This window comes from Limnohabitans sp. 2KL-1, from assembly GCF_003063435.1.
In the GTDB taxonomy this organism is placed as follows: Bacteria; Pseudomonadota; Gammaproteobacteria; order Burkholderiales; family Burkholderiaceae_C; genus Limnohabitans_A.
This window is the reverse complement of the sequence record NZ_NESL01000001.1, coordinates 1-56324: the sequence shown is the minus strand read 5'-3', so window position 1 is coordinate 56324 and position 56324 is coordinate 1. Positions and strand designations below refer to the sequence as shown.

55 protein-coding genes and 1 pseudogene (1 of these 56 running past the window's edge) are annotated in these 56324 nt (G+C 58.0%); 37 read left to right on the top strand and 19 right to left on the bottom strand.

The features are described 5' to 3' along the window. The 3 genes from B9Z47_RS00270 to B9Z47_RS00260 form a co-directional block, all read left to right on the top strand. Positions 1 to 127, top strand: partial view of a YkgJ family cysteine cluster protein gene (locus B9Z47_RS00270; protein ID WP_108329279.1) — the final stretch only. 173 nt of this gene lie to the left of the window's left edge; 127 of the gene's 300 nt are visible here — the last part of the coding sequence; the start codon falls outside the window, past its left edge; it ends in the stop codon at positions 125 to 127. An 89-nt stretch (positions 128 to 216) separates the two neighbouring features. Further along, complete coding sequence (locus B9Z47_RS00265) at positions 217 to 1002, top strand: class II aldolase/adducin family protein (protein ID WP_108329278.1); 786 nt, start codon at positions 217 to 219, stop codon at positions 1000 to 1002. Positions 1003 to 1020: 18 nt separating this feature from the next. Beyond that, positions 1021 to 1674, top strand: a complete 654-nt coding sequence (locus B9Z47_RS00260) for a hypothetical protein (RefSeq protein ID WP_108329277.1) — start codon at positions 1021 to 1023, stop codon at positions 1672 to 1674. A gap of 303 nt (positions 1675 to 1977) precedes the next feature. On the opposite strand, the gene B9Z47_RS00255 is transcribed toward B9Z47_RS00260, so the two are convergent. Next, positions 1978 to 2559: a hemerythrin domain-containing protein gene (locus B9Z47_RS00255; RefSeq protein ID WP_108329276.1), complete on the bottom strand. Its 582-nt coding sequence runs from the start codon at positions 2557 to 2559 to the stop codon at positions 1978 to 1980. Between the two features lie 75 nt (positions 2560 to 2634). After that, on the bottom strand, positions 2635 to 4851 hold the full coding sequence (locus tag B9Z47_RS00250; protein WP_108329275.1) for a cation-translocating P-type ATPase: 2217 nt from the start codon (positions 4849 to 4851) through the stop codon (positions 2635 to 2637). A gap of 62 nt (positions 4852 to 4913) precedes the next feature. Between B9Z47_RS00250 and B9Z47_RS00245 the strand changes: the two genes are divergently transcribed. From B9Z47_RS00245 to minE, 8 genes are all read left to right on the top strand, one after another. Next, the gene (locus B9Z47_RS00245) at positions 4914 to 5111 is read left to right on the top strand and encodes a heavy-metal-associated domain-containing protein (protein WP_108329274.1); all 198 of its coding nucleotides are present in this window, start codon (positions 4914 to 4916) and stop codon (positions 5109 to 5111) included. A gap of 28 nt (positions 5112 to 5139) precedes the next feature. Further along, positions 5140 to 5334 carry a DUF2892 domain-containing protein gene (locus tag B9Z47_RS00240; protein WP_108329273.1) on the top strand — a complete coding sequence of 65 codons (195 nt, stop codon included), beginning with the start codon at positions 5140 to 5142 and terminating at the stop codon, positions 5332 to 5334. A gap of 172 nt (positions 5335 to 5506) precedes the next feature. Continuing rightward, positions 5507 to 5998, top strand: coding sequence for a Spy/CpxP family protein refolding chaperone (locus B9Z47_RS00235; RefSeq protein ID WP_233253593.1), 492 nt, complete (start codon positions 5507 to 5509; stop codon positions 5996 to 5998). 130 nt (positions 5999 to 6128) lie between these two features. After that, positions 6129 to 6983 (top strand): DUF2189 domain-containing protein, encoded by an 855-nt coding sequence (locus B9Z47_RS00230; RefSeq protein ID WP_108329271.1) that lies wholly within the window; start codon positions 6129 to 6131, stop codon positions 6981 to 6983. Next, positions 6983 to 7192: a DUF2788 domain-containing protein gene (locus B9Z47_RS00225; protein WP_199226230.1), complete on the top strand. Its 210-nt coding sequence runs from the start codon at positions 6983 to 6985 to the stop codon at positions 7190 to 7192. The genes B9Z47_RS00230 and B9Z47_RS00225 overlap by 1 nt, the downstream gene beginning before the upstream one ends. Before the next feature lie 273 nt (positions 7193 to 7465). Further along, positions 7466 to 8230: a septum site-determining protein MinC gene (gene minC / locus B9Z47_RS00220; protein WP_108329269.1), complete on the top strand. Its 765-nt coding sequence runs from the start codon at positions 7466 to 7468 to the stop codon at positions 8228 to 8230. 38 nt (positions 8231 to 8268) lie between these two features. After that, entirely contained in the window at positions 8269 to 9084 is an 816-nt protein-coding gene (gene minD / locus B9Z47_RS00215) for a septum site-determining protein MinD (protein ID WP_108329268.1), read from the top strand. A gap of 3 nt (positions 9085 to 9087) precedes the next feature. Then, on the top strand, positions 9088 to 9348 hold the full coding sequence (gene minE / locus B9Z47_RS00210) for a cell division topological specificity factor MinE (protein ID WP_108329267.1): 261 nt from the start codon (positions 9088 to 9090) through the stop codon (positions 9346 to 9348). A gap of 83 nt (positions 9349 to 9431) precedes the next feature. On the opposite strand, the gene B9Z47_RS00205 is transcribed toward minE, so the two are convergent. Next, positions 9432 to 12974 (bottom strand): indolepyruvate ferredoxin oxidoreductase family protein, encoded by a 3543-nt coding sequence (locus B9Z47_RS00205; protein ID WP_108329266.1) that lies wholly within the window; start codon positions 12972 to 12974, stop codon positions 9432 to 9434. A 121-nt stretch (positions 12975 to 13095) separates the two neighbouring features. Here B9Z47_RS00205 and B9Z47_RS00200 point away from each other — a divergent pair, with 121 nt between their 5' ends. The 13 genes from B9Z47_RS00200 to B9Z47_RS00145 all read left to right on the top strand — a co-directional run bounded on the left by B9Z47_RS00200 (position 13096) and on the right by B9Z47_RS00145 (position 28178). Next, entirely contained in the window at positions 13096 to 13563 is a 468-nt protein-coding gene (locus tag B9Z47_RS00200; RefSeq protein ID WP_108329265.1) for an Lrp/AsnC family transcriptional regulator, read from the top strand. Positions 13564 to 13723: 160 nt separating this feature from the next. After that, positions 13724 to 14182 carry a hypothetical protein gene (locus B9Z47_RS18325; protein ID WP_146185735.1) on the top strand — a complete coding sequence of 153 codons (459 nt, stop codon included), beginning with the start codon at positions 13724 to 13726 and terminating at the stop codon, positions 14180 to 14182. 171 nt (positions 14183 to 14353) lie between these two features. Beyond that, complete coding sequence (gene mnmG / locus B9Z47_RS00195) at positions 14354 to 16324, top strand: tRNA uridine-5-carboxymethylaminomethyl(34) synthesis enzyme MnmG (RefSeq protein ID WP_108329264.1); 1971 nt, start codon at positions 14354 to 14356, stop codon at positions 16322 to 16324. After that, positions 16321 to 16977, top strand: coding sequence for a 16S rRNA (guanine(527)-N(7))-methyltransferase RsmG (gene rsmG / locus B9Z47_RS00190; RefSeq protein ID WP_108329263.1), 657 nt, complete (start codon positions 16321 to 16323; stop codon positions 16975 to 16977). The genes mnmG and rsmG overlap by 4 nt, the downstream gene beginning before the upstream one ends. 210 nt (positions 16978 to 17187) lie before the next feature. Then, a complete protein-coding gene (locus tag B9Z47_RS00185; RefSeq protein WP_108329262.1) occupies positions 17188 to 17802 on the top strand; it encodes a LysE family translocator in 615 nt (204 codons plus the stop codon). 15 nt (positions 17803 to 17817) lie between these two features. Next, positions 17818 to 18588: a ParA family protein gene (locus B9Z47_RS00180; protein ID WP_108329261.1), complete on the top strand. Its 771-nt coding sequence runs from the start codon at positions 17818 to 17820 to the stop codon at positions 18586 to 18588. 7 nt (positions 18589 to 18595) lie between these two features. Further along, positions 18596 to 19135, top strand: coding sequence for an alpha/beta hydrolase (locus B9Z47_RS00175; RefSeq protein WP_108329994.1), 540 nt, complete (start codon positions 18596 to 18598; stop codon positions 19133 to 19135). A 2-nt stretch (positions 19136 to 19137) separates the two neighbouring features. Next, the gene (locus tag B9Z47_RS00170; protein ID WP_108329260.1) at positions 19138 to 20055 is read left to right on the top strand and encodes a ParB/RepB/Spo0J family partition protein; all 918 of its coding nucleotides are present in this window, start codon (positions 19138 to 19140) and stop codon (positions 20053 to 20055) included. 8 nt (positions 20056 to 20063) lie between these two features. Next, positions 20064 to 21812 (top strand): ATP-binding protein, encoded by a 1749-nt coding sequence (locus B9Z47_RS00165; protein WP_108329259.1) that lies wholly within the window; start codon positions 20064 to 20066, stop codon positions 21810 to 21812. Between the two features lie 2 nt (positions 21813 to 21814). Continuing rightward, positions 21815 to 23554 (top strand): ATP-binding protein, encoded by a 1740-nt coding sequence (locus B9Z47_RS00160; RefSeq protein WP_158271590.1) that lies wholly within the window; start codon positions 21815 to 21817, stop codon positions 23552 to 23554. 142 nt (positions 23555 to 23696) lie between these two features. Then, positions 23697 to 24614 carry a ParB/RepB/Spo0J family partition protein gene (locus B9Z47_RS00155; RefSeq protein ID WP_108329257.1) on the top strand — a complete coding sequence of 306 codons (918 nt, stop codon included), beginning with the start codon at positions 23697 to 23699 and terminating at the stop codon, positions 24612 to 24614. 88 nt (positions 24615 to 24702) lie between these two features. Next, positions 24703 to 26415 carry a hybrid sensor histidine kinase/response regulator gene (locus B9Z47_RS00150; protein WP_158271589.1) on the top strand — a complete coding sequence of 571 codons (1713 nt, stop codon included), beginning with the start codon at positions 24703 to 24705 and terminating at the stop codon, positions 26413 to 26415. After that, the gene (locus B9Z47_RS00145; protein WP_108329255.1) at positions 26412 to 28178 is read left to right on the top strand and encodes an ATP-binding protein; all 1767 of its coding nucleotides are present in this window, start codon (positions 26412 to 26414) and stop codon (positions 28176 to 28178) included. The genes B9Z47_RS00150 and B9Z47_RS00145 overlap by 4 nt, the downstream gene beginning before the upstream one ends. Positions 28179 to 28198: 20 nt before the next feature. On the opposite strand, the gene B9Z47_RS00140 is transcribed toward B9Z47_RS00145, so the two are convergent. Then, a complete protein-coding gene (locus B9Z47_RS00140) occupies positions 28199 to 29626 on the bottom strand; it encodes an FAD-binding oxidoreductase (protein WP_108329993.1) in 1428 nt (475 codons plus the stop codon). A gap of 234 nt (positions 29627 to 29860) precedes the next feature. Here B9Z47_RS00140 and B9Z47_RS00135 point away from each other — a divergent pair, with 234 nt between their 5' ends. The 7 genes from B9Z47_RS00135 to B9Z47_RS00105 all read left to right on the top strand — a co-directional run bounded on the left by B9Z47_RS00135 (position 29861) and on the right by B9Z47_RS00105 (position 38432). Beyond that, positions 29861 to 30427, top strand: coding sequence for a cob(I)yrinic acid a,c-diamide adenosyltransferase (locus tag B9Z47_RS00135; RefSeq protein WP_108329254.1), 567 nt, complete (start codon positions 29861 to 29863; stop codon positions 30425 to 30427). A 30-nt stretch (positions 30428 to 30457) separates the two neighbouring features. Further along, a complete protein-coding gene (locus tag B9Z47_RS00130) occupies positions 30458 to 30820 on the top strand; it encodes a hypothetical protein (RefSeq protein ID WP_108329253.1) in 363 nt (120 codons plus the stop codon). Between the two features lie 84 nt (positions 30821 to 30904). Continuing rightward, positions 30905 to 33013 (top strand): acetoacetate--CoA ligase, encoded by a 2109-nt coding sequence (locus tag B9Z47_RS00125; protein ID WP_108329992.1) that lies wholly within the window; start codon positions 30905 to 30907, stop codon positions 33011 to 33013. A 164-nt stretch (positions 33014 to 33177) separates the two neighbouring features. After that, positions 33178 to 34092: a peptidylprolyl isomerase gene (locus tag B9Z47_RS00120; protein ID WP_158271588.1), complete on the top strand. Its 915-nt coding sequence runs from the start codon at positions 33178 to 33180 to the stop codon at positions 34090 to 34092. Between the two features lie 9 nt (positions 34093 to 34101). Further along, positions 34102 to 37140, top strand: a complete 3039-nt coding sequence (locus tag B9Z47_RS00115) for a SwmB domain-containing protein (RefSeq protein WP_108329251.1) — start codon at positions 34102 to 34104, stop codon at positions 37138 to 37140. Positions 37141 to 37237: 97 nt separating this feature from the next. Further along, positions 37238 to 37582: a YkvA family protein gene (locus B9Z47_RS00110; RefSeq protein WP_108329250.1), complete on the top strand. Its 345-nt coding sequence runs from the start codon at positions 37238 to 37240 to the stop codon at positions 37580 to 37582. A gap of 28 nt (positions 37583 to 37610) precedes the next feature. Further along, entirely contained in the window at positions 37611 to 38432 is an 822-nt protein-coding gene (locus tag B9Z47_RS00105; RefSeq protein WP_108329249.1) for an amidohydrolase, read from the top strand. A 15-nt stretch (positions 38433 to 38447) separates the two neighbouring features. Here the strand turns inward: B9Z47_RS00105 and B9Z47_RS00100 are convergent, their stop codons facing one another. Further along, a complete protein-coding gene (locus B9Z47_RS00100; RefSeq protein ID WP_108329248.1) occupies positions 38448 to 38759 on the bottom strand; it encodes a hypothetical protein in 312 nt (103 codons plus the stop codon). A 387-nt stretch (positions 38760 to 39146) separates the two neighbouring features. Between B9Z47_RS00100 and yjjJ the strand changes: the two genes are divergently transcribed. The 3 genes from yjjJ (at position 39147) to B9Z47_RS00085 (ending at position 42339) form a co-directional block, all read left to right on the top strand. Next, the gene (gene yjjJ / locus B9Z47_RS00095; RefSeq protein WP_108329247.1) at positions 39147 to 40481 is read left to right on the top strand and encodes a type II toxin-antitoxin system HipA family toxin YjjJ; all 1335 of its coding nucleotides are present in this window, start codon (positions 39147 to 39149) and stop codon (positions 40479 to 40481) included. A 128-nt stretch (positions 40482 to 40609) separates the two neighbouring features. Next, the gene (locus B9Z47_RS00090) at positions 40610 to 40951 is read left to right on the top strand and encodes a helix-turn-helix domain-containing protein (protein WP_108329246.1); all 342 of its coding nucleotides are present in this window, start codon (positions 40610 to 40612) and stop codon (positions 40949 to 40951) included. Beyond that, positions 40951 to 42339, top strand: coding sequence for a type II toxin-antitoxin system HipA family toxin (locus tag B9Z47_RS00085; protein WP_108329245.1), 1389 nt, complete (start codon positions 40951 to 40953; stop codon positions 42337 to 42339). The genes B9Z47_RS00090 and B9Z47_RS00085 overlap by 1 nt, the downstream gene beginning before the upstream one ends. Positions 42340 to 42694: 355 nt before the next feature. Here the strand turns inward: B9Z47_RS00085 and B9Z47_RS00075 are convergent, their stop codons facing one another. From B9Z47_RS00075 to B9Z47_RS00025, 12 genes are all read right to left on the bottom strand, one after another. Next, positions 42695 to 42997 (bottom strand): XRE family transcriptional regulator, encoded by a 303-nt coding sequence (locus B9Z47_RS00075; RefSeq protein ID WP_108329244.1) that lies wholly within the window; start codon positions 42995 to 42997, stop codon positions 42695 to 42697. Next, complete coding sequence (locus B9Z47_RS00070; RefSeq protein ID WP_108329243.1) at positions 42978 to 43367, bottom strand: type II toxin-antitoxin system RelE/ParE family toxin; 390 nt, start codon at positions 43365 to 43367, stop codon at positions 42978 to 42980. Before B9Z47_RS00070 ends, B9Z47_RS00075 begins: the two co-directional genes overlap by 20 nt. 101 nt (positions 43368 to 43468) lie before the next feature. Then, complete coding sequence (gene dapD / locus B9Z47_RS00065) at positions 43469 to 44446, bottom strand: 2,3,4,5-tetrahydropyridine-2,6-dicarboxylate N-succinyltransferase (RefSeq protein WP_108329242.1); 978 nt, start codon at positions 44444 to 44446, stop codon at positions 43469 to 43471. Between the two features lie 78 nt (positions 44447 to 44524). Next, the gene (locus B9Z47_RS00060) at positions 44525 to 44821 is read right to left on the bottom strand and encodes a BrnA antitoxin family protein (RefSeq protein WP_108329241.1); all 297 of its coding nucleotides are present in this window, start codon (positions 44819 to 44821) and stop codon (positions 44525 to 44527) included. Continuing rightward, the gene (locus B9Z47_RS00055) at positions 44805 to 45074 is read right to left on the bottom strand and encodes a BrnT family toxin (protein WP_108329240.1); all 270 of its coding nucleotides are present in this window, start codon (positions 45072 to 45074) and stop codon (positions 44805 to 44807) included. The genes B9Z47_RS00060 and B9Z47_RS00055 overlap by 17 nt, the downstream gene beginning before the upstream one ends. 134 nt (positions 45075 to 45208) lie before the next feature. After that, positions 45209 to 45487: a RhuM family protein gene (gene rhuM, locus B9Z47_RS18795; RefSeq protein ID WP_233253645.1), complete on the bottom strand. Its 279-nt coding sequence runs from the start codon at positions 45485 to 45487 to the stop codon at positions 45209 to 45211. A 2-nt stretch (positions 45488 to 45489) separates the two neighbouring features. Next, positions 45490 to 46050: a virulence RhuM family protein gene (locus B9Z47_RS18790; RefSeq protein ID WP_233253592.1), complete on the bottom strand. Its 561-nt coding sequence runs from the start codon at positions 46048 to 46050 to the stop codon at positions 45490 to 45492. A gap of 9 nt (positions 46051 to 46059) precedes the next feature. Continuing rightward, positions 46060 to 48459, bottom strand: coding sequence for a hypothetical protein (locus B9Z47_RS00045; protein WP_108329991.1), 2400 nt, complete (start codon positions 48457 to 48459; stop codon positions 46060 to 46062). 262 nt (positions 48460 to 48721) lie between these two features. After that, complete coding sequence (locus tag B9Z47_RS00040; protein WP_108329239.1) at positions 48722 to 50053, bottom strand: type II toxin-antitoxin system HipA family toxin; 1332 nt, start codon at positions 50051 to 50053, stop codon at positions 48722 to 48724. 3 nt (positions 50054 to 50056) lie between these two features. Continuing rightward, positions 50057 to 50377, bottom strand: coding sequence for a helix-turn-helix domain-containing protein (locus B9Z47_RS00035; protein ID WP_108329238.1), 321 nt, complete (start codon positions 50375 to 50377; stop codon positions 50057 to 50059). Positions 50378 to 50671: 294 nt separating this feature from the next. Further along, positions 50672 to 51664 carry an MDR family oxidoreductase gene (locus B9Z47_RS00030; protein WP_108329237.1) on the bottom strand — a complete coding sequence of 331 codons (993 nt, stop codon included), beginning with the start codon at positions 51662 to 51664 and terminating at the stop codon, positions 50672 to 50674. 104 nt (positions 51665 to 51768) lie between these two features. Continuing rightward, entirely contained in the window at positions 51769 to 52656 is an 888-nt protein-coding gene (locus B9Z47_RS00025; RefSeq protein ID WP_108329990.1) for a DMT family transporter, read from the bottom strand. Positions 52657 to 52768: 112 nt separating this feature from the next. On the opposite strand from B9Z47_RS00025, the gene B9Z47_RS00020 reads away from it, so the two are divergent. Together B9Z47_RS00020 and B9Z47_RS00015 are read left to right on the top strand one after the other, a co-directional pair. Next, the gene (locus tag B9Z47_RS00020; RefSeq protein WP_108329236.1) at positions 52769 to 54394 is read left to right on the top strand and encodes an alkaline phosphatase; all 1626 of its coding nucleotides are present in this window, start codon (positions 52769 to 52771) and stop codon (positions 54392 to 54394) included. Positions 54395 to 54562: 168 nt separating this feature from the next. Further along, positions 54563 to 55186 (top strand): TetR/AcrR family transcriptional regulator, encoded by a 624-nt coding sequence (locus tag B9Z47_RS00015; protein WP_108329235.1) that lies wholly within the window; start codon positions 54563 to 54565, stop codon positions 55184 to 55186. A 94-nt stretch (positions 55187 to 55280) separates the two neighbouring features. On the opposite strand, the gene B9Z47_RS00010 is transcribed toward B9Z47_RS00015, so the two are convergent. Both B9Z47_RS00010 and B9Z47_RS18785 read right to left on the bottom strand, forming a co-directional pair. Continuing rightward, positions 55281 to 55703, bottom strand: a complete 423-nt coding sequence (locus B9Z47_RS00010; RefSeq protein ID WP_108329234.1) for a universal stress protein — start codon at positions 55701 to 55703, stop codon at positions 55281 to 55283. Further along, a complete protein-coding gene (locus B9Z47_RS18785) occupies positions 55700 to 56029 on the bottom strand; it encodes a hypothetical protein (RefSeq protein WP_146185734.1) in 330 nt (109 codons plus the stop codon). Before B9Z47_RS18785 ends, B9Z47_RS00010 begins: the two co-directional genes overlap by 4 nt. A 27-nt stretch (positions 56030 to 56056) precedes the next feature. On the opposite strand from B9Z47_RS18785, the pseudogene B9Z47_RS18780 reads away from it, so the two are divergent. Further along, positions 56057 to 56203, top strand: a pseudogene (locus B9Z47_RS18780) (sugar ABC transporter substrate-binding protein); the annotation flags it as partial. Between the last annotated feature and the right edge of the window lie 121 nt (positions 56204 to 56324).

Here is a 56324-nt window from a genome sequence, read left to right as displayed (position 1 = left end):
GGTGTGCGGCCAGCTCCAAGCTTCGGCCGAAATGTGCGGCCCGCAAGACGATGGCGGGCAGTTTGCGCGGGCTTATCTGATGCAACTGGAAAAGCTGACGCAGCCAGATGGATGCGGGTCTGGGTGACTGAAAACGCTCTTGCAGTCACCAAAACGTCATCGGCATCCTCGGATCATCATTAAGCTGGTGTTTCCTTGTTTGCCTGGAGCCCGGCCATGACGTTTAACACCTCTTCCCTGAAAGACAGCGTGCACCCCGACGAGTGGCAGTTGCGCACCGATCTGGCGGCTTGTTACCGCTTAGTAGCCCTGTACGGCTGGAGCGATCTGGTGTTCACCCACATCAGCGCCAAGCTGCCCGAGTCGATGGCGGGCGATGGGCACCAGTTTCTGATCAACCCCTACGGCCTGATGTTTGACGAGATCACCGCGTCCAGTTTGGTCAAAGTGGACATGGCTTGCAACAAACTGAACGACAGCCCGTTTCCTGTCAATCCGGCTGGTTTTGTGATCCACAGTGCCGTGCACGAAGCCCGGCCCGACGCGGGTTGTGTGTTGCACACGCACACACGGGCCGGGGTGGCCGTCAGCGCACAGAAGCACGGTGTGTTGCCCATCAGCCAGCAAAGCACGTTTGTGCTGGCCTCGCTGGCCTACCACGGCTATGAAGGCGTGGCCATTCGCGACGAAGAAAAGCTGCGCCTGCAAGCCGATTTGGGCAGCGCCAATTACCTGATGTTGCGCAACCATGGTCTGTTGACCGTGGGCAAAACAATCGCTGACGCGTTTTTGTCCATGTACACCTTCGAAAACACCTGCCGCATTCAAGTGGATGCGCTGGCCGGTCAGTCCAACGCTGCGGACCTCACGGCCGTGGACCCGCAAATTCTGAACGGCGTGGCCACCGCCATGCGCGTACAAACCGGTGGCTTGGGTGGGGCATTTGTCTGGCCGTCGCTGCTGCGCAAACTGGAACGCGAAAGCCCTGATTACAAACTTTGAACCAAGAAGGCCCTGACCATGAAACCGTTTTCATTTTTTATGCGCAGCGCCAGCGCATGCTTGTTGATCCTGACATGGGGACATGTGCATGCAGGGCGACCGTTGTCTGTGGAAGACGCCAACGTGAACGAACCCGGTGAAGGTCATGTGGAAACCTGGTGGGCACACAACTCAGCAGGTCCCCGGGCATGGACCGTGGCACCCGCATGGTCACCTGCCGACGGGGTGGAATTGGCCGCAGCGTTTTCCCGCGATAGCCACAGCCAGCTCAGCACCACAGCTGTCCAAGTCAAATTCCGTCTCACGGTTTCGCAGGAGCAAGGGTGCAACTGGGGTGCTTTGTTGGGTTTGTCGCAAACCGGCTCTGAAAAATCACGCCCTTATGCCAACGGCTTGCTCACTTGTCACCACCCTTTGTGGGGCAGTTTGCATGCCAACCTGGGCTCTGCCCAGGATCAGGCAGGCTCTTATGTCATCACGCGTGGTTTGGCCTGGGAGCGGTCACTGGGCAGCGTGACCCTGCACCTCGAAAGTTTTGGTCAGCAAAATTCAAAACCTGCGCGAGCGATCGGTTTGCGCCATGACGTATTGCCACAGCTTCAGATTGATGCCAGCTTGGGCTATCAAGCGGGCCAAACTTTGACCACCATGGGGCTGAAATGGATGTTCTGAAAGCCTTGCTCCCTGCCAATTTGGATTTTTTCTATTCTTCTATATTCTTATATCTTTAAATAGTCATAGTAGATAAGCATTGACCTCCTCTGTGGAAAAGCCTGTTTTAACCAATGCTGACAAGGACTTAGGTCATCGTTGAAGTTGTGCGTGACTGTGCTTTGGAACTGATCGCTATACATGAACAACTTTCAGCAAGTGGGGTAGGCTGTGGATAAGCAGGGTGTTGCCCTTTTTTTATTCACAGACTTATGCGCACCCCATCAGGTCAATGGGCGGATTCAAAAGTGAAGTGCTCGGCATTCAACCCAGGCCAATGGGCGATGGTGCCCGCATGACGATCAGGCTGAACAGTTTTTCGTATTCTTTGGCTGGGGGGTAATGGCCCGACAATGGGTCGGCGTTCTCTGCAAATGCCAAGTTCAGCAATTGCCAGTCCTCTTGCGTCAGGCAGCGCTGTGCTTCTGGCAGGATCACGGACTCTTCTAGATTCATGTGTTCCAGGTAAAAGTTCACATAAGTGTCAAAAGCCTCTTCAAATGCTTTGCGGCGGCCGTGGCCCAGCAACTCCCAAGCGAGCAGCAGGTGTTGCAAATCACGCGCTGCTTTTTCACTGTACATGTGATCGCGTTCGAGTTTGTCGATGGCACCCATGAGCTGGGGTGCTGCTTTCACGACCTTCGGGAACAATAAATTGGACTCCTTGGGGTGATGCAAGCGTTCTGGGAATTCATCGATATAAAACAACATGGCACGCACCACATTGAAAAATTGAGGGCGATCTGCTTCAGGACCACGCTGCACCATCAACCGCATGGACTGCAGCATGGCGGCCAACGAGGCATGTTCGTCACGGATGATTTGCAGTGCGTTGGGATTTTTCATGAAAACTGGCCTTTAAAAAGAGTTTTCACTTTGCGCCAATGCTGCATGTCATGCCATGACACAGGTCAAGAATATTCAGGGTTTCCAGCGTTTGAGCAGCAGGGCATTGCTCATCACACTCACCGAGCTGAGTGCCATGGCCGCTCCGGCGATGACCGGGTTCAAATACCCCAGCGCAGCCAACGGAATACCTGCCACGTTGTAAGCAAAAGCCCAGAACAGGTTTTGCCGGATTTTGGCAACTGTGCGTGCTGAAATGTCCAGTGCCGCCCCCACCAGTGCAACATCGCCGCGCATGAGGGTGATGCCTGCCGCGTGCATGGCCACATCTGTACCGTTGCCCATGGCCAGACCGACATCGGCTGCGGCCAGTGCGGGTGCGTCGTTCACGCCATCACCCACCATCGCCACGACTCTGGGTCCATGCCCATCGCCTTCGCGCAATTTTTTAACTTGTGCGGCTTTGTCACCCGGTAAGACATTGGCCAGCACCTCACCTTCTTGCGGTCGCAAACCCAGACGGTAAGCCATGGCATCGGCGGCGGCCTGGTTGTCTCCTGAAATCATGACCAGCTTGAGGCCACGAGCACGCAAAGCACTTAATGCCTGCGCAGCACCCGGTTTGGGCTCGTCACCAAAGGCCATCAGCAGCAGGCCTTGGAGCCCGGCTTCGGTACGCTCGGCCAGTGCTGACAAGGTGGCACCTTGCGATTGCAATTGCGCGATGTCTTCTTGCCACTGTGCTGCATCCAGGCCTTCTTCCTGTAGCCAGCGCAAACTGCCCAGACTCATGTGGCGTCCACCCACCACCGCTTGCACCCCTTTACCTGGAACGGCTTGCAATGCTTGTGGCGTTTGCAAGCTCAGACCTTGCGCCGTTGCAGCCTTGACCACAGCACGCGCCAAAGGGTGCTCGCTGCCACTTTGCACACTCGCAGCCCACATCAACAGCGTGCTCTCTTGTTCTCCGACAACGCCTACTTGTTGAATCAGGCGCGGCTGTCCCACGGTGAGTGTGCCTGTTTTGTCAAAGGCCACGGTTTGTACGCGGTGTGCGATTTCGAGAGCCTGTGCATCCTTGATCAAAATGCCATGTTTGGCCGCCACACCCGTACCGGCCATGATGGCCACAGGAGTCGCCAAACCCAAGGCACAAGGACATGCAATGACCAAGACTGCCACGGCATGGATCAAAGCTGTTTCAAACGGCACAGCCTGCACCATCCAGACAACCAGAGTGATCAAGGCCACCAGCAAAACCACCGGCACAAAAATTTCAGACACCTTGTCCACCAAACGCTGAATGGGTGCCTTGGCGGCCTGCGCATCTTCAACCAAGCGAATGATGTGCGACAGAACAGTTTCATGGCCCACTGCCTTGACCTGCATGACCACGCGTCCATCACCGTTGATGGACCCTCCGGTCAGTGGCGAACCCAAGGCCTTAGACACGGGCAATGGTTCTCCGGTGAGCATGGATTCATCCACTTGGGTCTGCCCTTCGAGCAATTCACCATCCAGTGGAAAACGTTCGCCCGGCTTGACCACGATGCGATCCCCCACCAGGATTTCATCCACGGGTACATCGGTTTCGCCTTCGTCGCTCAACCAATGCGCCTTGTCCGGCCGCAAGGCATGCAAAGCGCGAATGGCTTCGGTGGTCTGTCGTTTGGCACGGGTTTCCAGCCATTTGCCCAGCATGACCAGCGTGATGACCACGGACGAACCTTCAAAATACAAGTGAGGTGTGTGGCCCTCGTGAGCGCTCAGCCACAACCAAACCGATAAAGCCCAGCCCGCAGTGGTGCCCAGCGACACCAGCAAATCCATATTCCCCGTGAAGGCCTTGAGGGCATGCCAACCCGCTTTGTAAAAATGTGCCCCAAGGACGAATTGCACAGGCGTAGCCAGTGCAAACTGAACCCAGGCAGGCAACATCCAATGCTGTCCCCACAAATCTCCGAGCATGGGGAACACCAAAGGTGTGGACAGCAAAAGGCCTACCGCCACAGGTCCGAAACCTGACCATGTTGATGGGTTGCCGGCGATTTCTGCGGCATCGGCTGAGCGAGGCTCGTACCCGGCATCACGAATGGCACGGCGCAGACGAGCGTCGGTGACCTGGGCAGAGTGAACCACCACCCGTGCGGATTCAGTGGCCAAATTGACACTGGCTGACGCCACACCCGGCACTTTGGCCAAAGCTTTTTCAACCCGTGCCACGCATGAAGCGCATGTCATACCCCCGATGCCAATGTCGTGAGTAGTGAACTCGGAATTGATCTGTGTCATGTCGAAACCTGTTGATGGGAATATGCTAGCGTCAAAGTTTGTACAAGCCCTGAGGATGCATCATGAACCAGATATTCAATGTGGAAGGCATGACTTGCGGTCACTGCGAAAAAACAGTGACCAAAGCTTTGTTGGCCCTCGATCCGCAAGCCAAGATTGCCATTGACCGCACTGCCAACAAAGTTGAAGTCGATTCTCAACAACCCCGAGACGCCTTGAAGCAAGCCATTGCCGATGAAGGCTATCGTGTGGCAGACTGATTTTTTTCAACAGCAACAAGGAGCTCTCATGAAAACCAATGTTGGCGGTATTGACCGTTTGTTACGCATCACGCTGGGCGTGATTCTGGTGGCGCTGGCAGCCACAGGCACTGTCGGCATTTGGGGTTGGTTGGGTCTGGTGCCTTTGGCCACAGGCCTGTTGGGTTGGTGCCCGCCTTACACCTTGCTGGGCATCAACACCTGCAAAAACAAAAACATTTGATGCATCACATTGGCTTCTTTTAAAAGCTTGCCAAGTGGCGTTGCTGTGTGCTTGGGTCGAATCAAAATTCCAAGTCCTTCATCTGTCTTTACAAATCAGTGTGAAAGGGCCACAACCCGTACACATGGATCATCCAAACTGACAGTTCTCACTCACCAAAAGGATGTTCCCCATGAAATCGATTCTCACCCGTTTTGTGACCGTTGCTTTGATCACAAGTCTTTCTGGCTTGGCTTTGGCTCAAACCGCACCTGAAAGTAAAACCGACGCTTCCCGTATGGAACGCATGGACAAAATGCATGCACGCATGAATGAGCGCCATGGCAAACACTTGAGCGAACTCAAAGCCAAATTGAAACTCGAAGCCACTCAGGAAGCGGCCTGGACCACTTTTGAGCAAAGCATGCAAAAGCCGGGCAAATCCATGGCGCGCCCGGATCGGGCAAGCCTGCAAAAATTGACCACGCCCGAGCGCATCGACCAGATGCAGGCACACAAAGCCCAACGTGATGCTGAAATGCAAAAACACGCTGATGCGACAAAAACTTTCTATGGAACACTCAACGCTGAACAAAAGAAACTGTTTGACAGTGAAACAGCCCGAGCCATGCACAATCAAATGGGCCATGAGGGCAAGCACCAAGGTCATCACGGCCACCATTGATGGTCAATGACTTGCATTGATTGATTGTCAGCTTCACCCGCAAGGCCACTGCTCGCAGTGGCCTTTTTGTTTCTTTTTTGTTTTGACTCATGTCAAGTCTGTGCAAGCCACAGGTGGGTAAGCTGTTCACATGCTTGATAAAACTCCCACCCCAACACCTCCAACACACACACAAGGTTTGTTGCCTCCCATCCTTCCTCTGCTGAAGGATCAACCCATGCAGTGGCTCGCTTTGGGTTTCAAGGACCTGGCACGCGCCCCCTTGTTGAGCCTGATGCATGGTTTGATTTTGGCCATATTGGGTGGATTCATCACACTGCTGGCCCATGATCAATTTTGGTTGCTGGTCGGCTCCTTGTCGGGCTTCATGGTGGTTGCGCCGGTACTGGCAACCAGTTTGTACGCCATGAGTCGCGCCATGGAAAAAGGGGAAACGGTTGATTTTGAGCTGCTGGTCAATACGTGGACACAGTGGCAATTGCGTCTGCGGCATCAGCCAGACAGTTACTGGAGTTTGATCCGTTTTGGCTTGTTGCTGGGCTTGGCTGCAACGGGCTGGGTGATCACCTCATCGGCTTTGATCACCTTGTTGGCACCAGCGCCCATTCATACCCCGATGGATTTCATCCGCCATGTGGTGCTGGCCAAGGAAGGCCATTTGTTTGAACTGTGGGTCGGGCTGGGCGGCATGATGGCTGTGCCCGTGTTTGCATCCAGTGTGATTTCGATGCCTTTGCTGCTGGATCGGCGTGTCACGGTCCTGCAAGCGGTGCTGACGAGTTGGAAGGCTGTCTTCACCCACCCGTTTCAAATGACTTTGTGGGCCTTTCTGATTTTGGGGTTCAGCTTGCTGGGTATTTTTTCCTTGTTTCTGGGCCTGATTCTCGTGGTGCCCATGCTGGGCCATGGCAGTTGGCACGCCTACCGACATCTGGTGGATGTGTCGAATCTGCCAGAACGCATCACTGGGCAAGGTGAACTGTGATGTTCGGATTCAGCGAAGAACAATTTGCGTGGTTTGGCCTGACCATCGGTGTTGGGGCTTTCATGCTCTACATGCTTTTCATCATTGGTCAACTGGCCTGGGAATCCAAAGCCGGAAAATTTGGCACTTTTGTGATCTTTTTGGGCTTGGCTTTTGGCATGCTGGGCTTTGTCGCCAAAGGCATCATTCAATGGGTCATCGGGGGCTGAACAAAGCTGTGGATAAAAATTGCGCAACAGCATGGTTATCCACAGGTTGATCTTGTTCGCCAAAGTTGTTCATGAACGGCGGACACCAGAAAAGCAAGGTCACGCACATGCATGAAACCACGCTAAGTCCTTGTCAAAGAACAAAAAATGAAGCTTGTCCACATGCAAGCGCCTGCCTTACTACTACGACTAATTAAAGATATAAATCTATAGAGAGATAACAAAAAACAAGTGCGCTGGTAAGATTTGCCCCTTTCCTACCCCAACGACACCATGGCGATCGTTTCAGAAGACCCTTTATCACCCTGTTACGACATCAAAAGTGCTGATTTGTCTTTGGTGGCTTTGCTTCTTAAAACCACTGACGTCCAGGCCGTTTCACGAGCCTTAAAACACCAAATGTCAGAAAGCCCTGACTTTTTTGACCAAGATCCCTTGGTGATTGATGTCAGTGGGCTTTCTTTGAGCACCGATGAAACCATTGACCTTTCAGGTCTGATGGCAGTCTTGCGTGAATACCAACTGGTGCCACTGGCCATCAAAGGGGCTCAGGCTGAGCTTTTGAGTCTTGCCAAGGGGTTGGGGCTGGTAGATGCCTCAGATGCGCGCATACGGCGTTCCATGCCTGTTGCTGAACCTGTCAGCGCAACACAAGCACCCGAAAATGTGCCGCCTGTTGCACAGTTGCCCCTTGGCGCTTTGGTCATCGACAAACCGCTTCGATCCGGGCAACAGGTTTACGCCAAGGGCCGTGACCTGATCGTCATGACGGTGGTTAACGCAGGCGCTGAAGTCATTGCCGACGGCCATATCCATGTTTATGGCACTTTGCGTGGCAAAGCCATCGCAGGTGCCAGAGGAAATACACAAGCTCACATCTTTGCCCAGGTGATGGAGCCAGAGCTGATTTCGATTGCGGGTGTCTATCGAACGAGCGAAAACGCATTGCCTCAGAATGTTTTGGGTAAACCTGCTCAGGTAAGTCTGCAATCGGGTCCGGAAGGGGATAAATTGCTGATCACACCTTTCAAACATTGATTTTTAATTTTTTTCTTTTTGTCTCAGAAAGTGATCCCATGACAAAAATCGTCGTTGTGACCTCCGGCAAAGGTGGTGTGGGCAAAACCACAACCAGTGCCAGTTTTTCGACAGGTTTGGCCCTCAAAGGCTTCAAGACCGCTGTGATCGACTTTGACGTGGGTCTGCGCAACCTGGACTTGATCATGGGGTGTGAGCGTCGCGTGGTGTATGACCTGATCAATGTGATTCAAGGTGAAGCCAATTTGAATCAGGCATTGATCAAAGACAAGCAATGCGAAAACTTGTTTGTACTTGCAGCTTCACAAACCCGCGACAAGGACGCTTTGTCACAAGAAGGTGTGGGCAAAGTCCTTCAAGATTTGCGCGACATGGGTTTTGAATACATCGTTTGCGATTCGCCTGCCGGGATTGAAACCGGGGCCTTGATGGCCATGCACTTTGCCGACGAAGCGTTGGTGGTCACAAATCCCGAAGTGTCTTCTGTGCGCGATTCAGACCGGATTTTGGGCATGCTCAGCAGCAAAACCCAACGCGCCATTGAAGGCTTGGAGCCTGTCAAGGAGCATTTGCTGATCACGCGCTACAACCCCAACCGTGTCGAAGAAGGACAAATGTTGTCTTTGCAAGACATTCAGGACATCTTGCGCATCCCTTTGCTGGGTGTGATTCCTGAAAGTGAAAATGTATTGCAAGCGTCCAATCAGGGAACGCCTGCAATCCACATGGCCAACACGGATGTCTCCGAAGCTTACAAAGACGTGATTGATCGTTTTTTGGGTGAGGAAAAACCCATGCGTTTCATTGATGCGGAAAAGGCAGGATTTTTCAAACGTCTGTTTGGAGGCAAATAAACCATGTCCTTTCTTTCCTTCCTGCTGGGTGAAAAGAAGCAGACGGCCAGTGTTGCCAAAGAGAGGTTGCAAATCATCCTGGCGCATGAACGCAGTGGTCGCAACGCTGCGGAGCCCGATTACTTGCCTGATTTGCAACGTGAATTGGTGGCAGTGATCAGCAAGTACATCAAGATCAATGTCGAAGACATCAAGGTCAATTTGGAACGTCAAGACAATCTGGAAGTGCTTGAAGTCAAAATCGAGTTGCCTGACTCGCGTTGAGCAAAAGTCTGTATATTTTTTCGAGTTGACACGCCAATCCAGGATGCGCCATCACCCATGCAAGGGGTGATGGCTTTTTAGCATCATGACGTGCGCGTGCGCAATGACGCCCACATTGATCGCGCTGCCCGAATGTTGCGTTCCTTGACGTGACCAAACCCTTTGATGGTTTCAGGCACTTTGGCCACTTCCACCGCATGTGCATGCGTGCTGGCATTGAGATTCAGCAACAGGTCATCGATGTGTTGCAGGTATTCACCGACCAAGGCACGTTCGGTTTGGCGTTCTTCACTGTGGCCAAACACATCGAATGCGGTGCCGCGCAAACCTTTGAGTTTCGCCAGCAACTTGAATGCCGTCAACATGACAGGTCCGTACTTTTGCTTGACCAATTCGCCTTTGTCATTGTGCTTGGCCAGAAGGGGAGGGGCCAGGTGGTAATGCACCTTGTAGTCGCCTTCAAAGCTGTTGGCAATGCGGTCCAAAAATGTTGACTGCGTGTGCAGGCGAGCCACTTCGTATTCATCCTTGTAGGCCATCAATTTGTACAAATGACGCGCCACGGTTTCGCTGAGCGTGGTTTTGCCCAAAGGTGCTTCAGCCTGTTGAACTCGTTGGATGGTGTCTTGGTAACGTACGGCATAAGCCGCGTTTTGGTAATCGGTCAAACGCGCCATTCGGTTGGCGACCAGGTCTTCCAATGTCTCGCGTTTTTTGAACTGGATCACCTGTGTGGGCTGGATCTGCTGCATCAGCACATCCAGGTGCTGCGCGGCATGCCGACCCCATTCAAACGCGGCCAGGTTGTTTTTGACCTGCACGTCGTTGAGTTCGATGGCTCGCACCAGCGATTCGCGGTGCAAAGGCACCCAACCTTTTTGCCAGGCGTAACCCAGGATCATGGGGTTGACGTAGATCGTGTCGCCCATGAGTTGCTTGGCCAGTGTGTCGGCATCAAATACGCCAACACCTTGCACACCCACTTGCGCCGTGATGTCGGCCACGCATTGTTCGGCCGGGTTTTGCCAGTTGCCGTTTTTCACAAACGCTGCCGTGGGCGTGCTGTTGCTGTTCAGGGCCACATGGGTGCGGCCTGCACGCATGCGCAAAGTGGTTTCCTTGGAGGCACTGACGATGGGGTCGCAGCCGATGATCAGGTCGGCTGCAGCCATGCTCACGCGGGTGGTGCAGATTTCGTCTTGGGTGTTGGCCACCAGAACATGGCTCCAGGTGGCGCCGCCTTTTTGGGCCAGACCTGCGGAGTCCTGCGTGACGATGCCTTTGCCTTCCATGTGCGCAGCTATGCCCAGCAGCTGGCCGATGGTGATCACACCTGTGCCGCCGACGCCTGCGACCACCATGCCCCAAGGCTCTGAAATGGTGGGCAATGTGGGTTCAGGCAAAGCGCCTAAGCTGGTCGGGTTGAGTGCCGTGGTGACGGACGAAGATTTTTTCTTGAAGGTGCCGCCTTCCACCGTGACAAAGCTGGGGCAAAAGCCTTTGAGGCAGCTGGTGTCCTTGTTGCAAGTGCTTTGGTTGATGGTGCGTTTGCGGCCGAGTTCGGTCTCCAGGGGCTCGACCGACAGGCAGTTCGATTGCACGCCGCAGTCTCCACAGCCTTCACAGACTTCTTCGTTGATCATCACGCGCACCGCAGGGTCGACCATGGTGCCGCGCTTGCGGCGGCGGCGCTTTTCGGTGGCGCAGGTCTGGTCGTAAATGATGACGGTCGTGCCTTTGATCTCGCGCATTTCGCGCTGGATGCGGTCGAGCTCGTCGCGGTGGAACACGCGCACGCCTTCGGCCAAAGCCACACCCTTGTACTTTTCAGGCTCGTCGGTCACGACCACGATGCGTTGTGCGCCTTCGGCCTTCATGCTCATCGCGATTTGCACCACGCTGTGGCCTTCGGGGCGTTCACCCACTTGCTGGCCACCGGTCATGGCTACGGCGTCGTTGTACAAAATTTTGTAGGTGATGTTCACACCCGAGGCCACGCTTTGGCGCACCGCCAAAATGCCGCTGTGGAAATAGGTGCCGTCACCGATGTTGGCAAACATGTGCTGGTCGGTGCTGAAGGGTTGTTGGCCGGTCCATGGCACCCCTTCGCCGCCCATTTGGGTGAAGCCCACCGTGCTGCGGTCCATCCAGATGCTCATGAAGTGGCAGCCAATGCCCGCCATGGCGCGTGAGCCTTCGGGTACCTTGGTGGAGGTGTTGTGCGGGCAGCCCGAGCAGAACCAGGGCTGGCGCTCGGCCGCTGCGCCCAGGGTCAGGGTTTGCAGCGATTTTTCCTTGGCGTCCAGTACGGCCAGGTGCGTGTCGATGCGCGCTGTGGTGTCGGCATCGATGCCGAGTTTTTTCAGTCGTTTGGCAATGGCACGGGCAATCAGCGCCGGGCTCAGGTCGGCGTTGGCGCGCAGCAAGGTACGTTCGGTCGGGTTGGGGATGGACCATTCGCCACCGGACACATCGCCTTCGGCTTCGTCAAACTTGCCCAGGATGTTGGGGCGCACATCGTCGCGCCAGTTGTACAGCTCTTCTTTGAGTTGGTATTCAATGACCTGGCGTTTCTCTTCGACTACCAGGATTTCGCGCAGACCGGTGGCAAATTCGCGCGTGGTTTGCGCTTCGAGTGGCCACACCACACCCACTTTGTGCAGACGTATGCCCAGACGCTGGCAGGTGGCGTCGTCCAGACCCAGATCCAGTAGAGCCTGACGCGTGTCGTTGTAGGCCTTGCCGCTGGCGATCAGGCCAAAACGATCGTTGGGACCTTCAATCACGTTGTGGTTGAGCTTGTTGGCGCGAATGTAGGCGAGAGCCGCGTACCACTTGTAATCGAACAAACGCGCTTCTTGCTCCAGCGCGGTGTCGGGCCAGCGGATGTGCAGGCCGCCGGGTGGCATGGCGAATTCGGGCAGCACGATCTGCACGCGCTCAGGGTCGATGTGCGCGGTGGCGCTGGACTCGACGATCTCCTGAATCGTCTTCATGCCTGACCAGATGCCGGCAAACCGGCTCAAGGCGATGGCGTGCAGGCCTTGGTCCAGGATGTCTTGCACGCTGGTCGGGAAAAACACGGGCAGGCCGCAGGCCTTGAAGATGTGGTCGCTTTGGTGCGCAGCGGTGGAGCTTTTGGCCACATGGTCGTCACCCGCTACCGCCAGCACGCCGCCCCAAGGTGTGGTGCCCGCCATGTTGGCGTGTTTGAAGACGTCCGAGCAGCGGTCCACGCCCGGGCCTTTGCCGTACCAGATGCCGAATACGCCATCAAATTTGTTGGTGCCTGGGGGCGCAAAGCCCAGTTGCTGTGTGCCCCACAAGGCGGTGGCGGCCAGCTCTTCGTTGACGCCGGGCTGGAACACGATGTGCTGGGCCTTGAGGTGGTCCTTGGCCTTCCACAGCGATTGGTCGTAGCTGCCCAAGGGCGAGCCCCGGTAGCCGCTGACGAAGCCAGCGGTGTTTTTGCCTTGCAAAGCATCGCGCTGGCGTTGCAGCATGGGCAACTTCACCAAGGCTTGCACACCGCTCATGAAGGCGCGGCCCACATCCAGGCTGTATTTGTCGTCGAGGGTCACCGTTTCTAAAGCTTGGCGAATCGATTCGGGCAAGGGGGCGTTCATGGTGTGTGTCCTGCAGCTGAAATTGACAGCACAGTGTAGGGCGGCCCAGCTGACAGGTGCTTGCTTTGTGTGGCAGGATTTGCCCTATGATTTGAAAGAATCTTGCTGAAAGAGGGTTATTTTGGAAACACTGGATAAATTTGACTGGGCCATATTGAATGAACTGCAAAAAGATGGCCGATTGACCAACGCCGAGTTGGCACAGCGTGTGGGTTTGTCTGCCGCACCCTGTTGGCGGCGGGTTCGTGCCTTGGAAGAGTCAGGGGTGATCAAAGGCTATCGTGCCGAAATCGATCGCCATAAAGTGGGCTTGGACGTGTTCGCATTTGTGCGTTTGGACGCCGAGCGCAACCGAGGCGATGTGACCAGGCAGCTTGAACAGGAGATCCTCAAGATCCCAGAGGTTATTTCTTGTCATTACATCAGCGGCACGGGGACCTTTGAACTGCAGGTGGTCAGCAAGGACCTGAACACATTCAGTCAGTTTGCGCGTGATGTGCTGATCAACCTGCCCAATGTGAAAGACCTGCACACCAGTTTTTCGTTGGGGGAGGTGAAAGCTGTTGGCCCATTGCCGTTGTCGAATTAAGCAGGTCAAATGTATTCATGCTTTGATAAATAATAAAATAGTTAAATTTTGTAATAAATAATGATTGAAAATAAATAAGTGGTATCTTCGCCGCTGTCTTTTGCGCATTCGAACCATGGGGGTTGGGAGGTGAGTCGAAGACCTTGTTTTGAGACGACCTATGTGGCCCAAGCCTGTTCACGCTGTGATGGCCAACGTGAAAAACATACGCCCATGGATTTTTGGTTATTTCCTGATTTTTGTGGCCCCATCTTGGGCTGACTCAGTCCCATGGGTTGGATGGAGTCCGCATCACACCTTGACTTTCGCGCAAGAAGTGCAAATGGCCGTCAGAGCCAATGATGTGGGTCAGCTGTCCTCGCTAACCTCATTTCCGTTACAAGTCAATTTATCCAGTGGCCGTTCAATACGGATGACGCGGTCTCATTTTTATCGTTATTTTTCCCAAGTTTTTACGCCTCAAGTGAGAACAGCGGTGGAAAAACAAAATCTCAATACCGTTTTGGAAACTCAACAAGGTGCCATGTACAGCGTTGGTGATGTCTGGTTCAGCAGCGTTTGTGTCGATAAATCCTGTTCACACCGCGCCCTCAAAATCATGATGGTGAATGTTTTTTGAGACCTTTTAATGGAACCCCGCAGATTCGGGGTTTCGTAGATCAATATGCGGCTGCAAACAGCCTGCCTGTAAAATGAGCATCTTTTGTTTGCCCCGTCGGGCAGGCCCTGGCATTGGTTTATGCCTTGGATGTTCTTGTGCCGCTGGCACGTCCCAACTGGCAGACTTTTCATGCTTTACCCTCAAGAATTCGATGTGATCGTGGTCGGTGGCGGCCATGCCGGAACCGAAGCTGCGCTGGCTGCTGCACGCATGGGCTGCAAAACGCTCTTGCTCAGCCACAACATCGAGACGCTGGGGCAGATGAGCTGCAACCCCAGCATCGGTGGCATTGGCAAGGGCCATCTGGTCAAAGAGGTGGACGCCTTGGGCGGTGCCATGGCGCTGGCCACCGACGAAGGCGGTATCCAGTTCCGCATCTTGAACAGCTCCAAGGGGCCGGCCGTGCGTGCTACCCGTGCCCAGGCCGACCGTATTCTTTACAAGGCCGCGATCCGTCGTATGCTGGAAAACCAGCCCAACCTCTGGCTGTTCCAGCAGGCCGTCGATGATTTGATGGTCGAAGGCGACCGGGTCGTGGGTGCCGTGACGCAGGTGGGTATCCGTTTCCGTTCGCGCACTGTGGTGCTGACGGCCGGCACTTTTCTGGACGGCAAGATCCATGTGGGGCTGCAAAACTATGCAGCGGGCAGGGCTGGCGATCCGCCTGCGGTCAGCCTGTCGGCGCGATTGAAAGAACTGAAGCTGCCGCAAGGGCGTCTGAAAACCGGCACGCCGCCGCGCCTGGACGGCCGCACCATCGACTTCAGCCTGTGCACTGAACAGCCCGGCGATGGCATGCCCGGCGGCATGAACCCCGAGGGTGGCGTGCCGGTGTTCAGCTTCATGGGCCGTGCCGACATGCACCCCCAGCAAGTGCCGTGCTGGATCACCCACACCAACGAACGCACGCACGAGATCATCCGCTCCGGCTTTGACCGCAGTCCCATGTTCACCGGCAAGATCGAGGGCGTGGGCCCGCGCTATTGCCCGAGCGTGGAAGACAAGATCAACCGCTTTGCCGACAAGGACAGCCACCAGATTTTTCTGGAGCCCGAAGGCTTGACGACGAACGAGTATTACCCCAACGGCATCTCGACCAGTTTGCCGTTTGACATCCAGTACGACCTAGTGCGCTCGATGAAGGGTCTGGAAAATTGCCACATCCTGCGCCCCGGCTACGCCATCGAATACGACTACTTTGACCCGCGGGCGTTGAAAAACAGCTTTGAAACCAAGCAGATCAATGGCTTGTTTTTTGCCGGTCAGATCAACGGCACCACCGGTTACGAAGAAGCCGCCGCTCAGGGCTTGTTTGCCGGCATCAATGCCGCGCTGCAATGCCGTGGCGAAGCGGCCTGGACACCCGCACGCGATCAGGCGTATCTGGGCGTGCTGGTGGACGACCTGGTCACGCAAGGAGTGACCGAGCCTTACCGCATGTTCACCAGCCGGGCCGAGTTCCGCTTGCAACTGCGCGAAGACAATGCAGATGCCCGCCTGACCGAAGCGGGGCGGCAGATGGGGCTGGTGGATGACGCCCGTTGGGATGCGTTCAGCCGAAAACGCGATGCTGTTTCACGTGAAACAGAACGCCTGAAGTCTGTTTGGGTGAACCCACGCAACCTGCCGGCTGCAGAATCTGAACGGGTTCTGGGCAAGGCGATTGAGCACGAACACAACCTCTTTGATTTGCTGCGCAGACCGAATGTGTCTTACCAAGCTCTGATGTCTTTGGACGAAGGGCGCATGGCCAGCGCCGATGTTTCACGTGAAACCTTGGGTGAGTTGAGCGCCACGGTCATTGAGCAAGTCGAGATTGCTGCCAAGTATTCCGGCTACATCGACCGCCAAAAGGGCGAGGTGGAACGGGCAGCTTTTTACGAACACCTGCGATTGCCCGAGAGTCTGGATTACATGCAGGTCTCGGCCTTGTCGATCGAAGCCCGCCAGAAACTGGCCAAACACCGGCCCGAAACCCTGGGCCAGGCCTCGCGCATCTCGGGCATCACCCCGGCTAGCGTGTCGCTGTTGTTGATTCACCTGAAAAAGGGTGGCTTCAAAGGTTTCATGCACTCGGCCGTTGAAGGACAGCCTGCATGAGCATGAACCTCGCGGAGGGCCTGAGTGCTGGAGTGCAGGCGCTGGGTTTGAACTTGTCGGCTGAACAGCAGCAACGCTTGCTGGATTATCTGGGGCTGATCCAGAAATGGACCCGGGTGTACAACCTGACGGCTGTGCGCGATCCGGCGGAGATGTTGACGCACCATCTGCTGGACAGCCTGACGGCGGTTGGACCCTTGAGCCGTCATACCCAAGGGAAGTCGATTCGTGTGCTCGATGTGGGTTCAGGTGGGGGCTTGCCCGGCGTGGTCTTGGCCATCTGTATGCCTGAACTGAATGTGACCTGCGTGGACACCGTGGCTAAAAAAGCCGCATTTGTGCAACAGGTGGCGGTCAGCTTGAAATTGCCCAATTTGCGCGGGCTGCATGCGCGGGTGGAGTCTTTGACCGATCCTTACCAAGTGATCTGCTCCCGGGCGTTTGCTTCTTTGCCTGACTTTGTGACCTGGTCACGCTCCGCGCTGGCTGACGGTGGCGTGTGGATGGCCATGAAGGGCAAACATCCGCAAGATGAAATCGATGCTTTGCCTGGCAATGTGCAAATGTTTCACGTGGAACCATTGATGGTGCCAGGCCTGGATGTAGAGCGTTGCTTGGTCTGGATGAAGCCTGAGACGACGGCTCAACTCTGATTTCTCGTGTTTGTTTTTTGACGAGGATGCTCCTGCGTGGGTTCACGCGTAACGGACGTTGAACCGCAGGCTCAGCGCCGATACAACATCCTTCGCTTTGATCGCTTTGATCGGCGCAATGGGGTGTTTCACGTGAAACACGACGCTTTGTTCTGCGCTGGCTGTGCAGGCATCACTTACACTCAGCCCATTCTCTTTTAAAGAAAAAGTATGTTCGGCATCTCTGACTATGGCGCGTTTGTGGCCGCGATCGTGTTGTTTTTGGCCATTCCTGGCCCCGGCAACCTGGCCCTGATCACCTCCACCAGCAAGGGTGGGTTGGCAGGGGGCTTGATGGCCACCTTGGGCGTGATTCTTGGCGATCAGGTGCTCATGTGGTTGGCCGTGGCCGGTGTGGCCGCCGTGCTGGCCACTTACCCCACTGCGTTTGCTGCCATCCAGTGGTCGGGCGCTGTTTACCTGGCTTGGCTGGGCTGGAAGATGTTGTCTGCCAAACCGGGCGACGCGCCTGTGATGAACATTCGTCCTCGTCAATACTTGCAACAAGCCTTGACCATCACGCTCTTGAATCCCAAAGCGATTGTTTTTTACATGGCGTTCTTCCCCTTGTTTGTGGACCCCAAAACCCATTTGGGTTTGATCAGTTTTGGTGCCATGGCCGCGACCATCGCCGGGTTGACCTTTCTTTATGGCGCGGCCATGACTTTGCTCACCTATTACCTGGCCGAGCGCATGCGAGCGAACCCGTTGATCGGGCGCGTGCTGGAAAAGTTGGCGGGTATTTTTCTTGTGGGTTTTGGCATCAAGTTGGCCATTTCCAAATAACCTGAGCGGACTTTTATGGCCAAGATTTTCTGCATTGCCAACCAAAAGGGTGGCGTCGGCAAAACCACCACCACCGTGAATTTGGCCGCTGGCTTGGCCAAAGTCGGTCAGCGGGTGTTGCTGGTTGATCTTGACCCGCAAGGCAACGCCACTATGGGTTCGGGCATCGACAAGCGAGCTGTCGCGCTGAGTGTTTACGATGTGCTGCTGGAGTCGGCGTCGGTCGCCGAGGCGGTGGTCAAGGCTGACAAGTGCGGCTACGACGTGCTGAGCGCCAACCGTGAACTGGCCGGTGCCGAGGTGGAATTGGTGCAGTTGGAGCACCGCGATCAGCGTCTGAAGAACGCGTTGCTGGCAGCGGATGCCGATTACGATTTCGTGCTGATCGATTGCCCGCCATCCCTGTCCATGCTCACGCTCAATGGTTTGTGCTCAGCCCATGGCGTGATCGTGCCCATGCAGTGCGAATACTTTGCTCTGGAAGGGCTGACCGATCTGGTCAACACCATCAAGCAGGTGCACGCGAACCTGAACAAGGACCTGAAGATCATTGGCTTGCTGCGCGTCATGTTCGATCCGCGCATCACTTTGCAGGTGCAGGTCAGCGACCAACTCAAGGCCCACTTTGGCGACAAGGTGTTTGACACCGTGATCCCGCGCAATGTGCGTTTGGCAGAAGCGCCCAGCTACGGCTTGCCTGGTGTGGTGTTTGATCCGTCGGCCAAGGGCAGTCAGGCCTATGTAGAGTTTGCCCACGAGATGGTCAAACGTGCGCCCGGCCTGTGAGGGCGGCATGAAAAACGTGACGGTCTTGATCTTGCCGGGTTGGCAGGGCAGTGGGCCAGAGCACTGGCAAATGCATTGGGTCCGCCGCTTTGGGGACACTTTGGTCGAACAAAACGACTGGATGCGTCCACGTCGTGGCGATTGGTTGGCACGGCTCGACGAAGTTGTGATTGACGCACCTGGCTCTGTGTTGTTGGTGGCGCACAGCCTGGGCTGTATTCAGGTGGCGGCATGGGCCGCATTTTCGAGGCACACCGCTCGGGTGCAGGGGGCATTGTTGGTGGCGCCCGGGGATGTTGAATCTCATGATATGAAAAACAAATTGTCTGGTTGGTCCCCCATCGTGCGGCAGCCCTTGCCGTTCGCCAGCATCTTGGTGGGCAGCCAGAATGATCCTTATTGCTCCGTTGAACGAGCGCAGCAAATGGCCAATGACTGGCGTGCCAGCTGGGTAGACCTGGGGCATGCCGGGCACATCAACGCTGATTCGGCGTTGGGCGATTGGCCGCAAGGCCGTGCGTTGTTGCAAACCTTTTTGAAAGATTGACCATGGTCACGAAGAAACCCAAGGGTCTGGGCCGAGGGCTGGAAGCCTTGTTGGGCCCCAAAGTGCAAGAAGCGCCCGATACCGCGTCATATGCCGAGAGTGGCTTGCCCAGTCAGCTCAAGCTCGATCAGATGGTGGCGGGCATGTACCAGCCGCGCACGCGCATGGACGAGGGGGCGTTGTACGAGCTGGCCGAGTCGATCAAGGCGCAGGGCATCATGCAGCCGATTTTGGTGCGACAGCTGAGCGACGGAGAGAACGCGGGCAAATACGAAATCATTGCGGGGGAGAGGCGATTTCGGGCGAGCAAACTGGCGGGACTGGAGAGCGTGCCGGTGCTGGTGCGCGATGTGCCCAACGAGGCAGCGGCGGCGATGGCGCTGATCGAGAACATCCAGCGCGAAGACCTCAACCCGCTGGAGGAGGCGCAGGGCTTGCAGCGGCTGATCCGCGAGTTTGGGCTGACGCACGAAGAGGCGGCGCAGGCGGTGGGGCGCTCACGCAGTGCGGGCAGCAACTTGCTGCGCTTGCTGAACCTGGCAGAGCCGGTGCAGACGATGCTGATGGCGGGGGATCTGGACATGGGGCATGCAAGGGCGTTGTTGTCGCTGGACAAGGCGGCGCAGATCACGGCGGGCAATCAGATCGCGGCCAAGAAGATGTCGGTGCGAGAGGCGGAAAGCCTGGTCAAGAGGCTGGGGGCGGAGTTCAACCTGGTGGTGCAAAAGCCCAAGAAGGAAAAGAGCAGAGATGTGAGGCGGGTGGAGGAGGAGTTGTCGGACTTGCTGATGGCGCAGGTGGAGGTGAGGGTGAAAAAGAGGGTCAAGCGCCAAGGCAAGATGGAAGAGATGGGGGAGTTGAGCATTAAGTTTGGATCGCTGGATGAGCTCAATGGCTTGATCGAAAAATTACGCGGCTGAAGCACGCAATGCGGCGAATCAAAAAGTTGTTGCCCGCGTTCTGGACGGCCGTATTTCGTCCGGATGGATTTTTGCGCCAGGAAATGCTCACCATCTATTTGATGTTGGTGAGTTTCAGCACTTTGTTTGGCTTTTTCTTCACACCCGTTCTTTGGGTGTCTTGGGCCAATTTGACCGTCTCGGTCCTGGCCGCATGCTTGCTTTTTTGGGTTCGAGTGCGGGCATTGTTTGCAACCATCGTCCACACGGTCATGGCGCTGTTGGTGCTGTTGACGGTGTTCACGGCCAGCCAAACAGGGGGCATCCATTCCACATCGGTGGTTTGGCTCAGCGTTCTGTCTGTGGCGGTTTTGCTGTTGTTGGGCCGGGCGGCGACACTGGTCTGGATAGGCCTCATGTTGTTTTCAATCCTGGTGCTCACCGGGATGACCTGGATGGGATGGGTGGGCAGCCATGCCCCGGTGTCTTCGTCTGTTGCGAATTGGGCTTGGCTGAACCATTTGTTGGCGCTGTTGAATCTGATGATGGGGGTGCGCATCTATGAGCATTTGCAGCAGGTGCAGCTGCGCAAGCTCAACCAGCGCAATGACGACATTTTGGCCACCCACCAAGCCTTGATTCTGGCGCAAGCCCACAAGGATGAATTTGTGGCCGCTGTAGGGCATGAGTTGCGCACGCCGATGAATGCCATTTTGGGCTTCAACGGCGTGCTGCGCCGTGAATTGGCCGATGACCCCGAGCAGTTGGCCGTGGTCGGACACATCCGGCGGTCCACCGAACATTTGCTTCAGGTGGTCAACGACATTCTGGATTTTTCGCAATTGCAAGCAGGGCAGTTGAGGCTCAATCCTCAAGACTATGTGCTGCAAGGGCTGGTTGACGAGCTGGAAAAAAGGTACAGCGAAAAAGCCCTCAGCAAAGGCGTGGCCCTGCGCATGAGCTGCGATCGGGCTTTGCCGATGCGCCTGCATGGTGACCGAGGCAGGCTCAGTCAGATCTTGAACAACCTCGTGGACAACGCCATCAAGTTCACTTCGCAGGGGCTTGTGCAGGTGCGGATGCTGCGCCAAGGTGATGCCTTGCGCGTGGAGGTGCAAGACTCCGGTCGAGGCATTGCACCCGAGCGGCAGCAGCACATTTTTCGACGCTTTGAACATGCGGACGTGCAGACCAACCGCGCTTATGGCGGCACAGGCCTGGGGCTGACCTTGTGCGAAAAACTGGTCTTGCTGCATGGTGGACAAATCGGTGTGCAAAGCCAGCCCGGTCAAGGGGCCATGTTCTGGCTGGAGATTCCGTTGGCCGCAGCCCAGGATCAGACCGCCGAAGCCCACGTTCCCGATGACGGCCTGGTGGCCGAGGCGCTCAAGATGCTGGTGGTCGATGACAACACGGTGAACTTGATGGTGGCGCAGTTGCAATTGCAAAAATGCTGGCCCAAAGCCGAAATCACCACGGTGGACAGTGCTGCCAAGGCCTTGAATTTGCTGGACAAACAAGCGTTCGATGTCGCCTTGGTGGACATGATCATGCCGGACATGGATGGCATGCAATTGACCCAAAAAATCCGGGCGCAATTTCCTGACAAAGCAGCGAAGATGCCGATCCTGGCGTTGACCGCCAACACCAACCCGGTGGACCGGGACAAGTGTCTGGCCGCTGGCATGAGCGAAGTGCTGCACAAACCCATGGACACCTTGGTGTTGGTGCGCACCGTGGGACAACAGGTGCGATGGGCCAGGCAGGAGCGCCGATGACGATGACTTGGATAGACCCATTGAAGGCGCGCATCATCGCGGGCCTGCCAGAGCGTTTTCGCCACGGCAAGATGCCTTACGCCTTCTTTTTTGTGTTGATCATGTCGGGGGTGTTGCTGACCTACGCTGTGATCAGTCCGTACCCGAACTCCTCGGTCATTTTCACGGTGTATGCGGTCTTTTTGCTGGCCTTGTTGTGGCTGGTTCACCGGGGTTTACCGATTCATGTGGCCATCCATTTGGGCACCGCCATGGGTGCGCTGATGCTGTTTTATGGCGTTTGGGTCACCGGCGGCGTTTATTCGCCGCGACTGGCCTGGATGCTGTTACTGCCGTTGACGCCTTTTTATGTCATCAACCGCCGCGCCGGTACATTTTGGATGCTGGTGGTGGTGGTGTTGCAGCTGGTCATGGCCATTCTGACCCACGGTGGCTGGTTGCCTGCATTTGAGACCGGCAAAGCGCACGTTTTTTCCTCTTACCTGACCTACACCCTCGTGACGGTGGCCTTGATCGTGGTGCCTTTGATGTACGACGACTTGTACCGTCAAGCGCTGGAGAAAAGCCGCAGCCACCAACGCGAGCTGGAGGCCCGGCGCGAAGAACTGGAACATGCGTCCGAGATGCGCGAACACTTCATCGCTTCGGTCAGCCATGAACTGCGCACCCCTATGAACGCAATTTTGGGCTTCAATGCCCTGTTGTTGGCTCGGCTGGGTGACAAGCCCGAGGCACGCAAAGTGCTGAACCACACACGCCAATCGGCCGATCATCTGATGACGGTGATCAACGACATCCTCGATTACTCGCAATTGCAGGCGGGCCATCTGGTGATCCAGCCAGAGACCTTCGAGCTGCGCAAAACCGTGCAGCACGCATTCGAGCTTTTTTTGCCGCGCGTCAAGAGCATGGACTTGGCTTACCGCATCGAGTTGGACGAGGGTCTGCCGCAATGGGTGCACACCGATCGCCATCGCTTGATGCAAGTGCTGGTGAACCTGCTGGGCAATGCGCTCAAGTTCACGCACCAGGGGCAGGTGCTTTTGCGCGTGCAGTGGGAAAACCCGGGCGTGTTGTTTTCGGTGCAAGACACTGGCATCGGCATTGCCCAGGACAGGCAGGCGCAAATTTTCAACCGGTTCATCCAGGCCAATGGCGATATCCAGGCACTGTATGGCGGCAATGGTCTGGGTTTGGCCATTTCACGCACCTTGGTTCATTTGTTGGGTGGTGACATTGATTTTGAAAGTGAAAAAGGCCGGGGCTCGCACTTTTGGTTTCGATTGCCGCTGGACGCATGCGCGGCCCCCGAGCAAAAGAAAGATACAAAGAACAGGGAAGTCCAGACAGCGCAAATGCCTTGGCGTTTCCTGATCGCCGATGACCATCCCGTCAACCGTTTGTTGGCACGCCAGGTGCTGAAAAACGCTTGGCCACACAGCCACATTGTGGACGCGACCAACGGCCAGCATGCGGTGAACTTGTTGCAGCAAGAGGTGTTTGACCTGGTGCTGATGGACATGGTCATGCCCGAGATGGACGGCATTGAGGCCACCCAAGTCATTCGTACCCAGCTGCCATTGCCCGCGAGAGACGTGGTTATTCTGGGCCTGACGGCCAACGTCAACCCGGTTGACCTGGAGGCTTTCAGGAAAGAGGGGCTGGACGACGTGATGCTCAAGCCTTTTGATCCGGACCAGATGTGCGCCAAAGTTGAACATTGGCTGCTGTACCGAGAATGAGGTGCCTTCTTTGGCGGCCATGCCCGGCAATGCCCTGGGCCATTGCGCGTTTTCCGGTGGTTGCCGGTGCGCGTGCAGGAATCGTATTGAGCGATGTGTCAGCCCAACCAAGGCCACATCATTCCTATTTGAAAGATTGACCATGGTCACGAAGAAACCCAAGGGTCTGGGCCGAGGGCTGGAAGCCTTGTTGGGCCCCAAAGTGCAAGAAGCGCCCGATACCGCGTCATATGCCGAGAGTGGCTTGCCCAGTCAGCTCAAGCTCGATCAGATGGTGGCGGGCATGTACCAGCCGCGCACGCGCATGGACGAGGGGGCGTTGTACGAGCTGGCCGAGTCGATCAAGGCGCAGGGCATCATGCAGCCGATTTTGGTGCGACAGCTGAGCGACGGAGAGAACGCGGGCAAATACGAAATCATTGCGGGGGAGAGGCGATTTCGGGCGAGCAAACTGGCGGGACTGGAAAGCGTGCCGGTGCTGGTGCGCGATGTGCCCAACGAGGCAGCGGCGGCGATGGCGCTGATCGAGAACATCCAGCGCGAAGACCTCAACCCGCTGGAGGAGGCGCAGGGCTTGCAGCGGCTGATCCGCGAGTTTGGGCTGACGCACGAAGAGGCGGCGCAGGCGGTGGGGCGCTCACGCAGTGCGGGCAGCAACTTGCTGCGCTTGCTGAACCTGGCAGAGCCGGTGCAGACGATGCTGATGGCGGGGGATCTGGACATGGGGCATGCAAGGGCGTTGTTGTCGCTGGACAAGGCGGCGCAGATCACGGCGGGCAATCAAATCGCGGCCAAGAAGATGTCGGTGCGAGAGGCGGAAAGCCTGGTCAAGAGGCTGGGGGCGGAGTTCAACCTGGTGGTGCAAAAGCCCAAGAAGGAAAAGAGCAGAGATGTGAGGCGGGTGGAGGAGGAGTTGTCGGACTTGCTGATGGCGCAGGTGGAGGTGAGGGTGAAAAAGAGGGTCAAGCGCCAAGGCAAGATGGAAGAGATGGGGGAGTTGAGCATTCAGTTTGGATCGCTGGATGAGCTCAATGGCTTGATCGAAAAATTACGTGCTTGATATGGGCAACAAGCATATGTTGAATCAAACGTCTTCACGGCTGGCGCAATGGATCGCCAAAACCGAAACGTGGCCCTGGATGAATGGCATGAATGCAGAGACCACGCTGGAGAGGCGGCGCTGGTTTCTCAAAACCAGCATGCTGGTGCAGGTCTTGTTGTCGGTGATTTTTTTCTTCCTGGAACAAACAGAATACGACCACAGAATTCATTTGGCCGGTTGTCTCGGTTACATCTTGCTGTGGCTGTTTTTGCAACAAGGCGGCTCACACAGGGGGGCCGCTCATTGGGGCTTTGCCGTGGCTTTGGCGCACATTGTGGCGATGTCGGCCACGGCAGGCGGCATCAATGCCACAGCCATGGTCTGGATCACCGTGGTGACGCTGCCCTCCATCATGTTGCTCAGTCGCCGGGACGCCTTGATGTGGGCCATCATCGCGGTAGCGGTCAATCTGTTCATGTACGAAATGACCCGACGTGGTGTGTTTGACAGCTACAAGATCATGGACAAGGATCTTGTGGTCTGGACACTTTTCAATAAAGCGGCGGTCGTGTGCGTGGCATTGGGGGTGGTCTACATGGCCGACTACATGCACCGACAACAAACCATGGGCTTGGACCACAGCAATCAGGCATTGGAAAAGACACACCAGGCCTTGATGCAAGCACAAGCACACAAAGAAGAATTCATCGCTTCGGTGGGCCACGAGTTGCGCACGCCGATGAACGCCATATTGGGGCTCAACGGCATTTTGCGAACAGAATTGTCCGGCTCGAAAGAGGATGTGGCCGTGGTTGATCTGATCCGTCGTTCTACAGAGCAATTGCTGCAAGTGGTCAATGACATCCTGGACTTTTCGCAATTGCAAGCAGGCCAGCTGGCCTTGCAAGTGGAGTCATTTGAATTGATCGAAACCGTTCGGGAGGTGGTAGCGATTTATGCCAACAAGGCGGCTGAAAAATCATTGCCGATGCGTCTGGACATTGAAGGGCCCGACCCACTTTGGGTCGATGCCGACAAATCAAGGCTGACGCAAATTTTGAAAAACCTGCTGGACAATGCGGTCAAATTCACCGCCCATGGGCATGTTGAAGTTCGTCTCAAAAGTGTGGGCTCGGCGGTGCGATTCGAGATAGAAGATACAGGAATCGGTATTCCTGCGGACCGCCAGCAGCAAGTGTTCGACCGTTTTGAATTTGCCGACATGCAAACCAACCGTCAATACGGCGGCACAGGCTTGGGCTTGTCAATCTGTGAGCGATTGGTCAGCTTGCAAGGGGGCCAAATCGGGGTCCACAGTGTGCAGGGGCAGGGCACGACCTTCTGGTTCGAGTTGCCGCTGAGCTTGTCACCGCAGGCCAACCCCGTGTTTGATCAGAAACGAATGTCAGATCTTTTGAGCCGTCAGATGAAGGTGTTGCTGGTCGATGACAACGCCGTGAATTTGATGGTGGCTCGCCTGATGCTGAAAAAAATCTTCAAGAATGCAGACATCACCGATGCCCAAGGAGGCGCGCAAGCGCTTGAGCTGATCAAGACCCATGTGTTTGATCTGGTGTTGATGGACATGGTGATGCCCGATGTGGATGGCTTGCAGGCCACACAAACATTGCGGCAAACATACCCCGAACCGTTGTGTGATTTGCCGGTTTTGGGCCTCACGGCCAGTACCAACCCCGCAGACCGAGCGCGTTGTCTGGATGCCGGCATGAACGACGTCATGAGCAAGCCATTGGATGAACGGCAGATGGTTGTCCAAATTTCCAAGATCTTGAACCAGCACCGCAAGGACCTGGCATGAACCAACAACTGAACCGATCCGGACAGCTGGATGACATGGTCATGAAGTGGGCGATGCACATGCCCCTGCGATTCAGGCAAGGGCGGATGCCTTATGTTTTCATCATGGGATTGTTGTTGATTGCCACGATGGTCTTTGTGTCCTTTGTCACGCCTTATTCCAACGGTGTACCCGTGCCCATGGGGTTCGCCACGGTGATGATGATTTTGCTGGTGGCTTACAGCTGGGGTATGCCCTTGCATTGGGCTGTGCACATTGGCGTGACAACCGCATTGGTTCAGGTCAGTTATGCCGCGTGGGTGTCAGGGGGCATTTTTTCACCGCGACTGGCGTGGTTCACCGTCATCCCTTTGGTGCCCTTTTATGTGATCGGACGGCATGCTGGCTTGCGCTGGTTGGTGGGCGTACTCGCCGCGATGGTGGCCATGTCTGTGATCACATGGGTCGGTTGGATGCCCCCCGAGCCAACGGTGGGTTTGGCACAAATCAAGTCGTCATTCAGCACCAATACGGTGGCGATGCTGTTGACCATCGCGGTGGTGATTTTGTACGACATCTTGTATCGAAAAGCGTATCGCGAGCGTTTGGAGCGCCGAGCTGAGCTGGAACAAAAGCGGGAGGAATTGTTGCGGGCGTCCGCTTTGCGTGAGCAGTTCATTGCCAATGTAAGCCATGAAATGCGCACGCCGATGAATGCCATTTTGGGCTTCAACACCATGCTCATGAATCGGGTGACTGGAGGCTCGACCGGGTACAAAATCCTGAACCACACACGGCAGTCGGCCGAACACTTGATGACCGTCATCAACGACGTGCTGGATTATTCACAGTTGCAAGCGGGCAAGATCAAAATTGAAAATGAAACATTCGCGTTGCACGACACGGTGCATAACGCGTTTGGCCTGTTCAGTCCGCGAGAGCAAAGCATGAGCCTGACCTATCACCTGGACATGGACCCCGACTTGCCGAAATGGGTCAGGTCTGACAAACACAGGTTGATGCAAATCTTGGTGAATCTGTTGGGCAACGCCATCAAATTCACACACCAAGGGCAGGTGCGCTTGTGTGTCGAGAATGTGGCGGGTGGGGTCAAGTTTTCCGTGCGTGACAGCGGCATCGGCATTCCCGAAGAACAGAAGCCGCGCATATTTCAACGCTTTGCACAGGCCGGTGAAGAAATTCAGACCCGCTACGGAGGAACCGGCTTGGGCCTTTCCATCACACGTCGGCTTGTGGAACTGATGGGCGGGCACATTGGATTCGAAAGTACCCTGGGCCAAGGCTCGACATTCTGGTTCACTTTGCCTCTGCAGGCACAAGATGCGCCGCCACAAGCGGCGGTCAACCAAGTGGTCAAGCCCGGGGTGATCAGTGATCAAGCCCTGCGGTTTTTGGTGGCCGATGACCACCCCGTGAACCGGTTGTTGCTCACCAAGGTGCTGCAAAATGCATGGCCCAAGAGCCTGGTGGTGGGCGCTGAAGATGGCCAAAAAGCGATTGAACAGCTCAAAAAGCAAGACTTTGACTTGGTGCTGATGGACATGGTGATGCCGCAGATGGACGGCATCGAGACAACCGCGTTCATTCGAAGCGAACTCGATGGCGCCATGCGGGATGTCCCGGTGCTGGGACTGACCGCCAACGTCAATCCGCAAGACCTGGAACGCTTCAAGGCGGCAGGCCTGAATGATGTCTTGCTTAAACCGTTTGACCCGGTGCAGCTGTGCACCCAGATAGAAGCACTGATCCTGAACCGGCGGTAAGACCCTGGTGTTTCCGCCATTTACATCGAGAAAATTTTCCCCGGGTTCATGATGTTGTGCGGGTCCAGCGCCCGCTTGATGGTGCGCATCATGTCCACTGCGCCTTCGCCGGTTTCGGTGCGCAAGAAGTCCATCTTGTGCAGGCCAATGCCGTGCTCGCCGGTGCAGGTGCCCCCCAAGCGCAGGGCGCGGCTGACCAGTTGCTGATTTAAAGCTTCGGCGGTTTCGCACTCTTGGGGGTTGTTCGGGTCGATCAAATAACCAAAGTGGAAGTTGCCGTCCCCCACATGGCCCACCAAAAAGTAAGGCAGGCCGCTGGCATCGGTTTCGGTGATCGAGTCGAGCAAGCAATCGGCCAGGCGGCTGATGGGCACGCAAGTGTCGGTGCTGATGGCGCGGCAGCCAGGCTTGCTCTGGATGGCCGCAAAGTAGGCGTTGTGCCGTGCGGTCCACAGGCGGGTGCGTTCTTCGGGGGTGACAGCCCATTCAAAGGCGTTGCCGCCAAACTCACTGGCGATTTCTTGCACCGTTTCGGCCTGTTCTTTGACGCCTGCAGGCGAGCCGTGAAACTCCATGAGCAGCATGGGCTCTTCGCGCAGGCCCAGTTTGGCGTAGGCATTGACCATGCGCACGGTGTTGTGGTCGATCAGCTCCACGCGGGCGATCGGTACGCCCAGCTGGATGGTCTGGATCACGGTGTGCACCGCCGCCTCGATGCTGGGGAATGAGCAAATGGCGGCCGAGATGGCTTCGGGCAAGGGATACAGGCGCACGGTGACTTCGGTGATCACACCCAGTGTGCCTTCGCTGCCCACCATCAGGCGCGTCAGGTCGTAACCCGCGCTCGACTTTTTGGCGCGGGTGCCGGTGCGGATGATGTCGCCTGAAGAGGTGACCACTTCCATGGCCAACACGTTTTCGCGCATGGTGCCGTAGCGCACGGCGTTGGTGCCGCTGGCGCGGGTGGCGCTCATGCCGCCGATGGTCGCGTCGGCACCCGGGTCGATCGGGAAGAACAAGCCGGTTGACTTGATCTCTTCATTGAGCTGCTTGCGGGTTACGCCCGGCTGCACCGTCACCGTGAGGTCTTCGGCGTTGATGGCCAGCACCTTGTTCATGCGCATCAAGTCAATGCTGATGCCGCCTTGCACGGCCAGCAAATGGCCTTCGAGCGATGAGCCCACGCCAAACGGAATCACGGGCACTTTGTACTCTGCACACAGCTTCACTGCATCGGACACGTCTTGCGTACATTCGGCAAACACCACGGCGGCGGGCGGCGGCACATGGGTGAAGGCCGACTCGTCGCGGCCATGTTGCTCACGCACCACCAGCGCGGTGGAGCAGTTGCCGCCAAAGCGGGCTTTCAGCGTCGCCAAAAAGGCTTCGGGCACTTCGCGTTGGGCTATTTCGGGGGCCAGGTGGGCGGCGGGGGTGGGGGCGTTCATCGGTGTCTCCAGTGGAGGCGAGCCAGGCCCGCCAAGCATGCGAAAACGCAGTTTACGTCGCAAATCCTGGTCTTGCTGTCCGCTGTCAGACAAGTTGCAGCCAGTTGGCTGACAATCAATGTGCGTTGCACAGGCCGCACGTCTGAGGGCGATGGTGGTGATCCAAGATGATTTGGGCATGGTTCACCCGCGCAACACCCACACGCAGCAACTCACAAAAAAGAGGACATTTTCATGGGCAACCGACTCACACAAATCGCCACCCGCACCGGCGACAACGGCACCACCGGCCTGGGCAACAACCAGCGCGTGTCCAAAAACAGCTTGCGCGTGCATGCGATGGGCGAGGTCGATGAACTCAACTCGCACATTGGCGTGCTGCTGTGTGAAGACATGGCCGCTGACGTGCGCGAGGTGCTGGTGGAGGTGCAACACCAGCTGTTCAATCTGGGCGGCGAGCTGTCGATTCCTGGCTTTGAGCTGCTCAAGGAAGAAGCCGTGGCGGCCCTCGACGCAGCGCTTGAAAAATACAACGCGCAGCTGCCCAAGCTCGAAGAGTTCATTTTGCCCGCCGGTACCCGTGGCGCGTCGCAAGCGCATGTGTGTCGCACCGTGGCCCGCCGCGCCGAACGCGCTTGCGTGGCCCTGGGCAATGAAGAGGCCATCAACGAAACCCCGCGCCAATACCTCAACCGCCTGTCGGACCTGATGTTTGTGCTGGCCCGTGTGCTCAACCGCATGAACGGCGGAGACGATGTGTACTGGAAAAGCCAGCGCATGAACAAAGACCCGGCGGCCTGAAGTGCCTCGAACAGGCTCGTATTCGGTGAGATGCTGAAAGAAGTCATTCAACCCGTGGCCAAGCGCATCGCGCGATGGGGTGTCTTGTGTCTGGTCGCGCTGGGCCATGTCGCCATGGCCGCACCGTCTTCGGTGGTGTTGACCTGCACCGTGGCCTACCTGCCGCAGCGCAGCACCTGGGTGCGCGAGGTGCGCATCGACTGGGACCGAAAAGCCATTCGCCGTTTGCGCATCGACGGTGTGGAGCCTTATGGTTTTTCGCTGGTGCCCCAGGGCGTGATGACGGCGGTGGACAACGAGCGCATCCAGATCGATCTGGTGGGGCGGCAGTGGCAAAGTGATTTTCGGGGGCACGCCACAGGCCAGGGCCGCTGCGAAGTGGTGCCCGGTTGAGCGCCGATATGCCTGTCACCTAGGTGCACATTTCAGGGTTGATGCGCGTGACATGGTTGCATGGCCGCTGCTACGCTGCATCCCATGAACACCGCGACACGACCCACAGACGCTGCCCCCCATCTGCCCCAAATTCGGCTCTACCAAAACTGGCTGCGCGATGAACGTGGCCTGAGCTTTGCCACTTACAACGACCTCTGGCGCTGGTCCGTCACCGAGCTGGACGCGTTTTGGCAAAGCATTTGGGATTACTTCGATTTCCAGTCGCCCACGCCGCACACCGCGGTGCTGGCCGACAACGTCATGCCGGGCGCCAAGTGGTTCCCCGGTGCCCAGACCAATTACGCGCACCAAGTTTTGCGGCATGTGCAGCCCGCGCACGAGGCGGGGTTTTTGGCGGTCATCAGCCACAACGAGAAAGGCCTGCGCCGCGAAATGACCTGGCCTGAACTGCGCCGCCAGGTCGCCGCCATGGCGCTGCACCTGCAGGCCCAAGGCGTGCAGCCGGGGGACAGGGTGGCGGCCTATCTGCCCAACATCCCCGAGGCGATGGTGGCGTTTTTGGCCACCGCCAGCGTGGGCGGTGTGTGGAGCATTTGCGCGCCCGACATGGGCACCCACGCCGTGCTCGACCGCTTCAAGCAGATCGAGCCCAAGGTGCTGATCGCGGTGGACGGCGTGAGCTACGGCGGGCGCGACTTTGACCGCATGGGTGTGGTTCAGGAGCTGCGTGATGCGCTGCCCAGCGTGCAGCACGTCATCGTGCACGACAACCTGGGCACCCTGGATCTGACCAATTGCGATGTGGGGGCCAGCGCGCAAATGTCGGCCATCACCGCGCGTGACGATGCCCAGGTGCAGGCCTTCGAGCCGATGTGGCTGCCGTTTGACCACCCGCTGTGGATCGTTTATTCGAGTGGCACCACCGGCCTGCCCAAGCCCATCGTGCACGGCCACGGCGGCACCGTGATCGTGGCCTTGGCCAACAAGATTTTGCACAACGACATTGGCTGCAGCTACCAGCCCAACAGCTGGGGCGAGCGCTTTCACTGGTACAGCTCCACCGGCTGGGTGATGTGGAATGCGCAAGTCGCAGGCCTGCTCAATGGCGTGACTTGCGTGATCTACGACGGCAACCCCGGCGGCAGCAAAGACAACCCGGACTGGGGCATTTTGTGGCGCATGGCGGCGCATGAAAAAGTCACGTTTTTTGGTGCAGGCGCGGCCTATTTTGCCAATTGCCAAAAAGCCGGTTTGGACATTTCGCGTTGCGGCGATTTGTCGCGGGTGCGTGCTTTGGGCACCACCGGTTCACCCTTGTCGGCCGAAACCCAAAGTTGGGGCACCGCGCAGTTCAAAGCCATCGGCACCGACATTTGGTGGTGCAACATTTCGGGCGGCACCGACTTTGCGGGCGCCTTTGTGGGTGGCCACCGCGAGCTGCCGCAAGAGCCCGGCGTGATGCAGTGCCGCGAACTGGGCTGCGCCGTCGAGGCCTGGAACGAAGCGGGCGAGCCCGTGCTGGGCGAGGTGGGCGAGTTGGTGTGCACCCAGCCCATCCCGTCCATGCCGCTGTACTTTTGGGGCGACCAGAACAATGCCCGTTACCTCGCCAGTTATTTCGAGATGTACCCCGCAGGCCATGGCCGCAAGCCGGGTGGCGGCGACGGCCCGGCCAGCATGGGCGGTGTGTGGCGGCATGGTGACTGGCTGCGCATCGGCAGCGGGAATTCGGAAACAAAGGGCGAGGGCGAAGGCTGCGTGATCTTTGGCCGCAGCGACGCCACCATCAACCGCTACGGCCTGCGCATGGGCACCAGCGAGCTGTACAGCGCCGTTGAAGCCTTGCCCGAAGTCATGGACTCAATGGTGGTGGACCTGGAGTACCTGGGCAAAGAAAGCTACATGCCGCTCTTTGTGGTGCTGCGCCCGGGCACGGTGTTGGACGACGCGCTCAAAGCCAAGCTCAACAACGCCATCAAGGTGGCGCTCAGCCCGCGTTTCATCCCGAACGAGATCTTTCAGGTGGCCGAGATCCCGCGCACCCTGTCTGGCAAAAAGCAGGAGCTGCCGATCAAGAAACTGATGTTGGGCCAGCCGCTGGAAAAGGTGGTCAACAAAGACGCTATGGCCAATCCGGGGTGTCTGGACTGGTATGTGGCGCTGGCGCAGGCGCGCAGGGTTGCCAATTGAAAATACAAAACAAATTTGAATGTTTTTAATGAATCTGGTGGAATTATTTGGGGTTGTAGCATCTAAAAATATCAAAATTAATTATTTTTGAGGACTATGTTTTTATAATGACCCATTTTGACCAGTGGGTGGTAGTCCTCATGATGAAGCATCTGAAAAAAAGCATGGCCCTTGGCGTTTGCGGCCTTGGATTGGGTTTGATGTCCGGCTGCGGTGGGGGCTCGGCTGACACGCCCCAGGTCACCCCCCCAGCGCCCGTGGTCAAGCTGGCGGGTCTGGACGCGCAGTTGTTGACAGGCAACAAAGCCCGACTGGTCATCAACCCCGGCACCGATACCACCAGCTACTGTGTCCGCACCGATGCCAATACGCCCACCGCAGGGGATAGCTGCTTTGTCAGTCAGACCACGCAAGAAGTGGCCACCACGGGCAGCGCCACCCAAGCCACATCCGTGCGGCTTTGGGCCAAAACCAGTGCTGGCGTGGTGTCGCTGCACAAAGCGTTGAGCTTGCCAGGCAAGACCTGCAGTGCCGAAGCCTACGCCGCATCCACCGCCAGCAGCTTGCCCACCGCTTGCTTGATCACCGACAGCGGTGAATTGGTCATGGCGCTGGAAAACACCCAAGCACCAGGCACCGTGAAGAATTTCCTGCGTTACGTCAACGAAGGTTTTTACAACGGCACCCATGTGCACCGTGTGTCATCCAACTTTGTGGTGCAGGGCGGCGGTTTTGTGTTCAATGGCACGAACTACGTCAAAAAGTCGCCCACTTACGCGAGCATCGCGCTGGAACCTGTGGCCACGACCGGTTTGTCGAACACGCAATACACCGTGGCCATGGCGCGCAGCACTGCGCTCGATTCGGCATCGACCGAGTTTTTCATCAACTTGGTCAACAACACCAGCCTGAACACCACGAACGGTGGCTATGCCGTGTTTGGCCGGGTGATTTTTGGTCAAACCACAACCCTTGCCACGATGGCCAAAGTGGTCGTCAAAAGCAGCACCATTCTTGCGGGTGAAAACAGCCAGCCTGTCACACCTTTGGCCCTGCAATGGGCTTACCAAATCCAATAACCCCCCTTTATGACGACCGTGTCTCCTTCCGCCCCGGCCAGCCCATTTGTTGCTGTGCCCCGCACAGATGCCGCATTCGCCGTGCAGCCTGCGCAGTTGCCTAAAGTGGGTGGTGCCCTGAAAACCCGGGCCGCGCTGCCCGGTGCGGTGGCGGCACCTGCGCCGCTGGCCGAGCCATCGGCCAAGGCCAGTTTCAAGTCCCGGCTCAGACGCTGGTTCACCGGTGAAGACGAGTTGGTCAGTCAGGCCCCGGAGTCGGCCGATGTCCAACTCGCCCAGAGCCCGGCCACTGCAGGTCAAGGCCCAGTGCAAACCCGCGAAAGCCAAACAGCACCTGAGTTGAGGGGGCAAGCTTCCGGAGGCGGCTCTGCTGCAGTCGGTCCGACATCCGAGCCCAGCGCTGCGGGATCACGGATGCCCGACTTCATGAACGACATGGTGGGCGGCATGCCTTTGGGTGCGGCCTTGAGTTCGGGCGGGATGATGTTGTACGGTCTGGCAGGAGGCGGCAACGTCAGCGGAACGGGCAGCGCCAGCAGCGACACCCGTGCACCTGTTTTGCAAACAGCGGCCACCAGTGCAGATGGCAAAACCATTGTCTTGACTTATGACGAGCTGCTTGGCGCTTCCGCCACCATGCCAGCTGCTGGTGCGTTTTCTGTCACGTCTGATGGCGTGGCTGTTGCCGTCAGCAACGTGGTCCGTGGCACGGACGGCAAAAGCGTGGTGTTGAACCTGGCCAGCCCCATCACGGGCCTCAAGACTGCGCAGGTCAGCTACACCGCAGCGGCCGCACCCGCAGCCGGCACGCTGGATTTGACCTTGGCCATACGCGACGCCGCAGGCAACCACGCGGCGAGCTTCAGTGCCCAGAGCGTGACCGTCAATGACACCACGGCACCCACTGTGTTGTCGGGTCAGGCTTACACCACGGCCGATGCCACGGTGCTTGTGCTCAATGCCTCTGAGACTTTGCGCGACAGCGGCTTGCCGCCCGCCACGGCGTTTACCGTGACCCACGATGGCGTCCTCAACCCGGTCACGGCGGTCAGCGTGGTGGGCACGCAGGTGCGGTTGACGTTGCAAAACAAACTCACCAACGCCAGCAGCAACGCCAACTTGTTCACCGTGGCCTACACCGCGCCGGTGCCTGATGTGAGTCAGACGAATGTCGCCTTGCAGGACGCGGTTGGCAACGATATGGCGGCCATCGTGACGCCACTGGTCATCAGCAACCATGTGTTTGACAACACCGCCCCCACCTTGAGTTCGGCCACCATCAATGCCCTGGGCAACGAGATCAGCTTGACTTGGTCCGAAGCCATGGATGCCGTGAGCACTTCCCTGGCATCGGCCTACACCGTGCAGACGGCAGAAGGTGGCCGCATTCGGAGCCTGGCGGTTTCCGCTGTGCGTGTGTCGGGCAGCAGTGTGGTGTTGGTGCTGGCCGAGCCGGTCACGTCTTCCACTGCCGGTATTCAGGTCGGCTATGCAGCACCCGCCACAGGCACGGCGGTGTTGCAGGATGTTGCGGGCAATGACGCCGGCAGTTTTGCCACACGGGGAGTGAGCAACGCGGTGGACACCGCCCTCCCCACGGTGGCCGCTGGCAGTTTCAAGGACAGCAAAACCCTGGTGCTGACGTACTCTGAAGACCTCACGACAGCAGCCACCGCGCCGGCCACTGCTTTTTCAGTGACTTCAGCAGGCAAAGCCAATGCGGTCACGGCGCTGAAGGTGGTTGGCAAAACCATCGAACTGAGTCTGACCAACGCGGTGGTCTCGGGCGAAGACGCCAGCTGGAGTTATGCCGCACCAGCGGCCGACCGCAACGCGACCAACGCCGCCGTGCAGGATCTGGCGGGCAACGACATGGCCAGTGTCACGGCTCAAAAGGTGGACACCACCCGTGCCACACTGCTCAGTGCGAACACCGGTGCGGCGGGCAACGTGCTGGTGATGAATTTCAATGAGGCCTTGCTCAGCACCCACATGCCCGCCGCCACCACGTTCCAGGTGTTGGGCAGCCAGTCGGGGCTGCACACGGTCAGTGGCGTCAGCGTGAGTGGCAGTGCAGTCAACCTGAGTTTGAGCACGCCTTTGCTCAAAGGCGAAACCGTGAGCATGAGCTACACGGCCGATGCCGACAACATTGCCAGCAGCAATGCGGCTTTGCAAGACCTTGCCGGCAACGATGTGCTCACTCTGGGCACGCCACAACCCCTGGCGGTGGCCAACAAAGTAACGGCCGCGTTGCTGACCAAATCGCTGGCCATGAACGCCACCGGTCAGCTCAACCAATTGGTGCTCCATTTCGACAGCAGCCTGACCGGCAGCCCTGCGGCGGCGGCATTTTCCGTGACGTCCAATGGCACGGCCAACAGCGTGAGTGCCGTGCGTGTCAGTGGCAACGATGTCACGCTGGACCTGCTCACGCCTTTGACCAGCAGCACCAGCGCTGTGCCCGTGACCGTCAGCTACACCGCTCCTGCCGGCAACGCCTTGCAGGACAGTTCGGGATTGGCTGTGGGCAGTTTCAGCGCAACGCCTGTGGCCACGGTCCGCTGGGGCACGGCCAGCGTCGATACCTTGAACGGCACGGCAGCATCGGATTATTTTGTGTTGTCAGCAGGCGCGGATGTGCTGACCGGTGCTGGCGGCGTCGACGTTTACGCGTGGCCCCAAACCACCGCAACAGGCACTCCGGTGCCGCAAACCACGATCAAGGACTTCGGCCTCAAGAGCGGCACCGGCGGCCTGCAAGGTGCCAGTGAGGCCGACGTCCTGGAGTTGGGACATTTGTTAGTGGGCTATACGAGCGCCAACCGTGGCCAGTTTTTACAGCTGAACAAAGACGACGCGGGCAAGCTGGTGCTCCATATTGACCACGATGGCGGCAGCACTTTTGCGCCCACTGAATCGGTGCTGTTTGACAACATCACCGTCAATAGCAGCAACACCCTGGTGGTCAACAATGCGGCCACCACCTACAGCATGGGCAACTTGCTGGACCAACTCTTGGCCGATGCGCAACTGCATGTGTCCTGACCGGATCTGAATGTGAAGGGCTCAAGCTGGCGGCTTGCGCGCAGCGCCTGCCGTTCGTCGCAAAATAGGGGGTCGCTGTCCCCTTATCCTCTATCCCATGCACACAGACCCGCTGCTTGAAAAACCGGAGTTCCAAGAAGAACACCTCTGGACCAAGCTCAAGAATTTTGCCCTGAGCGCGGGCAAAGACGTGGTGGAAAAAGCCCTTTGCCTGTACTACGCCGCCCAGCGGCCCGACACCCCGCTGTGGGCCAAAACCGTGATCTACGGGGCGCTGACCTATTTCATCTCGCCCATCGACGCCGTGCCCGACATCACCCCGGTGCTGGGCTATTCCGACGATCTGGGCGTGCTGGTCTCGGCGGTGCTGACGGTGGCCATGTACGTGACCGACGACGTGAAGCAGCAGGCCCGGGCGAAATTGCAGACCTGGTTTGGCTAAAGGGGCCGACACGTAAGGCGCTGAACCCATGCACCTGTTTGACATCCCCAAGATCGACTCGCACTGCCATGTGCTGGACCCGCTGCGCTTTGCGTATGCGCCGGATGTGGCCTATCGCCCAGCCGGGCAAGAGATGGGCGACGCCCGGTATTTTTCCGAGGTGATGGCCTGCCATGGGGTGCAACACGCCCTGTTGGTGGGGCCCAATTCAGGCTATGGCACCGACAACCGCTGCCTGCTTGATGCGATCGAACTGGGGCAAGGTCGCTTCAAGGGCATCGCGGTGGTGCCCAACGATTGTTCGCTGGACACGTTGGCCGACCTGAAGGCGCGGGGTGTGATCGGTATCGCCTTCAACCCTTCGCTGCACGGCTTTGCCCATTACGCGGACATCGAGCCGCTGTTGTGGCGTCTCAAAGAGCTGGACCTGTGGGCGCAGTTCCAGGTTGAAAAAGACCTGCTGCTCGACTTTTTGCCCATGCTCGAACGCGTGAACGGCAAGATGATGTTCGACCACTGCGGCCGGCCCCTGCAAGACGCTGGTGTGCAGCAAGCGGGTTTTCAGACCCTGTTGGCACTGGGCCGCGAAGGCCGTGCGGTGGTCAAGGTTTCGGGCTATGCCAAGTTCTCACAGGCCGGGTTCCCGTTCTCCGATGTGCGGCCTTACACCGATGCGCTGGTGCAGCACTTTGGCGTGCACCAATGCGTCTGGGCCTCGGACTGGCCGTACATCAAAGCCCCTTACCGGTTGGACTACGGCCCCATGCTCAAAGTCTTTGAAGAGCAGTTTTCGGCAGAGGACCGTCAGGTCATGCTGTGGGACGCGCCCAAAAAACACTTCGGATTTTGAGGGGTCTTGCAGCGCTCAGTCCGGCTGGTGCAGCCGCTGACTCTGCCGCTGACGGGCCAGGCCTTGTGGCTCACCGGGAAACCAGAGCCACTGCGTGTCGGTGCCGCGATGCCGCAAGATCCATTGCCATATGCTGGCCGATACGATGACGCAGCCCACGCCCAGCAAAGCCAGCAGGCTCAGCAGCCCCCACCCGGCCAGCGTGTAGATCACAAGCGTCATCGCGTCTGCGAAAGGCCACAACAGTTTGACCATGAAGCTGATGGCTGCCATGACAAATACTGCAACGGTCAGCAGTTTGAAGGTCAGAACAAGGCGGGGTGACATGGAAGCTCCTTGGGATGAGGGGTGAATGTTAGTTGTTCGTGAATGATTTGGTGGTCTTTTTCGTGGGCAAAAGCTTTGCGTTGCCGAAAAATGAAGCAAGGCTATGGTGAGGGTGTCGCGACTTTTGTTCAGTACTTTGAATAAAAGTTGCGACTAAATTACAAAGTGCTTTAAAAAAGTCGCAAGGTGGCGACATTCAGATCGCGGCGGCGCATGAATTTCTGAACGGTTTGGCGGCTTGAGGCCGTGACCTCAGAAAGCCACATCACACCAAAAAAAATCCATTCAATGTATTTCTTTATGGCTGCCAATTTTTAGAAATAGTCCTTTCAATACAAGCACTTGAATGCGATGTATCATTGAAATATTTATTCAGATATCCATTCAATGACCACGACCGAAACCCTGACCGCTGCCTTGCGACGCCACAACGGCCACGCCAGCAGCCCCGAGCTGCAAGTGCAGCTGGGCGTGAGCCAGCCCACGATGTCACGCCTGCTGGCCCCACTGTTGGCAACGGGCCAAGTGGTCAAGGTCGGGGCGGCCCGGGCGCAGCGCTACCTGTTGCCGCGTGATGTGCCGGGTGTGGGGCGACACGTGCTCATTCATCAGGTGCAGCCCGGGGGCGAGCTGCAAGCCTTTGGCACGCTTTATCCGCTGGTCGGTGGCGGCTTTTGGATGGAAGAAACCGACAAGGCCCATGGTCAAAGCGCCTTTCACCCCAGCCTGCCCTGGTTCTTGATGGACACCCGGCCCCAGGGCTTTTTGGGCCGCGCCTTTGCACAGACGCATGCCGAGCTGGCCTTGCCGCCCCATCTGGCGCACTGGAGCGACGACCACATCCTGCAGGCGCTGGTGCGCGCAGGCGAAGACCTGCCCGGCAACCTGCTGGTGGGTGGTGCTTCGCTGGACCGCTACTTGGCCCTGCCTGCCAGCCGCAGCGCCGCCCCGGAGGTGACCGATCCGGCGCAAGACTACCCCCGTCTGGCCCTGCAAGCCTTGGGCAGCGCGGCCCCAGGCTCCAGTGCGGGCGGCGAGCAACCCAAGTTTGGCGCGGTGACGGACGGTGTACCCGTGCTGGTCAAGTTCTCACCCGCAGGCGACGCCCCGGCCGACCAGCGCTGGCGCGACTTGTTGGTGTGCGAGGCATTGGCCTTGCAAACGCTGCAAACCGCAGGCATTGCCGCCGCGCAGACCGACATCGTGCAGGCCGCAGGCCGGGTGTTTTTGCAAAGCCGCCGCTTTGACCGCACGGCGCAGGGCCGCGTGGGTATGGTGTCTTTGGAGATGTACGACGCCCACTACATCGGCATCGGCTCGCAATGGGCCGCCACCGCCATGCAGACCAGCCGCGCCGGTGCCGAAAGCCTGAGCGCCGCCGACATCCAGACCCTGTGCCTGCTCGACGCCTTTGGTGCACTGATCGCCAACACCGACCGCCACCACGGCAATGTGTCGCTGCTGCTGCTGCACCAGCACCGCTGGCAACTGGCCCCGGCCTACGACATGTTGCCGATGTACTACGCCCCTGTGGCGGGTGAGGTCGTTGAACGCAACTGGGCCAGCCAGCTGCCGCGTCCCAATGCCCACACCCTCAGCGTCTGGCCGCAAGCGAAGGCGCTGGCCTTTCAGTTCTGGCAAAGCGCGGCATCGGATGTGCGGATCAGCGAGGAGTTCCGTGCGGTGGCCAAGGTCAACGAAGGCTTGGTGAATGGGCTTTAAAGGGCACGCATTCGACCCCTCTGAGGACGGTTTGCTGCCAGAGCCTTGCGGTCAGATGCTGTTGTATTTAAAATGTCTGTAATCGTAGACATTAAAATCAATAAGTCTGTGATTGTAGACATTCAAGCATGAAGCGAAACGAAACACCACTGTTGACCCCTGCCCGCTTGCAGGAAGCCCGTGACTTGGGCGAAAAGCTCGCGCGCCTGCGCACAGCCCGCCAGTGGCGCCAGGCCGATGCCGCCGCGCGTGCTGGTATCGCTCGCTCTACTGCCATCCTCATTGAGAAAGGCGACTCAGGCCGCACGCTCGCGCAAATCCTGCGCTACCTGGAGGCCATCGCGCCGGGATTGCCCCTGTTGAGCCTGCTGCAAGAAACCGACCCCTCGCTCGCAGCCCTCGCCGCCCGCGAGCGCACACAGCGGGTGCGCGCCCTGAGCCAGGCCGAACTGGACAAGCTGGACTTCTGATGGCCAATACCCAAGTCGAACTGGCGGTGTTCGCTTGGCTGCCTGGCCAGGCCGAAGGGCGATTTGTACCTGCTGGGTTGCTGACCCTCACGGAGATCGTGGGTGCCAACTTGCAAAACCGCGAACTCGCATCGCGTTTCGCTTATGGCCTGGGCTACCTCAAGCGCCCCGCCGCCATCGAGGTGGACCCGGTCAGTCTGGGCCTGGCCGACCGGGATACCGTGCGCGGCCAAGCGCTGTTTCCGGTTAATGGGCTGGATGAGTTTGGTGGCATTCGCGACGCAGCCCCCGACGCCTGGGGGCGCCGTGTGATCGAAGCCCGTCGCAAAGTGCCAGCCAACTCACTGTCCGAGGCCGACTACCTGCTGGCCGCCGGGGGCGACCGCGTGGGCGCGCTCGACGTTCGCTTGTCCCCTGGCAGTCCCGACTCACCTTCGGCCAGCGACCTGCATTCGCTGCCTTATGTGATGCAGGCGGCCGAAGCCGTGGAGCTAGGGCTTCCCGTTCCCGCCCAACTGGAGCCATTTTTAGGCGCTGGGCCGTCTGCCGGTGGCGCACGCCCCAAAGCGTCCGTGCGCGACGAGCAGGGCGGCCTGTGGCTGGCCAAGTTTCCAGCCCGGGGCGATGCTTTTGACGTTGCCCGGGCTGAAAGCTGCACGCTGGAATTGGCTCGCCGCTGCGGGCTCACCGTGCCTGAGGTGCGCTACATCCAGATCGGCCAGCGCCCGGTCATGCTGATCCGCCGCTTTGACCGCTACTGGGCCGCGCCGGGCGAGCTGCCTGCGGTCAGCACCGCCCTGCACGACACCCGACCCGCCCCCGCACTGACCGAGGGGCGATTGCCCTATGTGAGCGGTCTCACCTTAGTCGCCTGCTCCGAGTTCGAGTCGCGCAACAAGGGCTACCACGACCTGGCGCATGCGATTCGCCAATACGTTCACCCCTCGCGCATCCAGGTCGACAGCGAAGAGCTGTTTGCCCGCTTGGTGTTCAACATCTTTGTCAGCAATGACGACGACCACCTGCGCAACCACGCCTTTGTGCGCGACCCGCGCCTAGGTGGCTGGCAACTGAGCCCGCTTTATGACGTGGTGCCCCGCCCCGGCGTGGCCTACGAGCGCATGCTCCACCTAAATGTGGGCGAACAAGGCAAGCTCGCCACGCTGGACAACGCGCTCAGCCGCTTTGCGGCGTTCACGCCGTCGCGCGCAAGGGCGTTGGAAATCATCCGACGCGTGTGGAGTGAGGTGCGGGAGTGGAAAACCACATTTGAAGCACATGGGGCCAGCGGCTTTCTGGTGGACCAGTTGGTGGGCGCGTTCCGGGCGCTGGAGGACATCGCCAGCCCGAAGCTGGTGGGCGAGATACGAGGCCGGGGGAAGCCTTAGCCGCAAGGCGAGGACGATGACCAGTTTGTGCTGACCGGGCGCAAAACAGGCATGGTGTGCCGTCGTGGATTGGCGAGGATCGACAGATCCCCTTGAAGGCTGTGGCACAGCTCTTGGCGGAGGCTTACGAACGACGGGGTTGAAGGGCTGCGGTTTGAAGTGGAGAGTGCCTGACGCTCCATATTTCGCCAAATCAAAAAAAACGGCGTGCCTACTTCCGCAGACACGCCGTGCCTTTTTGCAGAACAAAAAAATCAGTTCTTGTGCAACTCGGCGTTCAACTCGCCCCAGCTCTTGTTGCGCGGGATCGCGTGCAACGCGCCCGACTGTGAATCGCGGCGGAACAGGATGCCCTTCAATTCACCCCAATGTGATCGATGACCACTGGTGGACGGTCCGGGAATTTGGCGACCAACTCCAACTTGCCGCCCATGCTCTCCACATATTGACGCATCGTCGAAAGCAGCATGTCGCTGCGTTTTTCCAGCCGGGAAATCGTGTCTTGGCGCACGCCCAGGGTTGCCGCCATTTGCGCTTGGGTTTGTTGTGCAGCTTGCCGGAGGTCTTTGAGGGTGGCCAACTCCATGGCGCGTGCTTCGACGCGCTCCTGCCGTGCTTTGGGCAGTGCTTTCATCACATCATCGAGTTTTTTTGCCATTTTGGTGCTCCTTGTGGGCTGGATTCAGTGTGCGCAAATGCGCGTCGTAGCGGTCGTCGGCTGTGGCGAGCAAGCGCTTGTAAAACCTGCGCTGATCTGCACCGCCTTTGTCACCCCCGACCAGCAAAATCGCTTGCCGTTCGGGATCGAAAGCAAAGGCCAGTCGCCATACCTGTTGGTTCCACGAAAACCGCAACTCTTTCATGTTGGCGTACCGCGAGCCTTTCAGCGTATCAACCGAGGGACGCCCCAGATGAGGTCCAAACTTGGCGAGCAATTGGGCATGAGCCAACAGTTCGTCTTGCAGGTCGTCCGCCAAGGCTTCGAACTCGAGGTCAAAAGCATCATGAAAAAGAACGGTCCAAGTCATCGCCGAATTATGGTTTTAAATCCATATTTGGTCAAGCTCAAACAAAAACGGCGTGCCCACTTCCGCAGACACGCCGTTTCTTATTGCAGGAACGAAAAAAATCAGTTCTTGTGCAGCTCAGCGTTCAACTCGCCCCAGCTCTTGTTGCGCGGGATCGCGTGCAACGCGCCCGACTGTGAATCGCGGCGGAACAAGATGCCGTTTTTGCCGGACAGTTCCTTGGCCTTCATGAGCGAACCGTCGGGCATTTGCACGCGGCTGCCGCCGGTGATGTAGCAACCGGCTTCGACCACGCAGTCGTCGCCCAGAGAGATGCCGATGCCGGCATTCGCGCCCAGCAAGCAGCGCTTGCCGACCTTGATGACTTCCTTGCCGCCGCCGGACAGCGTGCCCATGATGGACGCGCCGCCGCCGATGTCGCTGGCGTCATCGACCACCACGCCCGCACTGATGCGGCCTTCGACCATGCTCGCGCCCAGCGTGCCCGCGTTGAAGTTGCAAAAGCCTTCGTGCATGACGGTGGTGCCGCTGGCCAGGTGAGCGCCCAAGCGCACGCGGTCGGCGTTGGCAATGCGCACGCCCGATGGAATCACGTAGTCCGTCATTTGCGGGAACTTGTCCACACCTTTGACCTCGAGCATGCGACCCGCAGCACGGGCCTTCAGGCGGGCGGCGGGCACTTCGCTCACGGCGCAAGGGCCAAAATTGGTCCAAGCCACGTTGGCCAGCAGGCCAAAGATGCCGGTCATGTTGGCACCGTGCGGCAACACCAGACGGTGGCTCAACAGGTGCAGGCGCAGGTAAGCGTCGTGCGTGTCGGCGGGCGCGTCGGCCAGCGACTTGATCTCGGTGCGCACAGCCACCACGAAAGTGCCGCGCACGGCGCAGGCGGTCATTGCATGGGCCACGTCAGCGCCCAGGGCCGCCACGGCTTCGGCTTCGGTCAAACGGGTGCTGCCGCTGGCGGCCACATCGCCCGCCAGTTCGGGGGCGGGGAACCAGGTGTCCAGCACGGTGCCGTCAGCGGCCAGGGTGGCGAGGCCCGTGGCGCGTGCGCCGGTGGTTTGGAAAGTGCTCATGGTGTTGCTCCGAAAAAATGGCCCGCAGTGCGTGCGGGCCGGTGGAAATTTGGATGGGTGATTATCGGGGATGGCGGCTTAAGGTCTCGAATGGCTGGCCACATATTGGCGCAGCACGCTGTCCATGAGCGATTGCCAACCGTCGCCCGTGGACTTGAAATATGCCAGCACCTCGGGGCTGTAGCGCACGGACACCAGCTGCTTTTTGTTCTCGGACTTGGGCCGACCGCGCAAGCTCTTGAGTGGGACCATGGCTTTCAATTGCGTGGGCGTGAGCGGCTGCGCATCGGGATCAAGGCGCGCTGCGGCGGTGATGGCCTTGTCCTCTTGCACGCTCGGCATGCGCACGGTTGGGCGCTTAGAAATTGTCGACATAGTGCTTTACCTCGCGTCGATTGGCACGGCGAAGGCTGATGATTCTTCGCGCGGGTGCCCGGTCTACAAATGCCACGAAGTACAGGGTTTCGGTTTGGGGTGCGAGCGCGATCATTCGCAACTCGTTGTACTCAAACCGATCATCAACCCATACCAGCGCGGATTCCCAGTCGAGTTCAACGGCTACGCCCATTGACAGACCATGTTTGATCTGGTTGGAAGCGTCTTTGGCCGGGTCGAACTCGATATTCATTGTATTTGTGTAGCTACTGAAAATCAATCTGTCAGCGTAAAAACCCCAAACTGAACACCTGCGGGCGCAGCTTGGTGGTCAGCGCTTCGTAGGCCGACTCAAAAGGGTGTGAAGTTAATTGGCGCTGTGTCGCATCACCCCTTTGTGGGCTTGTGCAATGTTTTGGCCGCGTCTTCCAAAGCGCGCATATTGAACTCTGCCCCTTCGGATTCCAACAGTGCTCGCCGTTGGGCGGCGAACTGCTCATATTGCGCTTGGGCATGCGCTGTGGCTTGTTGATTGGACACCTTGCCCCCGCCTTCGAGCACCTGGCGTTCGTTGAAAGTCAAAAAGGCATCCAGCTTTTCGGCCCAGTCTTTCAAAAACACTTCTTTACGGCGCAGGGCTTGGTCTTCTGCGTAATCCAGCCACATCGTCACGATGCGGTTGAGTGATTGGATTTCAGGCTCATGGCCATGGCAAATATCTCGCGCACCCGCAGGTACATGCGCCGTTCGCTGGCGCGAATGTCTCGAATGCGCTCCAGCAACACGTTGAAACGGTCGGGAGCCGCCGAATCGCCTACCGGCGGGTTCTTCAGGCGCTCGTCATCCAGCAAAAAGCCGTTGACCAGATAGTCCCGCAAGCGTTCGGTGGCCCAACGGCGAAACTGCGTGCCCCGTGCCGAGCGCACCCGGTAGCCCACCGCCAGGATGGCGTCTAGGTTGTAGTGGGAAACCCGGTAGCTCTTGCCATCGGCAGCAGTTGTCAACCATTGGTTGACAACTGAATCCTGGGCCAACTCACCCTCGGAAAAGATGGCTTTCAGATGTTTGGCAATGTTTTGCTTGGTGGTCTGGAACAAATCTGCCATAGCGGCTTGTGAAAGCCAAAGGCTGGCTTCCACAAAGCGGCATTCCACACGAGCCCGGCCATCTTCGGTCTCGTAGAGCAAAAATTCGCCAGGGATCGCTGGATCGTTTTTTGGGGTATTCACGATGTGCCTTTATCGCAAAAAGCCCAGGCTGAACACTTGGGGGCGCAGCTTGGTGGTCAGCGCTTCGTAGGCCGACTCAAAAGGCGTGAAGTTGATGGGCGCGGTGTCGCCGCTTTTGTTGCGCTCGGCCAGGGCGTTGCGGATCTGGTACCAGCCCACATCCGGGCGATTGAGTTTGTATTGGTCACGCACCGTGCGCACGTCGGTGTGGGCAAAGTAGGCTTTCCACAAACTGCGTCCTGCATCCAGCACCGCCGTGGCTTCGGCGGACAGGGTTTTGTCCGCCAGGTACTGCACCATGAAGTCGGATTCGAAGCGGTCAGGCGCATCGACCTCGGCTTCGGTGTAGGGGATGAAGTGGTTCACGATGGACCACTTTTTGCCGTTCCATTCGAGGTCGTCGGCGCTGGCGGTTCGGTTGCTGCGGTTGAACAACATCCACATCAGGCAATCTGTTTTGAATTCGTCCGTCAGTGGTTCGGTCGGTTGCAGAAATTGATCGCGGTCGTTGAGCCAAGTGGGGCGAACCGCGCGGCGCATGGCAAAGACGACGGCCGCTTGCCATAAGTTTTTGTCGGTGATGAAGAAACCGCGTGCACTGCCGTACCCAGATGAAAAAACAACTGTCTGCTGTTCTGCGTGCTGAAGGTCATTGCCTCCAGACAGCATGTACCCAATTGCACCATCTGCCCATTTGGTGCCTCGCAAATCTTTTGTTGCTGTGGCGGGTGTGACCGCATTTTTCAACGGAACAACATCAACAGAATTTGTTTTTGGTCGAACAAACCATTCGCTTAGATATTGATTGGTAGGCAAGTTGAAAAACGTCTTTGAACCTATTTCGCGTGCGTCCTTATCAAGAACTTCGACTTGAATTTCGGTGATCTGAGATTTTTGGTGCTGATCAGTTTTCCAGACTAGAAAGCCGATTGGGAATTTTCCGCTCAACCCATCAAATGCGTGGTTATGAACCACAAAACCGCCCAGATATTTCGCGTTCCAATTGGCTCGAAAAGTGGCAAGGGTTGGGGCGTTGATGTATTTCAAAGTACTGAACATCGCCAAAGTCGCATTTGGAATTTCTTGAGCTACCCGCGCTACGAACTGCGTGAAAAGCTCATTGCTGGCCTTGCCATAAGCAGCCATTGCATTAGCGGCCAACTTTGTTTTGGAGACTCCCGATTTGTTTTCACCGGCAAGCAATCCTGTTGAGATGTTTTCAAGATTTGTCGCCTCCGCATAAGGCGGATTGATCAGCACCAAAATCTTCTTCCCCTCGGCAATCGCTTTGCGCAATGCGGGTGGCACCTTGTTGCTCAGGCTGTAATCGATCTTCCCATCGTCGGTGATGTCGTCGTTCAAATAGTCGTATTGAAAGCGGGTGGCCGACACACAGGTTTTGGTGGCTTTCATCACGTCGATGTCGGCCTGGTCCAGCGTGCTCATGTAGATGTTGCGCGGGTTGCTGTGCTTCACCTCCAGGTTGCCCACGCCGCAGCACATGTCCCAGACGATGTAGTCTTTTTGCCAGTTGGGGCCCAGCGTTTCGGTCAGCTTGTCATAGGCTTTGTCCACCACATGCAGGGGCGTGTAATACGCGCCCTTGAAGCTGCGCTCGTCGTACGGGATCAGGCTGTCGCGCCGCTCCAGCAGGTAGTCGCGGTATTCCGACTTGGGCGGGCGGTGGTAGATGGCCCAAAACTGGCGGTAGCCTTCTTTGTTGCCCAGCTCAAACATTTTGCCGCCCAGCGTGAACACGGGTGCGCCGTTTTTGTGCATCAGCTCAGCGGGCAAATTGGCGTGGGTGGACACGGTGCCGTCGTGCATGATGTCCGCAAAAAACAGCAGCGCGTAGTCGTCTTCTGTCACGCCGCCAATCTCGCGCCCGATCATGGCCACCCATTTGTCAAACACCTGTTTCAGGTTGTCCGGTGTGATTTGCGTGCGGATGATGTCGCCGCTTTTGATGGCCGCTTTGACGGTGCTGATGAACTCGTCTTCGTGCGTCGACAGCTTGAACGACACAAAGTAGGTACCGATGTGGGCCGAGATGTCGTCCAGCGCCTCTGGGGTGTATTGGCTGGCCGACTTGCCCCATTGGATGGTTTTCTTGGCCAGAAAAGGCAGCACGTCCGCGCTTTTCATGATGGCGGCTTTTTCGGTGTCGATCACGGCCAAAAAGGGCGGCACTTGCTCGCCTTTGTTGAGTGCCACCTGCACGTAATGCAGCAGCTGCGTGAACATGGCGTAGCTGGAGTTGCGGCCCGTGTCTTTGGCTTCAAACCAGATTTCTTGCGTCTGAATGTCGATCAGGCCTTTGGTGAAACCCTTGAGGCCCAGGGCCTTGATGTACGCGTCTTTGACGTCTTCTTCGCTTTTGGCGGTTTGCAGCTGGCTGTAGAGGCTCACGGGGGATGTGCTTTTGGATGAATAACTCAACATTGTGCGTCAGCCTTTTTCAAAAGAATTCTTTTGAATTCATATTTTTTACCGCTCACCCAGCAAGGGTGAGCGGCCAATTTTGTTCGTCTCGGCTGCCAGCTTCGGCGGCGCAGAAAACCCCTCAAAAGCCTCCCGTTTGGGGGTCATTTGTTGATGCAATGATCAAAAAATGCAAGCTTGGCATGCCTGTGTCAAGCCAAGCGCAGCGCCTCTAAATTGGTTGAATGTCTCAGCTCATCAGTTTCAAAGGGCTGCGGCCCAGGACTTTTCGGGGTGCTTTCGGGTCGGCTACTCTGGCAAGTGACTCATCCTCTAACAAGTGGTCCAGGCTCGGCAGGTTCCAAGCTTTTTGCAGACGAAGGCTGTTCATGCCCTCGTTCCAGGCTCGCAGCATGCGCACACCCACCTCGGTGAAGTGCTTGTGGTCATGCATGGCGCGCAGTACATCTGGTGATACCGCCACGATGGCCTCGCACACGCGTTCAACTTTGGCATGGACCTCAGCCAACCCGATGCCACAGTAGTGCTGCAAGAACAGGGGCAGCGCCTTACCTGGGTTCCAGGTCTGGCGGCCTTGGATGGACATGCCTGGCGGATTGTTGCAATAGTCGTCGTAGACGGTGATGCTGAGCATGTCGTAGACGGGGGCCAGTCGTACATCCTGCCGGCTCGAATAGAGCAAGGCGATGTTTTTGGTGTGGCAGTCTGCGTTGCGCAGCGCATAAGTCAGCAGCAAGAGGTTGCCCAAGTCCGAGAGTGCGGCGGCCTGGCACCCAACAGGGGTCACGTCCTTGATGCGCTTGACGACGCGCTCCCAAGTGGCGTCATATTTCTGTTCCGGTCGCAGAGAAAGCAGGCTGCAAAGATCTTCCATGCCTAGGCGGGTTTGGCCGTCTTCTTCGTAGTCAAAGCGGTGTACGACCAAGGCCTGTGAGTCGTCGGAGACCTCGGTCTTTGCGGCGTTGCCAAAGGCGTGCTGCGCCACTTGCATGCAGAAATGTTCGTTCAGCGCTACTCCAGGCAGGGAAGCGGGCGTTCCCTTGACAATGAATTTTTCGGTGGCCAGTGTGGTCTTGCCGGGCAGTTGGTTGGCATCTTGGCCCGCAGCAGCCGGCGCAAGGAACTTGGGCACCACGCCGCTGACCCCGCTTACGGCAAACTCCCGCACGAGGCTCATGAAGGCCTGCTCCGAGTTGTCACCGCGCAAGATGTTGCGCACCTCGAAGGCCAGTGGTGGCGACTTGGGGTCCGCTCCCTCAGGGGCGACTTTCACGCGGCCGATGGCATTGCGTCCAACCACGCTCAACAAGTTCAGGGGCGAAGCGCCGATATGGGGTCCCAGGCGCTCCTGAAGCACCGAGAGCAGGAAGCCCTCGGGCAGGTTCATCCGAAAGAGCGGGTGCAGCTCCGGATAGTCGTAAGACTGGGTGCGCACGGGCATGAGCAAGGAGGTGAATTGCTCGGGCTTGGCCGTAGGGTAGTAGGAGAGCACATGCCCAAAGCCATCGGGCGAGTCCAGCGTGGCCACTGCTGTGTCATGGACAAAGACGGTCAGTTTCATGGATCACCCCCTGGCTCGTTGGGTCAGTGGGGGTTGGGCTTCTAATTCAACCTGCGTTCGGCGCTCGGCCAGCGCGTCGTCCAGGGTAAAGCTGGCCCCGGACCCACGCAGAGGGGTCACGCTCAGGCCAGCCCCCAGTACCTCCAGCAGGCGCAGGAGTTTTCGGGAGCCAAATTCGCTGAGTTGGCCAGTCTCTAGCCGGGCCAGCGTGGACTGCGCCATGCCACAGAGCTTGCCAAGCTCGCGCTGGGAGAGGCCTTGATCGCGTCGCAGACGCGCAAGCGCCAAACCCAGCTCGGGCAAGTTCGTCAGGTGCATGGACATAGGCGCTTCTCCAAGGCAGTTCAGTAGGCAACAAACAGTGCTTTATTTGTCATCAAACCAAGTGGCGAATCGAAGGTTTTAACGCCCTCAGCCCCGTCATTTTGAGGGCAAATATATCATCGATTCGAAGATCGTTGTTGTGACCGGCAGCTTTGAATCCATCCATAATTTTTTTGTTTGCAGCAGTTAAGTGATGCTGGCAATGAAATTTTTGAAGCCATTATCAAAAATGATGCCAAATACAGCATCGGTATTTGAATCGACGACATCATCCATTTGATGATAAATAGGGCATCAGATCACATCGCTGATCTTCACCACCACCCGCCCACGGACTTGCCCCGCCAAAATCTCCGCGCCCAAGCCAATGGCATCAGCCAGTCCCACTTCACGGGTCATGCGCTCCAGCTGGGCGGTGTCCAGGTCTTGCGCCAGTCGCGCCCAGGCTGCTTCACGCACGGCACGCGGGGCCATCACGCTGTCGATGCCCGCCAGCGTCACGCCGCGCAAGATGAAAGGGGCCACGCTCGACGGAAAGTCCATGCCCTGGGCCAGGCCGCAAGCGGTGACCACGCCGCCGTATTTCGTGCTGGCGCAGGCGTTGGCCAGCGTGTGGCTGCCCACGGTGTCGACCACGCCCGCCCAGCGTTCTTTGGCCAGCGGTTTGCCGGGGGCAGACAGTTCGGCCCGGTCCATCACGTCGGCCGCGCCCAGTTGGCGCAGGTAGTCGGCCTCTTGCAGGCGGCCGGTGCTGGCCACCACGCGGTAACCCAGCTTGGCCAGCAGCGCAATCGCCACGCTGCCCACGCCGCCGCCCGCACCCGTGACCAAAATGTCGCCGCTGGCGGGTGTGACGCCGTGCTTTTGCAGCGCCATCACGCACAGCATGGCGGTGTAGCCTGCCGTGCCAATGGCCATGGCCTGGCGCGGGGTGAAGGCGGCGGGCAACTTCACCAGCCAGTCGCCTTTGAGGCGCGCCTTTTGCGCCAGACCGCCGCTGTGGCTTTCGCCCACGCCCCAGCCGTTGAGCACCACTTGGTCGCCCGCTTTGAAGAGCGGGTGCTGGCTCTCGGTCACGGTGCCCGCCAGGTCAATGCCGGGCGTGAGCGGAAATTTGCGCACCACGGGCGATTTGCCGGTGATGGCCAAGCCGTCTTTGTAATTGACGGTGGAATAGTCCACCTGCACCGTCACATCGCCCTCGGGCAAGGCGCTGTCGTCGAGCGTTTGCAGCGTGCAGCGGTAACCGGCGTCGTCTTTTTCAATTTGCAGGGCTTGGTAGGTCATGGCGCTTCCTTTAGAGGGGGGTTGTGGGTCGGTGACTTCAGCCCCGACGGCCAGGTTTCAACAAAGGGCAGAGTCGGCGCTGATGCACCGAGCTACGGGGGAAATCATTTTCGGTTGACCAGCACAATGCCCACAGCCACCAGACCCAACGATGCCAGCAGCGTGGGTGTGGCCGTTTCGCCGAGCAGCCAAGTGCCAAACAGCAGCGCGAACAGCGGGGTCAAAAACACGAACACCGAAATTTTCGTGGCGGGGTAGTGGCCCAGCATCCACATCCAGGCCAGGTAGCTCGCGAAGGCACCGATCGCGGTTTGTGCCAGCATCGAACCCCAGGCCAGCGGGCTCCAATTGAATGACCAGGTTTCGCCCAAGGCCAGGGATATCCAGGGCACCACCACCGCCGTGGTGGCGATTTGGTAGAGCAACAGCTTTTCCGGAGCGATGCGGGTGAGTTGGTTGGCTCGGATGCTGACCGTGGTCAGGCCCCACAAGGCGCCCGCAGTCAGGCCCAACCAGTCGCCCATGTTGCCTGCGCCCACGCTGGTCGCTACGCCATCGCGCATGGCAAAGACCACCGCCACGAAAGCGCAGGCCATGCCCAGCCATTGCATGGGGCGCAGGCGTTCGGAGGGGACGACCCAGGGCACCAGCGCAGCCACCCAAAATGGGGCGGTGTACAGAAACACCGTCAGGCGCGATGCCGTGGTGTGCAGCAGGCCCAAATAAATGCAGACGAATTCTGCGGCAAACAGGCCGCCAGCCAACAGTCCGGGCCACAGGCTGCCGTCGCGTTGCCACAATTGGATGCCGCGCATGCGGCACCAGACCAGCAGCAGCACGCAGGCACCGATGCAACGCAAACTGGTCTGGAACAGGGGCGCGACCTCGGACAGGATCAACTTGACCAGCACCTGCTGCAGGCCCCAAAACATGCAGCATGCCAGTAACATGCCCACCGCCAAACTGTCCAGATTTTCTTTGCGCCCATTCATGTCGCGCATTGTGCCTTGCCCGGGGTGAGCGAACTGTCACAGACGGCCACCTCATGCGCAGGTGCAGGTAACATGCCTGCCTCCTGTGCCTTGTGTTGCACGGGCGCAGTACATGAAAAACCCCGATCCCTTGATTTCCCTGGCGAACTTCCATTCACGGTCTGCCCTGACCCGCCGGGACTGGCAACGCATGGCACTGGCGCTGGCCGTTTCTCCTTGGCTATCGCCTACTGCCCGCGCGCAGCCCGTCGGCGGTGTCAAGGGGGCTGTCACGGGACCGCGTTGGCAAAACGATCCTTTCTGTTTGGGCGTGGCCAGCGGCCAGCCGCAACCGGGCAGTGTGGTGTTGTGGACACGCTTGCGCATCACCGAAGCCGATGCGGCGCTGAAGGCGCAAGCGGTGCCCGTGGTGTGCGAGGTGTTTGTCGATGCCGCATTGCGTCACCCGCTGCGTCAGTGGCGCGTGCAGACCGATGCCAGCCGGGGGCACAGTGTGCATGTGCTGGCCGACGGCTTGCAGCCGGGGCGACATTATTGGTACCGTTTTGTGTGTGGCAATGCCGTCAGCCCGTTGGGCCATACGCGCACCAGTCCGGCATTGCACGAGGCGGTGGACCGTTTGCGCATCGGTTTGGCGTCTTGTCAGCATTACGAACAAGGCCACTTTGTGGCGCACCGTGACATGGCCGGTCAAGCGTTGGACCTGGTGCTGTTTGTCGGTGACTACATTTACGAGAGCACCAATGCGGCATACAAGATACGTGCCCATGACGGGGCCGAGCCCTTGTCTCTCGATGAGTACCGTGAGCGTCACGCCCATTACAAGACCGACCCCGATTTGCAGGCCTGTCATGCGGCGCACCCATGGGTCATGACCTGGGACGACCACGAGGTGGTCAACGACTACGCCAACGACCTGGACCGTCAATTCACCGATCCGCAGGTATTTCTGCGCCGCCGGGCAGCAGCGTACCAAGCTTATTTTGAACACATGCCGGTGCGCTTGGGCCCCGACCCTGCCAACCTCAGCCAGATGCGCATTCACGATCGCATGGCCTGGGGCAAGCTGGCCGACTTGTGGACGCTTGATTGCCGCCAGTACCGCCATCACCAAGCGTGCCCGGACCCGATGCGTGGTGGTGGGCGGGTGGTGATGGGCTGCGATGCCTTGGCCGATCCGTCGCGCAGCATGTTGGGCATGGCCCAAGAGCAATGGCTCACCAATGGCCTCACGCAAAGCCAACGGCGTTGGAAGTTGTTGGCCCAGTCGACTTTGATGGCCAGCGCCGGTTTGAACACGCCATTGGGACGCAGTGCTTTCACCGATGGCTGGGACGGTTACCCGCAAGCAAGGGCCAGGCTGATGCAGACCGTGGCCGACGCACGCTTGATGGATGTGGTGATGTTGGGCGGTGATGTGCACATGAATGTCGCCGCACAACTGCGCTTGCAAGCCAATGACGAGCGTTCCCCCATCCTGGCCAGCGAGGTGGTGACCACTTCCGTGAGTTCACGAGGCATGTCGCAAAAACTGCTGTCGCAGATCCAGAGCGCCAATCCCGACATCCGCCATGCCCGCGCCAACGAAAGGGGCTATACCTTGCTGGACATCCGGCCTGATCGGTTGACGGCACAGTTTCGCACCACACCCCACCCGGCCGCGCCGGATGCCCGGTTGGGGGTGCAAGGCACCTGGACGGTGGTTCAAGGCGTTGCCGGGGTGCAGCCTGTGTCGTGAGCGGGCGGCAGGCCGTGCTGCCCGCCATGTTCCCCGCGTGCGGCCCATGTGTTGGGGTGGCCGAAACCTGCCGGTAACCATTGACATTGGCAGGCTTGCTTGCTGAACCGGGTGTTTTCAAGGGTAACTATCGGGTCTTTTTTTGATCTCCAGGGCTAGAATCAAAATATGAACATCGAAATTGCCAAAGCGCCCAAAAAGTCTTTCAAGGTCCAGATGCTGGCGGCCAGGGAAACAGCGATCATCCAGTCGGTCAATCGCCTGCTGGCCGAAAAAGGGTTTGACGCCATGACCGTCGACGAGGTCGCGGCCGAAGTCGGCATTGCCAAGGCCAGCCTTTACAAACATTTCACCAGCAAGGAAGAGCTGGCCTGCGCCGCCATGGTCACAGCCATGCGGCGGGCGCAAGACGTGATTCAGAACATTCCGGCCGATGGGTCGGCCTTGGACAAGCTCAAGGCGGTCACGCGCTGGACGATGACGCTCAAGTTGCAAGGTCAGATGCCTTCGCTGCCCAGCCAGAATTCCAGTTTGCGAGCCACCTTGATGGCCAGCAAAGACTACATGGACGGCTTGATGGAAGTCAGCGACGCTTTGGGGGGCTGGATTGAAGAGGCCCAGGCCCAAGGTCAAATCAACCGAGCTTTGCCGGCCGTGGCCGTGCTCTATACCTTGTTCGCCCGCGCTTGCGACCCGGTACTGGAGTTCCTCAAAATGGGTGAACAACACACCGACGAGCAAATCCTCGACTTGGTGATGAGCACTTGCTTTGACGGTTTGAACGCCCGCTGAAGCCCCGTTCAGTTTGGCCGGCTTGCCATCGCCCACACGGTGGGCCATGGTTCAAGCCAAGGCGCAGGCAGCCAAGCCGTTGTGTCCAGCGCCTTCAGCGCACCAACAAAACGGGCGCTTTGCAGTGCGCCAACACTTGGGTGGCGACCGAACCCATGACCAGGTTGCCCAGTGTGCCGTGGCCGTGCGAGCCCATCACCACCAGATCGAACTTGCCGCTGTCGGCGGTTTTGGAAATGATCTCGCCTGCATGGCCCACCTTGGAGACGGTTTTGGCGTCAATGTCGTGGCGCAGCAGGAACTTGGTGACCGGGCCGAGCACTTTTTCAGCTTCTTCACGCTGAAAGGTTTCCACCACTTCCTTGCCAACCGCTGCGCGTGCGCGCGGTGGCAACTGCGGCTGTACGGTCAACAGGGTGTAGCTGTTGTTCGTGCTGAAGAGCTCCTCGTGCGTGGTGATGTAGGCCAGCATTTTTTTGGTGTATTCGCTGCCGTCAACGGCCAATAAGATTTTCATGAAGGTCTCCTGTTGCGGATCAAAGAAGGTTTGACTTTACAGATGTCACAAAAGCAGGTGTTGACTTGGGTCAATTGTGAGCATGGATGGCTTGCCAGATCTGCTGGGCCAAGCTTGAAGAAGATTTGCTGCTGACTCATCCGTACTTCAAAAGTAGCCTTTTCATACAAAAAGGAAAGGTGGTCATCCACACTTTGTACCCAAAATTCGGGTAAATACTGAGCTTGCATCGCAACAAAGTACAAGTGTTTACTTGATTTGTATAAATGCCGCAAAACAACACAGCCAGAATTCACCTCAACGGTTTCAGAACCGTTGCGCTTCATCTTCACCCTATTCATCAGGAGACAACAGTGAAATTCCGCCTCGCATCCACCCTCTGTGCCGCGCTGTTCAGCGCTGGCATGGCCCACGCCGCCACCGAACTCGTGATCGCCACCGTCAACAACGGCCACATGATCGAGATGCAAAAACTCGGCAAAAACTTTGAACAGGCTAACTGTCATGAATCCAGAGCGACGCCCCGAATGATGAAAGAAACTTGAGGGTGGAGGAGCCAAGGGTAGATGCCGAGAAACTTTTTTGGGGACCACAACCCCGATAGCTAACTTGGCACGCCAT

Bases quoted from the DNA above. Each gene is read 5' to 3' on its own strand.
- B9Z47_RS00265 (WP_108329278.1), top strand. From the start codon at position 217: ATGACGTTTAACACCTCTTCCCTGAAAGACAGCGTGCACCCCGACGAG.
- B9Z47_RS00260 (WP_108329277.1), top strand. From the start codon at position 1,021: ATGAAACCGTTTTCATTTTTTATGCGCAGCGCCAGCGCATGCTTGTTG.
- B9Z47_RS00255 (WP_108329276.1), bottom strand. From the start codon at position 2,559: ATGAAAAATCCCAACGCACTGCAAATCATCCGTGACGAACATGCCTCG.
- B9Z47_RS00250 (WP_108329275.1), bottom strand. From the start codon at position 4,851: ATGACACAGATCAATTCCGAGTTCACTACTCACGACATTGGCATCGGG.
- B9Z47_RS00245 (WP_108329274.1), top strand. From the start codon at position 4,914: ATGAACCAGATATTCAATGTGGAAGGCATGACTTGCGGTCACTGCGAA.
- B9Z47_RS00240 (WP_108329273.1), top strand. From the start codon at position 5,140: ATGAAAACCAATGTTGGCGGTATTGACCGTTTGTTACGCATCACGCTG.
- B9Z47_RS00235 (WP_233253593.1), top strand. From the start codon at position 5,507: ATGAAATCGATTCTCACCCGTTTTGTGACCGTTGCTTTGATCACAAGT.
- B9Z47_RS00230 (WP_108329271.1), top strand. From the start codon at position 6,129: ATGCTTGATAAAACTCCCACCCCAACACCTCCAACACACACACAAGGT.
- B9Z47_RS00225 (WP_199226230.1), top strand. From the start codon at position 6,983: ATGTTCGGATTCAGCGAAGAACAATTTGCGTGGTTTGGCCTGACCATC.
- minC (WP_108329269.1), top strand. From the start codon at position 7,466: ATGGCGATCGTTTCAGAAGACCCTTTATCACCCTGTTACGACATCAAA.
- minD (WP_108329268.1), top strand. From the start codon at position 8,269: ATGACAAAAATCGTCGTTGTGACCTCCGGCAAAGGTGGTGTGGGCAAA.
- minE (WP_108329267.1), top strand. From the start codon at position 9,088: ATGTCCTTTCTTTCCTTCCTGCTGGGTGAAAAGAAGCAGACGGCCAGT.
- B9Z47_RS00205 (WP_108329266.1), bottom strand. From the start codon at position 12,974: ATGAACGCCCCCTTGCCCGAATCGATTCGCCAAGCTTTAGAAACGGTG.
- B9Z47_RS18325 (WP_146185735.1), top strand. From the start codon at position 13,724: ATGTGGCCCAAGCCTGTTCACGCTGTGATGGCCAACGTGAAAAACATA.
- mnmG (WP_108329264.1), top strand. From the start codon at position 14,354: ATGCTTTACCCTCAAGAATTCGATGTGATCGTGGTCGGTGGCGGCCAT.
- rsmG (WP_108329263.1), top strand. From the start codon at position 16,321: ATGAGCATGAACCTCGCGGAGGGCCTGAGTGCTGGAGTGCAGGCGCTG.
- B9Z47_RS00185 (WP_108329262.1), top strand. From the start codon at position 17,188: ATGTTCGGCATCTCTGACTATGGCGCGTTTGTGGCCGCGATCGTGTTG.
- B9Z47_RS00180 (WP_108329261.1), top strand. From the start codon at position 17,818: ATGGCCAAGATTTTCTGCATTGCCAACCAAAAGGGTGGCGTCGGCAAA.
- B9Z47_RS00175 (WP_108329994.1), top strand. From the start codon at position 18,596: ATGAAAAACGTGACGGTCTTGATCTTGCCGGGTTGGCAGGGCAGTGGG.
- B9Z47_RS00170 (WP_108329260.1), top strand. From the start codon at position 19,138: ATGGTCACGAAGAAACCCAAGGGTCTGGGCCGAGGGCTGGAAGCCTTG.
- B9Z47_RS00165 (WP_108329259.1), top strand. From the start codon at position 20,064: ATGCGGCGAATCAAAAAGTTGTTGCCCGCGTTCTGGACGGCCGTATTT.
- B9Z47_RS00160 (WP_158271590.1), top strand. From the start codon at position 21,815: ATGACTTGGATAGACCCATTGAAGGCGCGCATCATCGCGGGCCTGCCA.
- B9Z47_RS00155 (WP_108329257.1), top strand. From the start codon at position 23,697: ATGGTCACGAAGAAACCCAAGGGTCTGGGCCGAGGGCTGGAAGCCTTG.
- B9Z47_RS00150 (WP_158271589.1), top strand. From the start codon at position 24,703: ATGAATGCAGAGACCACGCTGGAGAGGCGGCGCTGGTTTCTCAAAACC.
- B9Z47_RS00145 (WP_108329255.1), top strand. From the start codon at position 26,412: ATGAACCAACAACTGAACCGATCCGGACAGCTGGATGACATGGTCATG.
- B9Z47_RS00140 (WP_108329993.1), bottom strand. From the start codon at position 29,626: ATGAACGCCCCCACCCCCGCCGCCCACCTGGCCCCCGAAATAGCCCAA.
- B9Z47_RS00135 (WP_108329254.1), top strand. From the start codon at position 29,861: ATGGGCAACCGACTCACACAAATCGCCACCCGCACCGGCGACAACGGC.
- B9Z47_RS00130 (WP_108329253.1), top strand. From the start codon at position 30,458: ATGCTGAAAGAAGTCATTCAACCCGTGGCCAAGCGCATCGCGCGATGG.
- B9Z47_RS00125 (WP_108329992.1), top strand. From the start codon at position 30,905: ATGAACACCGCGACACGACCCACAGACGCTGCCCCCCATCTGCCCCAA.
- B9Z47_RS00120 (WP_158271588.1), top strand. From the start codon at position 33,178: ATGGCCCTTGGCGTTTGCGGCCTTGGATTGGGTTTGATGTCCGGCTGC.
- B9Z47_RS00115 (WP_108329251.1), top strand. From the start codon at position 34,102: ATGACGACCGTGTCTCCTTCCGCCCCGGCCAGCCCATTTGTTGCTGTG.
- B9Z47_RS00110 (WP_108329250.1), top strand. From the start codon at position 37,238: ATGCACACAGACCCGCTGCTTGAAAAACCGGAGTTCCAAGAAGAACAC.
- B9Z47_RS00105 (WP_108329249.1), top strand. From the start codon at position 37,611: ATGCACCTGTTTGACATCCCCAAGATCGACTCGCACTGCCATGTGCTG.
- B9Z47_RS00100 (WP_108329248.1), bottom strand. From the start codon at position 38,759: ATGTCACCCCGCCTTGTTCTGACCTTCAAACTGCTGACCGTTGCAGTA.
- yjjJ (WP_108329247.1), top strand. From the start codon at position 39,147: ATGACCACGACCGAAACCCTGACCGCTGCCTTGCGACGCCACAACGGC.
- B9Z47_RS00090 (WP_108329246.1), top strand. From the start codon at position 40,610: ATGAAGCGAAACGAAACACCACTGTTGACCCCTGCCCGCTTGCAGGAA.
- B9Z47_RS00085 (WP_108329245.1), top strand. From the start codon at position 40,951: ATGGCCAATACCCAAGTCGAACTGGCGGTGTTCGCTTGGCTGCCTGGC.
- B9Z47_RS00075 (WP_108329244.1), bottom strand. From the start codon at position 42,997: ATGGCAAAAAAACTCGATGATGTGATGAAAGCACTGCCCAAAGCACGG.
- B9Z47_RS00070 (WP_108329243.1), bottom strand. From the start codon at position 43,367: ATGACTTGGACCGTTCTTTTTCATGATGCTTTTGACCTCGAGTTCGAA.
- dapD (WP_108329242.1), bottom strand. From the start codon at position 44,446: ATGAGCACTTTCCAAACCACCGGCGCACGCGCCACGGGCCTCGCCACC.
- B9Z47_RS00060 (WP_108329241.1), bottom strand. From the start codon at position 44,821: ATGTCGACAATTTCTAAGCGCCCAACCGTGCGCATGCCGAGCGTGCAA.
- B9Z47_RS00055 (WP_108329240.1), bottom strand. From the start codon at position 45,074: ATGAATATCGAGTTCGACCCGGCCAAAGACGCTTCCAACCAGATCAAA.
- rhuM (WP_233253645.1), bottom strand. From the start codon at position 45,487: ATGTGGCTGGATTACGCAGAAGACCAAGCCCTGCGCCGTAAAGAAGTG.
- B9Z47_RS00040 (WP_108329239.1), bottom strand. From the start codon at position 50,053: ATGAAACTGACCGTCTTTGTCCATGACACAGCAGTGGCCACGCTGGAC.
- B9Z47_RS00035 (WP_108329238.1), bottom strand. From the start codon at position 50,377: ATGTCCATGCACCTGACGAACTTGCCCGAGCTGGGTTTGGCGCTTGCG.
- B9Z47_RS00030 (WP_108329237.1), bottom strand. From the start codon at position 51,664: ATGACCTACCAAGCCCTGCAAATTGAAAAAGACGACGCCGGTTACCGC.
- B9Z47_RS00025 (WP_108329990.1), bottom strand. From the start codon at position 52,656: ATGAATGGGCGCAAAGAAAATCTGGACAGTTTGGCGGTGGGCATGTTA.
- B9Z47_RS00020 (WP_108329236.1), top strand. From the start codon at position 52,769: ATGAAAAACCCCGATCCCTTGATTTCCCTGGCGAACTTCCATTCACGG.
- B9Z47_RS00015 (WP_108329235.1), top strand. From the start codon at position 54,563: ATGAACATCGAAATTGCCAAAGCGCCCAAAAAGTCTTTCAAGGTCCAG.
- B9Z47_RS00010 (WP_108329234.1), bottom strand. From the start codon at position 55,703: ATGAAAATCTTATTGGCCGTTGACGGCAGCGAATACACCAAAAAAATG.
- B9Z47_RS18785 (WP_146185734.1), bottom strand. From the start codon at position 56,029: ATGAAGCGCAACGGTTCTGAAACCGTTGAGGTGAATTCTGGCTGTGTT.